The 50,022-nt window shown below is 40.4% G+C and carries 52 protein-coding genes, 1 rRNA gene and 1 pseudogene (1 of these 54 running past the window's edge); 26 read left to right on the top strand and 28 right to left on the bottom strand.

Annotation, left to right across the window (positions count from 1 at the left end; genetic code table 11):
• Positions 1 to 104: 104 nt before the first annotated feature.
• The 5 genes from rrf to BBP83_RS03150 all read left to right on the top strand — a co-directional run bounded on the left by rrf (position 105) and on the right by BBP83_RS03150 (position 3,203).
• Positions 105 to 219, top strand: a 5S ribosomal RNA gene (rrf, locus tag BBP83_RS03170).
• 489 nt (positions 220 to 708) lie between these two features.
• Positions 709 to 2,058: an MFS transporter gene (locus BBP83_RS03165; RefSeq protein WP_068885935.1), complete on the top strand. Its 1,350-nt coding sequence runs from the start codon at positions 709 to 711 to the stop codon at positions 2,056 to 2,058.
• Positions 2,059 to 2,154: 96 nt separating this feature from the next.
• Positions 2,155 to 2,397 (top strand): hypothetical protein, encoded by a 243-nt coding sequence (locus BBP83_RS03160; RefSeq protein WP_068885934.1) that lies wholly within the window; start codon positions 2,155 to 2,157, stop codon positions 2,395 to 2,397.
• Positions 2,398 to 2,409: 12 nt separating this feature from the next.
• Positions 2,410 to 2,880: a hypothetical protein gene (locus BBP83_RS15415; protein WP_245669700.1), complete on the top strand. Its 471-nt coding sequence runs from the start codon at positions 2,410 to 2,412 to the stop codon at positions 2,878 to 2,880.
• A gap of 11 nt (positions 2,881 to 2,891) precedes the next feature.
• Positions 2,892 to 3,203, top strand: coding sequence for an ankyrin repeat domain-containing protein (locus tag BBP83_RS03150; protein ID WP_068885933.1), 312 nt, complete (start codon positions 2,892 to 2,894; stop codon positions 3,201 to 3,203).
• Between the two features lie 60 nt (positions 3,204 to 3,263).
• Here BBP83_RS03150 and BBP83_RS03145 read toward each other — a convergent pair whose 3' ends face one another.
• Positions 3,264 to 3,812, bottom strand: a complete 549-nt coding sequence (locus BBP83_RS03145) for a type 1 glutamine amidotransferase domain-containing protein (protein WP_068885932.1) — start codon at positions 3,810 to 3,812, stop codon at positions 3,264 to 3,266.
• A 597-nt stretch (positions 3,813 to 4,409) separates the two neighbouring features.
• Between BBP83_RS03145 and BBP83_RS03140 the strand changes: the two genes are divergently transcribed.
• Entirely contained in the window at positions 4,410 to 5,699 is a 1,290-nt protein-coding gene (locus tag BBP83_RS03140; protein ID WP_068885931.1) for a M20/M25/M40 family metallo-hydrolase, read from the top strand.
• Between the two features lie 191 nt (positions 5,700 to 5,890).
• Entirely contained in the window at positions 5,891 to 6,196 is a 306-nt protein-coding gene (locus BBP83_RS03135; RefSeq protein WP_245669699.1) for a tautomerase family protein, read from the top strand.
• Between the two features lie 216 nt (positions 6,197 to 6,412).
• Here the strand turns inward: BBP83_RS03135 and BBP83_RS03130 are convergent, their stop codons facing one another.
• The 5 genes from BBP83_RS03130 to ribF all read right to left on the bottom strand — a co-directional run bounded on the left by BBP83_RS03130 (position 6,413) and on the right by ribF (position 12,012).
• Entirely contained in the window at positions 6,413 to 6,952 is a 540-nt protein-coding gene (locus BBP83_RS03130) for an NADPH-dependent FMN reductase (RefSeq protein ID WP_068885930.1), read from the bottom strand.
• Positions 6,953 to 7,088: 136 nt separating this feature from the next.
• Entirely contained in the window at positions 7,089 to 7,571 is a 483-nt protein-coding gene (locus tag BBP83_RS03125; protein ID WP_068885929.1) for an FKBP-type peptidyl-prolyl cis-trans isomerase, read from the bottom strand.
• Positions 7,564 to 8,106, bottom strand: a complete 543-nt coding sequence (gene lspA, locus BBP83_RS03120) for a signal peptidase II (RefSeq protein WP_068885928.1) — start codon at positions 8,104 to 8,106, stop codon at positions 7,564 to 7,566. The genes BBP83_RS03125 and lspA overlap by 8 nt, the downstream gene beginning before the upstream one ends.
• Positions 8,099 to 10,945 (bottom strand): isoleucine--tRNA ligase, encoded by a 2,847-nt coding sequence (gene ileS, locus BBP83_RS03115; RefSeq protein WP_068885927.1) that lies wholly within the window; start codon positions 10,943 to 10,945, stop codon positions 8,099 to 8,101. The genes lspA and ileS overlap by 8 nt, the downstream gene beginning before the upstream one ends.
• 65 nt (positions 10,946 to 11,010) lie before the next feature.
• Positions 11,011 to 12,012: a riboflavin biosynthesis protein RibF gene (ribF, locus tag BBP83_RS03110; RefSeq protein ID WP_068885926.1), complete on the bottom strand. Its 1,002-nt coding sequence runs from the start codon at positions 12,010 to 12,012 to the stop codon at positions 11,011 to 11,013.
• Between the two features lie 208 nt (positions 12,013 to 12,220).
• Between ribF and BBP83_RS03105 the strand changes: the two genes are divergently transcribed.
• The gene (locus BBP83_RS03105; protein WP_068885925.1) at positions 12,221 to 13,351 is read left to right on the top strand and encodes a TDT family transporter; all 1,131 of its coding nucleotides are present in this window, start codon (positions 12,221 to 12,223) and stop codon (positions 13,349 to 13,351) included.
• A gap of 117 nt (positions 13,352 to 13,468) precedes the next feature.
• Entirely contained in the window at positions 13,469 to 14,029 is a 561-nt protein-coding gene (locus BBP83_RS03100; RefSeq protein ID WP_068885924.1) for a 5'-methylthioadenosine/S-adenosylhomocysteine nucleosidase family protein, read from the top strand.
• A 56-nt stretch (positions 14,030 to 14,085) separates the two neighbouring features.
• On the opposite strand, the gene BBP83_RS03095 is transcribed toward BBP83_RS03100, so the two are convergent.
• The 10 genes and pseudogenes from BBP83_RS03095 to ubiG all read right to left on the bottom strand — a co-directional run bounded on the left by BBP83_RS03095 (position 14,086) and on the right by ubiG (position 21,415).
• Entirely contained in the window at positions 14,086 to 14,724 is a 639-nt protein-coding gene (locus BBP83_RS03095; RefSeq protein ID WP_068885923.1) for a TetR/AcrR family transcriptional regulator, read from the bottom strand.
• 370 nt (positions 14,725 to 15,094) lie between these two features.
• Positions 15,095 to 15,217, bottom strand: a pseudogene (ssuB, locus tag BBP83_RS15410) (aliphatic sulfonate ABC transporter ATP-binding protein); the annotation flags it as partial.
• A gap of 337 nt (positions 15,218 to 15,554) precedes the next feature.
• Positions 15,555 to 16,904 (bottom strand): amino-acid N-acetyltransferase, encoded by a 1,350-nt coding sequence (gene argA / locus BBP83_RS03090; RefSeq protein ID WP_068885972.1) that lies wholly within the window; start codon positions 16,902 to 16,904, stop codon positions 15,555 to 15,557.
• Between the two features lie 156 nt (positions 16,905 to 17,060).
• Positions 17,061 to 17,426: an RcnB family protein gene (locus BBP83_RS03085; RefSeq protein WP_068885922.1), complete on the bottom strand. Its 366-nt coding sequence runs from the start codon at positions 17,424 to 17,426 to the stop codon at positions 17,061 to 17,063.
• Positions 17,427 to 17,640: 214 nt separating this feature from the next.
• A complete protein-coding gene (locus BBP83_RS03080; protein WP_068885921.1) occupies positions 17,641 to 18,042 on the bottom strand; it encodes an RcnB family protein in 402 nt (133 codons plus the stop codon).
• A 276-nt stretch (positions 18,043 to 18,318) separates the two neighbouring features.
• Entirely contained in the window at positions 18,319 to 18,474 is a 156-nt protein-coding gene (locus BBP83_RS15225; protein ID WP_171258019.1) for a hypothetical protein, read from the bottom strand.
• Positions 18,475 to 18,655: 181 nt separating this feature from the next.
• A complete protein-coding gene (locus tag BBP83_RS03075; RefSeq protein ID WP_068885971.1) occupies positions 18,656 to 19,075 on the bottom strand; it encodes a hypothetical protein in 420 nt (139 codons plus the stop codon).
• Between the two features lie 145 nt (positions 19,076 to 19,220).
• Positions 19,221 to 19,967 carry a YciK family oxidoreductase gene (locus BBP83_RS03070; RefSeq protein WP_068885920.1) on the bottom strand — a complete coding sequence of 249 codons (747 nt, stop codon included), beginning with the start codon at positions 19,965 to 19,967 and terminating at the stop codon, positions 19,221 to 19,223.
• 36 nt (positions 19,968 to 20,003) lie between these two features.
• Positions 20,004 to 20,702: an HAD family hydrolase gene (locus BBP83_RS03065; RefSeq protein ID WP_068885919.1), complete on the bottom strand. Its 699-nt coding sequence runs from the start codon at positions 20,700 to 20,702 to the stop codon at positions 20,004 to 20,006.
• Positions 20,699 to 21,415 (bottom strand): bifunctional 2-polyprenyl-6-hydroxyphenol methylase/3-demethylubiquinol 3-O-methyltransferase UbiG, encoded by a 717-nt coding sequence (gene ubiG, locus BBP83_RS03060; RefSeq protein ID WP_068885918.1) that lies wholly within the window; start codon positions 21,413 to 21,415, stop codon positions 20,699 to 20,701. Before ubiG ends, BBP83_RS03065 begins: the two co-directional genes overlap by 4 nt.
• A gap of 182 nt (positions 21,416 to 21,597) precedes the next feature.
• Between ubiG and BBP83_RS03055 the strand changes: the two genes are divergently transcribed.
• On the top strand, positions 21,598 to 22,215 hold the full coding sequence (locus BBP83_RS03055) for a thiol:disulfide interchange protein DsbA/DsbL (RefSeq protein ID WP_068885917.1): 618 nt from the start codon (positions 21,598 to 21,600) through the stop codon (positions 22,213 to 22,215).
• A 58-nt stretch (positions 22,216 to 22,273) separates the two neighbouring features.
• Here the strand turns inward: BBP83_RS03055 and BBP83_RS03050 are convergent, their stop codons facing one another.
• Entirely contained in the window at positions 22,274 to 22,957 is a 684-nt protein-coding gene (locus tag BBP83_RS03050) for a TetR family transcriptional regulator (protein ID WP_068885916.1), read from the bottom strand.
• A gap of 207 nt (positions 22,958 to 23,164) precedes the next feature.
• On the opposite strand from BBP83_RS03050, the gene rph reads away from it, so the two are divergent.
• Complete coding sequence (gene rph / locus BBP83_RS03045) at positions 23,165 to 23,881, top strand: ribonuclease PH (RefSeq protein WP_068885915.1); 717 nt, start codon at positions 23,165 to 23,167, stop codon at positions 23,879 to 23,881.
• 58 nt (positions 23,882 to 23,939) lie between these two features.
• Here rph and nadC read toward each other — a convergent pair whose 3' ends face one another.
• A complete protein-coding gene (gene nadC, locus BBP83_RS03040; RefSeq protein WP_068885970.1) occupies positions 23,940 to 24,788 on the bottom strand; it encodes a carboxylating nicotinate-nucleotide diphosphorylase in 849 nt (282 codons plus the stop codon).
• Between the two features lie 182 nt (positions 24,789 to 24,970).
• Here nadC and ampD point away from each other — a divergent pair, with 182 nt between their 5' ends.
• Complete coding sequence (gene ampD / locus BBP83_RS03035; RefSeq protein ID WP_068885914.1) at positions 24,971 to 25,543, top strand: 1,6-anhydro-N-acetylmuramyl-L-alanine amidase AmpD; 573 nt, start codon at positions 24,971 to 24,973, stop codon at positions 25,541 to 25,543.
• Between the two features lie 77 nt (positions 25,544 to 25,620).
• A complete protein-coding gene (murJ, locus tag BBP83_RS03030) occupies positions 25,621 to 27,171 on the top strand; it encodes a murein biosynthesis integral membrane protein MurJ (protein ID WP_171258018.1) in 1,551 nt (516 codons plus the stop codon).
• 82 nt (positions 27,172 to 27,253) lie between these two features.
• Here murJ and BBP83_RS03025 read toward each other — a convergent pair whose 3' ends face one another.
• Positions 27,254 to 27,412 (bottom strand): DUF1328 domain-containing protein, encoded by a 159-nt coding sequence (locus BBP83_RS03025; RefSeq protein WP_068885912.1) that lies wholly within the window; start codon positions 27,410 to 27,412, stop codon positions 27,254 to 27,256.
• Positions 27,413 to 27,606: 194 nt separating this feature from the next.
• Between BBP83_RS03025 and BBP83_RS03020 the strand changes: the two genes are divergently transcribed.
• Positions 27,607 to 28,056, top strand: a complete 450-nt coding sequence (locus tag BBP83_RS03020; RefSeq protein WP_068885911.1) for a YcgN family cysteine cluster protein — start codon at positions 27,607 to 27,609, stop codon at positions 28,054 to 28,056.
• Here the strand turns inward: BBP83_RS03020 and BBP83_RS03015 are convergent.
• Positions 28,053 to 28,517, bottom strand: a complete 465-nt coding sequence (locus tag BBP83_RS03015) for a 2-thiouracil desulfurase family protein (RefSeq protein WP_068885969.1) — start codon at positions 28,515 to 28,517, stop codon at positions 28,053 to 28,055. The genes BBP83_RS03020 and BBP83_RS03015 overlap by 4 nt on opposite strands.
• A 313-nt stretch (positions 28,518 to 28,830) precedes the next feature.
• On the opposite strand from BBP83_RS03015, the gene BBP83_RS03010 reads away from it, so the two are divergent.
• On the top strand, positions 28,831 to 30,105 hold the full coding sequence (locus BBP83_RS03010) for a replication-associated recombination protein A (RefSeq protein WP_068885910.1): 1,275 nt from the start codon (positions 28,831 to 28,833) through the stop codon (positions 30,103 to 30,105).
• A gap of 262 nt (positions 30,106 to 30,367) precedes the next feature.
• Here BBP83_RS03010 and purC read toward each other — a convergent pair whose 3' ends face one another.
• The 3 genes from purC to dapA are packed head-to-tail and all read right to left on the bottom strand — an operon-like array spanning position 30,368 to position 32,647.
• Positions 30,368 to 31,087, bottom strand: coding sequence for a phosphoribosylaminoimidazolesuccinocarboxamide synthase (gene purC / locus BBP83_RS03005; RefSeq protein ID WP_068885909.1), 720 nt, complete (start codon positions 31,085 to 31,087; stop codon positions 30,368 to 30,370).
• A gap of 36 nt (positions 31,088 to 31,123) precedes the next feature.
• Positions 31,124 to 31,735, bottom strand: coding sequence for a lipoprotein-34 precursor (NlpB) (locus BBP83_RS03000; protein ID WP_068885908.1), 612 nt, complete (start codon positions 31,733 to 31,735; stop codon positions 31,124 to 31,126).
• Between the two features lie 15 nt (positions 31,736 to 31,750).
• Positions 31,751 to 32,647: a 4-hydroxy-tetrahydrodipicolinate synthase gene (dapA, locus tag BBP83_RS02995; RefSeq protein WP_068885907.1), complete on the bottom strand. Its 897-nt coding sequence runs from the start codon at positions 32,645 to 32,647 to the stop codon at positions 31,751 to 31,753.
• 543 nt (positions 32,648 to 33,190) lie between these two features.
• Here dapA and pncA point away from each other — a divergent pair.
• The 3 genes from pncA (at position 33,191) to ppk1 (ending at position 37,102) form a co-directional block, all read left to right on the top strand.
• Positions 33,191 to 33,829, top strand: coding sequence for a bifunctional nicotinamidase/pyrazinamidase (pncA, locus tag BBP83_RS02990; RefSeq protein WP_068885906.1), 639 nt, complete (start codon positions 33,191 to 33,193; stop codon positions 33,827 to 33,829).
• Between the two features lie 78 nt (positions 33,830 to 33,907).
• On the top strand, positions 33,908 to 34,870 hold the full coding sequence (locus tag BBP83_RS02985; RefSeq protein ID WP_068885905.1) for a bile acid:sodium symporter family protein: 963 nt from the start codon (positions 33,908 to 33,910) through the stop codon (positions 34,868 to 34,870).
• A 168-nt stretch (positions 34,871 to 35,038) separates the two neighbouring features.
• Positions 35,039 to 37,102: a polyphosphate kinase 1 gene (gene ppk1, locus BBP83_RS02980; protein WP_068885904.1), complete on the top strand. Its 2,064-nt coding sequence runs from the start codon at positions 35,039 to 35,041 to the stop codon at positions 37,100 to 37,102.
• A gap of 71 nt (positions 37,103 to 37,173) precedes the next feature.
• On the opposite strand, the gene BBP83_RS02975 is transcribed toward ppk1, so the two are convergent.
• Positions 37,174 to 38,427 carry a hypothetical protein gene (locus BBP83_RS02975; protein WP_068885903.1) on the bottom strand — a complete coding sequence of 418 codons (1,254 nt, stop codon included), beginning with the start codon at positions 38,425 to 38,427 and terminating at the stop codon, positions 37,174 to 37,176.
• A gap of 78 nt (positions 38,428 to 38,505) precedes the next feature.
• Between BBP83_RS02975 and serB the strand changes: the two genes are divergently transcribed.
• The 3 genes from serB (at position 38,506) to BBP83_RS02960 (ending at position 41,108) form a co-directional block, all read left to right on the top strand.
• Positions 38,506 to 39,726: a phosphoserine phosphatase SerB gene (gene serB, locus BBP83_RS02970; protein WP_068885968.1), complete on the top strand. Its 1,221-nt coding sequence runs from the start codon at positions 38,506 to 38,508 to the stop codon at positions 39,724 to 39,726.
• A gap of 412 nt (positions 39,727 to 40,138) precedes the next feature.
• A complete protein-coding gene (gene aciT / locus BBP83_RS02965) occupies positions 40,139 to 40,471 on the top strand; it encodes a ciprofloxacin tolerance protein AciT (protein ID WP_068885967.1) in 333 nt (110 codons plus the stop codon).
• A 157-nt stretch (positions 40,472 to 40,628) separates the two neighbouring features.
• On the top strand, positions 40,629 to 41,108 hold the full coding sequence (locus tag BBP83_RS02960) for an SCP2 sterol-binding domain-containing protein (RefSeq protein WP_068885902.1): 480 nt from the start codon (positions 40,629 to 40,631) through the stop codon (positions 41,106 to 41,108).
• A gap of 50 nt (positions 41,109 to 41,158) precedes the next feature.
• Here the strand turns inward: BBP83_RS02960 and dtd are convergent, their stop codons facing one another.
• Positions 41,159 to 41,599 (bottom strand): D-aminoacyl-tRNA deacylase, encoded by a 441-nt coding sequence (dtd, locus tag BBP83_RS02955; RefSeq protein ID WP_068885901.1) that lies wholly within the window; start codon positions 41,597 to 41,599, stop codon positions 41,159 to 41,161.
• Between the two features lie 364 nt (positions 41,600 to 41,963).
• Here dtd and pncB point away from each other — a divergent pair, with 364 nt between their 5' ends.
• The 4 genes from pncB to BBP83_RS02935 all read left to right on the top strand — a co-directional run bounded on the left by pncB (position 41,964) and on the right by BBP83_RS02935 (position 46,045).
• A complete protein-coding gene (pncB, locus tag BBP83_RS02950; RefSeq protein ID WP_068885900.1) occupies positions 41,964 to 43,166 on the top strand; it encodes a nicotinate phosphoribosyltransferase in 1,203 nt (400 codons plus the stop codon).
• A gap of 164 nt (positions 43,167 to 43,330) precedes the next feature.
• Positions 43,331 to 44,179, top strand: a complete 849-nt coding sequence (locus BBP83_RS02945) for a sulfurtransferase (protein ID WP_068885966.1) — start codon at positions 43,331 to 43,333, stop codon at positions 44,177 to 44,179.
• A complete protein-coding gene (gene asd / locus BBP83_RS02940; RefSeq protein WP_068885899.1) occupies positions 44,176 to 45,027 on the top strand; it encodes an archaetidylserine decarboxylase in 852 nt (283 codons plus the stop codon). The genes BBP83_RS02945 and asd overlap by 4 nt, the downstream gene beginning before the upstream one ends.
• A gap of 91 nt (positions 45,028 to 45,118) precedes the next feature.
• Positions 45,119 to 46,045, top strand: coding sequence for a LemA family protein (locus tag BBP83_RS02935; protein WP_068885898.1), 927 nt, complete (start codon positions 45,119 to 45,121; stop codon positions 46,043 to 46,045).
• 51 nt (positions 46,046 to 46,096) lie between these two features.
• Here BBP83_RS02935 and BBP83_RS02930 read toward each other — a convergent pair whose 3' ends face one another.
• Both BBP83_RS02930 and argS read right to left on the bottom strand, forming a co-directional pair.
• Positions 46,097 to 46,696, bottom strand: a complete 600-nt coding sequence (locus tag BBP83_RS02930; RefSeq protein WP_068885897.1) for an SPOR domain-containing protein — start codon at positions 46,694 to 46,696, stop codon at positions 46,097 to 46,099.
• A 139-nt stretch (positions 46,697 to 46,835) separates the two neighbouring features.
• Positions 46,836 to 48,641, bottom strand: a complete 1,806-nt coding sequence (argS, locus tag BBP83_RS02925) for an arginine--tRNA ligase (RefSeq protein ID WP_068885896.1) — start codon at positions 48,639 to 48,641, stop codon at positions 46,836 to 46,838.
• A 180-nt stretch (positions 48,642 to 48,821) separates the two neighbouring features.
• On the opposite strand from argS, the gene BBP83_RS02920 reads away from it, so the two are divergent.
• On the top strand, positions 48,822 to 49,097 hold the full coding sequence (locus tag BBP83_RS02920; protein WP_068885895.1) for a DUF2798 domain-containing protein: 276 nt from the start codon (positions 48,822 to 48,824) through the stop codon (positions 49,095 to 49,097).
• Positions 49,098 to 49,119: 22 nt separating this feature from the next.
• On the opposite strand, the gene BBP83_RS02915 is transcribed toward BBP83_RS02920, so the two are convergent.
• On the bottom strand, positions 49,120 to 50,022 hold the 3' portion of the coding sequence (locus BBP83_RS02915) for a DUF445 domain-containing protein (RefSeq protein ID WP_068885965.1). The gene runs 417 nt beyond the window's last position; the window shows 903 of its 1,320 coding nt (coding positions 418-1,320); the start codon falls outside the window, past its right edge — the gene reads right to left on this strand; its stop codon occupies positions 49,120 to 49,122.

Below are 50,022 nucleotides of genomic sequence, written 5' to 3'. Positions count from 1 at the left end.
TCAACTCAAATAACATTCTGTTAATAACTCTTTTGACCAAAGCTAGGCACAACGAAGCGTAAGCAACGTAATTAAGACCATAGCGAGTAGTCATAAACAGTTGTGCTGGCGACAATAGCAAGAGTGAACCACCTGATCCCTTCCCGAACTCAGAAGTGAAACCTCTTTGCGCTGATGGTAGTGTGGGGTTACCCATGTGAGAGTAAGTCATCGCCAGCTCATTAATTCTAAAAACCCCCTCAGTCACAAGACTGAGGGGGTTTTTTTATGCAGGAAATAAATAAAAATAAGAAAACAAATGGATGAAGGGATAAAAATATACAAAGACCTATTCCGTACCAAACGGAAATGTTAAGACATGATTGAAGTTCAACGATCCACACCCAGGATTCAAACCACCCAATTTAAACCTGAGATTAAAATAACCTTTTTTATTGTTTAGAAAAAGTGGATAAATATAGAAAGATTATTGGCTCAAAATACGCATAAAAAAATATGAATTAAAAGATAAAAACTGATATTTAGATAAAATAAAACAAATATAAAGCTTTGAAAATTATAAGTTATAAAATATTCTTAAGCGCTGTAAATGGGCTATACGTAGGTCTAATTGCTCATGGAATTTGACTTGTGTATATTGCGCCAAAATTGAGTTTTACTTAAAAATTTACAACAAATTTGGGCAAGTACTCATGGGAGATGAGAACGATGACAGCGGAAAATTTAGATATTAGTTCTGTAGTCGATAAAGCGAAATTTACCCCGTTCCACTTCAATGTTGTGGCTTGGTGCTTATTGATTATTTTATTTGATGGCTATGATTTAGCCATCAATGGTGTAGTGTTGCCACTTTTAATGCAAGAGTGGGGCTTAAGTGCAGTACAAGCTGGAATGCTTGCCAGTACAGCGCTGGCTGGGATGATGTTTGGTGCGATGTTTTTTGGCTCTTTAGCTGACAAAATTGGCCGTAAAAAAGTCATCATGATTTGTATTGTACTGTTTAGTGGATTAACTTTTGCTGGTGGTTTTGCATCAAACCCGACTGAATTTGGTATTTTGCGCTTTTTAGCCGGTTTAGGGATTGGTGGTGTTATGCCAAACCTTGTGGCACTAACTTCTGAATATGCACCGCAGAAGATGCGTAGTACTTTGGTGACAACCATGTTTAGTGGTTATGCCGTAGGTGGTGTGATGGCTGCATTATTAGGCTCATGGTTTACGCCAAATTTTGGTTGGCAGGTGATGTTCTTTATTGCAGGTATTCCTTTATTTTTATTGCCATTGATTTGGAAGTTTTTACCTGAATCTTTGGCATTTATTGTCAAAGAAAATAAACAGGACAAGGCACGTAGTATTGTTCGTCGTTTGGCGCCTAATTTAACAGTCAATGAAAACACTGCATTTACTTTGCCAAAGGTTGATGTACCTGAATCTGCAAACGTGGTGAGTTTATTCCGTCGCGGTCGTACGACAAATACGTTGTTATTTTGGTTGGCTTTTTTTACTTGTTTGCTAACTATGTATGCATTAAGCAGTTGGTTGCCGAAGTTAATGATGGCTGCTGGTTATTCAATGAATAACAGTTTGATGTTCATGCTGGTAATGAACGTGGGTGCTGTTGTTGGTATTGTCGGTGGTGGTATTTTAGCGGATCGCTTCCATTTGAAGCCTGTGTTGATGTGCCTTGGCATGATGGGTGCAGTTGTGATGAGCTTAATGGGCTTCCAATCGAATCAGTTCCTGTTATACATTTTGGTGTTCTTGGCGGGTGCAGCTTCAATTGGTTCGCAAATGCTACTGTATAGCTATGTCGCACAGTTTTATCCATTGGCGATACGTTCAACAGGGATTGGTTGGTCGTCTGCTATTGGCCGTATGGGTGCGATTGTAGGGCCAATTTTAATTGGTGGTTTGTTAGGAATGAACTTACCTGCACATTTCAACTTTATAGCTGTGGGTTTACCTGTACTTATTACTGCAATTGCAGTTGCTTTAATTATGCATGATGATGAACCTGAAAAAATTGGTTCAAGTAAAGCGGTAGTAGCGAAAGCTTAAAAATTTTAGTTTAAAAGAAGCCTCCGTAAGGGGGCTTTTTTATGCAGATATTCTCTGTGTTAACATCAATAACAATAATTTTTTATTAGCATAATTATGATAGAAGAATATTTTAAGCCTTTAACATTGCAAATTGATTCAGGATTAGGCTCTACAGCTGATTCTTTTTATTATGCAGCTCAGACATTAGAAAATAATCAAGAGAGTAAATATGGATTCGGTATTGGAGGAGGGAAACTACCTCTTTTATACCTCTATCGTCATAGTATAGAGTTATATTTAAAATCAGTAATCACCTTAATCTATAGGGTATGTCCTTCTCAGAATAATAGATTGTAATCTGATGATAATTTGCCGTTATTAATAGAGAACAATAAAGAAAAGAAAATTTTCAATGTACATTCAATCAATACTCTATTTATAAATTTTTTAAATTTTCTTGAAGATAATAAGAAATATATCCTTGCAACGTGCGAAACGAATTGGTTTGATATTCCTGATGAAATCCCACAATTAATTGAAATTATTGAGGAGTTTGATAAAAATTCTACTATGTTTCGATATCCAATAACTATGAATAAAGACTTCGATTACAGAAAAACACCTTTAAAAAAATTTACTTTTACTCAGGATTCAGGAGAAAAAATAGATAAATCAAAAGGATCTAAAATTATTCTACTTGTAGAAAATCAAGACAATGAGATAGTGGAGTCTTATGTAAGTGATGATAATATTTTAACTGGAATTCATGAAGCATTAAAAGAGCTGGCAACTCAAGTTTCAGGACTTCATTTTGGTCTTAAATTTGAGTTAACAAAATAAAGGTAATAATTATGAAACTCAACTCATTCTCCCCAATCCCTGAAGATGATAACGAACTCCATCTTCCTGAACTTGTGTACTGGGCATCGCTGGGCGAAGTCGTTGAAGTTGAAAAAGCATTAGCCAATGGCGTAGATGTCAACCAAACTGACGATGAAGGCTATAGCGCTCTTCAAGCAGCAGCAGAAAATGGCTATTTAGAGGTTGTTCAACTTCTTGTGAGCAAAGGTGCAGATGTACAACACAAAGCGCCACATACGGCTTTAGAACTGGCAGAAATGGCAGAACAACACCAGATAGCAACTTTTCTAAAAAGCCTTTAATAGGCAATCAAAAAATGACTTTTCTAAATGATTAAAGTGCTGAAAATGAGCTTTAATCATTTAATTGTGGGTTTCTAATTCTTGTAAAATTGCGTTATTAAATACTGGAATATCTTCAGGACTACGCGATGTAATGAGCATCCATCCGTCTGTATTACAATGATGTACATCTGCATTGACCCATTTCCCACCTGCATTTTCTAAATCTAATTGAATACTTGGATAAGAGGTCAGATGTTTATTTTGAATCCGATTGGCATTAATCAGTAACCACGGCCCATGACAAATGGCCGCAATGGGCTTTTTAGCATCTGAAAACTGTTGTACCAATTTCTGTGCGTCTTTATTCATTCGTAACGTACCAGCATTAACCGTACCCCCAGGAATGATCAAAATATCATAATCATTCACATCTACTTTGCCCAGTAGTGCATCTGGATCATAACTTTGAGCAGGGTCTTTATCATGTCTCACGGTTTGCACGGGCTTTTGTTCAAGTGCAGCATGAATACATTCAATGCCTTTCGAGCGTAAAAATGCTAAAGGTTTGAGTAACTCATCCTGCTCTACACCCACATTTGAAGTAATGACTAAGGCTTTCGGAGTCATGTGTTGATCCTTTTTGTCTAAGCATTGATTTACCTTATCAAGCCGCTTTTTACTTGTATGTCGTGATTTGGCATAAAACTGTAAGAAAATTTGTCGATATTGAAAGTTTTAAATCATTTATTTTAAGGATGAACAGGATTTACTCATTTACAAATCAACAGCATGAGATAGTTTTTAGCTCACTTTTAGAATAAGGCGGAAAAAAGCACTGAATAAAGTGCCAGATACGAAAAAGCCCCATCATCCTGATAGGGCTTCTCGATATTTCGTATTTAGGTATAACTCCTGTCGTACCTGTCAGCATCCTACTGCAATTTATTTATTGTTATTCTCTTAAGACATCCTGTCTTGTATAACTGAACTATAAAAGGAAATGAAAAGATTGAATAGAGTGCTATTTCTACATCTGATGTAAGCCAAAACGGACAAAATACTATTTGAGGGTTTGGGTGCGAGAGTAGAGCATCATTTTGTATTGCTTTAGTTAGTCAAAAATGAAAGTGTTGAATACATATTTTTGCCATACATTAGTTGAATAGTATATTAATTTATCAGGCATTAAAATTTCATTATAAAAAATGATAGGAACAGAAACTCATGTCAAAAACGGTTAATAGTAATCAGCACTTTCGTCCATTCAGCCTCACTTTAGGGGTGGCTCTGGCTTTGAGTACGATGACAAGCTGGGCAAGTTCGCCACAGGAGATTAAAAAAACTGTCGAAACTCAGAAGCAAAGTTATTTAGAGACATTAGAAACACTGGTCAATATTGAGTCTGGAAGTAAAGATATTGAAGGGGTAAATCAAATTGCCAAAGCAGTTGCAGAGCGTTTAAAAAGCACTGGTGCAGAGGTTTTAATCATTCAGCCGAACAATCGCTTTAAATTAGATGATACACCTGAGCACACTGGCCCGATGGTTAAAGGAGTGTTGAAGGGCAAAGGAAAAAGCAAAATCATGTTGATTGCGCATTTGGATACTGTCTATCCAAAGGGCATGTTAAAAGATCAGCCGTTTCGTATTGATGGAAACAAAGTTTATGGTTTAGGAATCTTGGATGACAAGCAAGGCGTTGCGGCCATCATTCATATATTAGAGGCTTTGAAAAAATTAAATTATCAAGATTACGGTACTATTACTGTATTAGTGAATTCAGATGAAGAAATTAGTTCACCGGGTTCACGTCAGCTGATTACCGAAACTGCTCAAGACCAAGATATTGTTTTATCTTTTGAAGGCGGTGGTAAGGATGGCAGTTTACGTTTAGCGACCAGTGGGATTGGAGCTGCGTATCTGGAGATAAAAGGGAAATCCTCTCATGCAGGGGTGAAGCCTGAAGAAGGAGTCAATGCACTGACTGAGCTATCTCATCAAATTGCTCAGATGCAAAATTTATCTAATGCTAAAACAGGGTTAAAGTTAAATTGGACTGTGGCGACTGCGGGTAAAACCCGTAATGTGATTCCAGATGTCGCTTCAGCCCAAGCGGATGTACGTGCTTTACGCGTTGAAGATTTTGATAAAATTGAGAAAACCTTACAAGAGAAAGTCAAAAATAAAAAATTGGCAGACAGTCAGGTTGATGTGAAGTTTGAAGTTCGCAGACCGCCTTTAGCCGCCAATGAAAAAGCCAAGAAGCTGGCTGAAAAAGCACAGTCCATTTATAAAAATGAGTTAGATTTACCAATGAATATTCTAACGACGGCTACTGGTGGAGGCACAGATGCTGCATTTGCTGGAGCGAAATCGAAAGCGGCTGTCCTTGAAGGAATGGGCTTGTCAGGTGATGGAGCACATTCAAACAATGCAGAATATATTTTAATGGAGAGCATTGTGCCACGTTTATATTTGGCAACACGTCTGATTATGGATGCATCTAGTCAGTAATAGGTAGATAATTTACAGAGGCTTATATCTGATGAGATAGAGATAAGCCTCTGTTTATCTTTAAAATAATAATCCAATCAGGTCACTCTAAAATGCCCAATGTATAAATTGATATACGACGACAGTATCCAGAGGCCATTGAAATAGGGATGATCAATGCTGTGCATAATTAATGCCTTAAATAAAAAGAAGTGTTTCAACTCTCTGAAACAGACCGTGATGTTTGTTTAGTGGTTCATGAACCACATCGGTTTTTTGTGCCCCCTAATTTATTAAAACCTGAACTCTTTACGGTCATCCGTATTGATTGTTTTACTGGACGGTCATTAGATACCAAACGTTATTTATATCGACTGATTATTGAAAAATTACATCATTTTTCAATTCCTTCAGATCATATCAAAATTATTTTAAGAGAAAGCTCTTTGAATAATTGGGGCATACGTGGAGGGCAAGCTGCGTGTGATATTAATTTGGCTTTTAAGGTCAATTTTTAGGATAAGAAAAAGGCCCTGACGTCCTGTCAGGGCCTTTTCATATTCATTCTAGCAGTACAACTCCTGTCATACCGTACGCATCCAGCGTCTGTTGCTCTTATGATTATTGTTTTAGGCTTTTGAGACTTCCTGTCTCTATAGGTCTAATAGTAAGGTCAATTACATCAAGTGAAAAGAGGAAATTTCCTCCATTGCTTGTAAGCCATGGATTACATTTTATGGTGTGTACTGAATGAGTTTATCAACAATCGCCTTTAAACCCTTTTCATCAAAAGGATTGGCTTCAAATTGCGTGCCTGAATTTCGTGAAAAAATATCCCGAATCTCAAGGACTGCATTGCTATCTATAAGGCCAAGTTGCGTGGCCACTTGACGAATTTGGTCAATAGAGCGTGAACCATTGGTTGAACCATAACTGACATAGGCTGCGGGTTTACCTCGCCACTCTTGGCCAATATAGTCCAGTGCATTTTTTAGTGCAGGACTATAACCATGATTGTATTCAGGACTAATAAAAATAATCGCATCGGCTTGTACAATTTGATCAGCCCATAGCTGTTGTTTCGGCTGATCATAAATACCTGTTGCTGGTGGATGGGCACCTGCAAAAAAAGGTAAATCCCATGTTTTTAGATCTACAATTTCAGTTTCAATAGTCGAATAGCCATAATTTTGAATGGCTTGATGAATCCAATTTGCTACTTTGATGGCGATACGACCTTCACGGACACTACCGACAATAATTTGAATTTTCATGAATTGACCTGATTTTTATTAAAGTTCATGACTACGTTAATCTGAAATTAAATAGCTGAATATAATCAATTTGTATCTATTATTTTGACTGACTCAATAAAAAAGCTCCCGTAGGAGCTTTTTATATATCATGCAGTTATATGATTTTAATGCCTTGTTGACCGGCAGGAGTGACTTTAAAGATTTCCACTTCAAAGGTAATGTTCTTACCTGCAAGCGGATGATTAAAATCGACTTCGGTAATGTCTTCACCGATCGTTTTAATCACACCAAATAAGCTTTGTTTGGCTTTATCTTCAAATTCAATCATATGACCCACAACAGGTGCAGGATCAAATTTGATCGTATCAAATTTTTGTACATTTTCGATATTCCACGGGCCAAAAGCATCTTCTGGCGGTAGGCTAACAGTACGACGGTCGCCAGCGCGTAGGCCAAATAAGGCTTTTTCAAAACCAGGCAACAAACTACCATCACCCATTACCAAACTGACAGGTTGCTCACGGCTACGGGTGTTGTCAATTTCGACACCATTTTCAATGGCAACAGAAAAGTGTAAGTCTACTTTTGCGCCATCTTCAATACGGGTTTCTTCATTTGGATTAATAAAATCAGTCATTTTTTTGCGCTTCCGCACGCTGGATACGCTGCTTTTCTAAAAAGAAGGTATCAATTAACAATAAGATTGTGCCTAGGGTAATGGCACTGTCTGCAATATTAAATGCAGGAAAGTGGCTGTTGTTGTAATACAGGTGAATAAAATCGACCACATAACCTAAAGAGACACGGTCGATTAAATTGCCAATCGCACCGCCTAAAATCAGGGCAATTGCGATAGGTAAAATTTTCACAGTTTTTGGCATACGCATCAGCCAAAATACAAAAATAACAGACACTAAACCTGCCAATGAGGTAAAGAAATAACGTTGCCATCCACCGGCATCGGACAAAAAGCTGAAGGCTGCGCCATAGTTATGCAACAGTGTCCAATTTAAAAAGGGCAGTACCGGCACTGGATCTGCATAATTCAGATGAGTGCTGGCAATAGATTTGGTCCATTGATCCAAAATAATCGCAACAATGGATAACCCCACCCACACTAAATTGTGTGGGTAGAATTGGAATAAGCCCTTTTTATTTTGCGGATTAGGCATATTTTCTCTCTTCGCCTTGACCTGTAGGAAGGTTAATTATACAACGAGAACAAAGACCTGGATGTTCATGATGTGTATTTACGTCAGGCAAGACATGCCAGCAACGTGCACATTTTTCACCATCTGCAGCTGAAACTTTAACATTTAAGCCTTCAAGATCAGATGCTTCACCTTGAGTTGCATCAAATGCATTCACAATCACTTGCGATGTAATGAGAACAAAACGCAGTTCATCCCCTAAGTTGTCTAATACGGCTTTGAGTTCTGCATTGGCCCAAAGCTCAACCTTGGCTGACAAGTTTGAACCAACGGTTTTTGCGGTACGGGCTGCTTCGATGAATTTATTCACCGCAGATTTCACCAAAATGAGGGTTTGCCATTCCGCTTCAGATACCACATTGGCCGTTGAAGCAACAGGAATGTCGTACCATTCAGTGGTGAACACGTACTTCTCAGATTGCTCCGGAATCAGTGGCCAAGCTTCTTGCGCGGTAAAGGTCAAGATCGGTGCCATCCAGCGAACAAACGCTTGCACCAAGTGGTATAACGCTGTTTGCGCAGAGTGACGAGCTGCTGAATCCGCTTTGGTGGTGTACTGACGGTCTTTGATGATGTCTAAATAGAAACCACCTAAGTCATTAATACAGAAATTGGTCAAAGCATTGGTGACGATATGGAAGTTCATATCTTCATAGGCTTGTTGGATGGTTTTCTGAACGTCGCTTGCACGTTGTAAAATGTATTGATCCAGTGCGATCAATTGATCGACAGGCAATGCATCTGTTGATGGTTTGAACCCATTTAAATTGGCAAGCAAGAAGCGAAGCGTGTTACGAATACGACGGTAACCATCTGATGCACGGCTAAAGATTTCTTTACCTGCGGTCATTTCATAACGGTAGTCGGCAGAGGCGATCCAGAAACGTAAACCATCTGCGCCCATATCTTTAATGATGTCTTGCGGTGCAATGATATTACCCAGCGATTTAGACATCTTACGGCCTTTTTCATCGACCACGAAACCATGCGTCAATAAGCCTTTGTATGGTGCACGCTTATTGATGGCAATAGACGTTAACAATGAAGATTGGAACCAACCACGATGTTGGTCTGAACCTTCAAGGTACAAATCAGCAGGATCAGTGAGTTCTTCACGTTCACGCAGTACAGCAAAATGCGTTGTACCTGAATCGAACCAAACGTCTAAGGTGTCACGAACGGCGTTGTATTGCTCTGCATCTGCACCAATGAATTCAGACGCATCACGGTTATACCACCCATCAATACCTTCTTGCTCAATCAGTTTTGCAACCATTTCGATCAGTTCAGGCGTGCGTGGATGTAATTCGTTGGTGTCTTTATGCACGAAGAACGGAATTGGCACACCCCACGTCCGTTGACGTGAAATACACCAATCTGGACGGCCTTCAATCATCGATTGAATACGGTTTTTACCCCAATCAGGGACAAAATTAATATCATTTTCAATCGCGTTGAGTGCGTTTTGACGCAAGCCTTTTGCATCCATGCTAATAAACCACTGTGGGGTCGCACGGAAAATAATTGGCGTTTTATGACGCCAGCAATGTGGGTAGCTATGTTTAATCACCACATGTGCCCAAAGTTTATTGCAATCGGTCAGTGTCGCAATAATTTTTGGGTTGGCTTTATAGATGTGTTCGCCTGCAAAAATAGGAGAAGTTGGTAAATACACACCGTTTCCGCCAACCGGGTTTTCTACTTTTAAGTTGTACAATAAGCCAACTTTATAATCGTCTACACCATGGCCCGGTGCGGTATGGACTGCACCTGTACCACTGGTTGCAATCACGTGCTCGCCTAAAATAACAGGCACTTGACGGTCGCCAATTAAAGGGTGTTGTAATTGTAGATTTTCAAGTTTTGTACCAGTGAAATCGGCCAGGACTTCAAAAGATTCGAAGCCATAGCGTTCAGTTGCAGACTGAACTAAATCTTTGGCAAGAATAAGATTTTGCGCCACTTTATTTTCAGCAATGGCTTTCACCAATTGGTAGTCAATATCAGCGTGTAGGGCAACGGCTTGGTTGGCTGGTAGCGTCCAAGGTGTGGTTGTCCAAATCACGATATCTGTTGAATCGATAACCGTGATACCAAGGCGAGCAGATAAATCAGCAAGGTCTACGACGCTGAAACCAACATCGATGGCATCTGATTTTTTATCTTCATATTCAACTTCAGCTTCAGCCAAAGATGAACCACAATCTAAACACCAGTTCACTGGTTTAAGACCCGGCTCAATATGACCCGCTTTGGCAATTTCACCCAGTGAACGCACAATGTTGGCTTCTTGTTGGAAGTTCATGGTCAGGTAAGGATTGTCCCAATCGCCAAACACGCCCATGCGTACAAAGTCTTTTTTCTGTAGTTCAACTTGGGTATACGCATACTCACGGCAGGCTTTACGGAAGGTAGATGCATCTACTTTAACGCCCACTTTACCGATTTTTTCTTCGACTTTGAGTTCAATCGGCAAGCCGTGACAGTCCCAACCCGGCACGTATGGGGCATCAAAACCATCCATAATACGGCTTTTAATAATGATATCTTTTAAGACTTTATTGACCGCATGACCCAAATGGATTTGACCATTGGCATACGGAGGGCCGTCATGCAGTACATATTTTTTCTTGCCAATACGCGACGCACGAATCTGCTGATAAATATTGTCGGCATACCACTCTTCTAACCATTTAGCTTCACGTACTGCAAGATTTGCTTTCATGGCAAATTCAGTACCTGGGAGGTTTAGCGTGGCTTTATAATCCACAGCATTTTCAGTAGTTTGCTTATCGCTCATGCAAGTTGTCTTCCAATTTAATCGGCTCTTATACCGACGCGTTTTACATTAAAATAAGGGGGATGTTAAAAGGGGAAATTGGCTGTATTGCGACGAAACTCAAGGAGTTTCTCAACATCATCATCAATTCCCGCTTTTAGCGCTTCAAGCGAAGGGTAGTTCTTTTCGCCATGTAAATAGTTTAAGAATGTGACCCGCATTAATAAGCCATACAGATTAGCAGAAACATTTGGGAAATGTACTTCTAATCGCCATTCTGGCTGGTCTTGTTTGATTGCTGGACGCGTGCCCACATGGCCTGCGCCAAACAGTGCGGTGGGTGCATAGCCCGCAATGCCATTTTGATTCGGATTGTCTGTTTGAACTTTATCTTTTAACGATGTCGTTTCACAAATAACCTCGACCCCATAAATACCCTGTAAGCAGGGTTTGTGGCGGTTTAAACGGACATTAATGGTGGGGAAATTGAGGGTACGACCAATTTGATCGCCATACTGTACACGACCCGTGATGCTATAGGGACGACCAAGTAGTTTGGCGACCAGTGCTAAATCGCCTGTTGCTAAGGTTTGACGAATACGGGTGGAACTGACGCGTTCATCATCTAGTGCAATAGTTTTTAAATTAGTGACGTCAAAACCGTACTGGCGTAAAAATTCACTGTTACCTTGACGATTTTTGCCAAAATGAAAGTCATCACCCAATACCAAAGCAGAGGCATTCAGTTTATGTTTTAGAATTTCAGCAAATTCTTCGGCGCTTAAGCTACGGAAATAATTATCAAATTTAGCAACGACAATATAGTCGACACCCAGTTCAGTTAAATATTCGACTTTTTCACGTAATGAACTGATACGGGGCGGGGCTTCATAACCTTTGAAAAACTCTAAAGGTTGAGGCTCAAAAATTATGACCAAACTTGTGGCGTTTTGTTGTTGTGCAAGCTCTTTAAGTTGAGCAATCATGGCCTGATGGCCCAAATGCACACCGTCAAAATTGCCAATAGTTACCACTGTTTTGGGTAACTGAAAATTAGGCGCTAAAGCATTCAGACGGAGCAGCTTCATGGACGATCAATACATTGAAAATTTGTAAGGGCTATATATTGCCATAATCTCACAGTTTCGTCTTGCTGTTGTGTTTTTACTCAAAATTTTTAATGAATAAAAGAAGTTTTATATCAATAAAATTGATTATAACAATAAATATAAATCAATTTTACTTATTAATAATCGCGATTAGAATCAATTTTAATGATTTTCAGAGCATAAGATGATGCAAAAACCCTTTGAACAGCTTGGACAGATGCGAAATATTGTTCGACAGTTTACCCCCAACTGGTTCGCGGTGACTATGGGCACAGGTGTGGTTGCATTAATTGTCTCCGAATTTCCAATAATGAAATCATTGACATGGCAATTAGGCACTGGGCTTTGGTATCTGAATATCATCTTATTTGTGCTGTTTGGTGTGCTGTATGCACTTCGATGGATTTACTTTCCAACTGAAGCCAAACAAATTTTTCGTCATCCAATTATGAGCTTATTTCTGGGTGCGATTCCAATGGCACTTGCCACGATTGTGAATGGCTTTTTAAAATATGGAACAGTCCTATATGGTGATGTGGCAATTCATATTGCAGAAACTCTATGGTATGTCGATGTTATTTTGGCGTTATTGGTGGCGTGGGTAGTACCTTTTGCGATGTTTCAACATCAAGAGCATGCACTACAGAATATGACGGCAATGTGGTTATTACCCATTGTAGCTTGTGAGGTCGCTGCGGGGAGTGGTGGTTTATTGGTGGGGCATTTGCTAGCGAATACGCATGCAGTTACCATTTTACTCGGAAGTTATGTGCTGTGGGGAATATCTGTTTTGCCCGCTTTTGCGATTCTTAGCTTGTTGATGTTACGTTTGGTTTTACATCGAGTTCCTGAAAAAGAACAGGCGCTCAGTAGCTGGTTGGCTTTAGGGCCAATTGGGACAGGGGCGTTCGCATTGTTGGTTTTAGGTCAGCAAGCACCTACTGTTTTGGCCAGTGTCGGTTTTGCTGAGTTGGGTCAGTTCTTTCAACATGCCGGTATTTTTGCCAGTTTGATTCTATTGGGTTTTGGCTTGTGGTGGTTTGGGGTCGCTGTGATAAGTACGGTGTACCATGCCCTGCAAGATTTACCTTTTAATTTGGGATGGTGGGGGCTTACATTCCCTTTGGGGGTGTTTACTTTGGCAATTTTAAATTTGGCCCAACAGCTTCAGCTCGGATTTATTTATACCCTTGGCTATGCCTTTGCTATGTTGCTGATGATGCTTTGGCTTTTGGTTGCGACTCAAACTGCACGCGGTTTTTATCAAGGACACTTATTCTTTTCGCCTTGTTTAAAAAACTATTTAGAGAAGGGCTAATGCTTAAACCGCTATCGTGCCGATTTGCTACCTGAGCAATTTTAGGATGCAAACATTGCAGGCAATTCGAATTTCATTTTTAATATCTGACATTGTTATGTTGAATTGAGTACCCCGATGTCAGATTTGGCTTTAATTATGGCTTTGCCAAACGAATCTAAAGGATTATTTGAACAGGCTGGTGTCCATGTTCATTATAGTGGCATAGGCAAAGTGAATGCGGCGTTTAAAGCTTTTGAGGTCATTCAGAATACGGGATGTCATACGGTATTAAATTTGGGGACTGCTGGCAGTTCTTATTTTGATGCACATAGCTTGGTTGAAGTAACTCAGTTTGTACAGCGCGATATGGACGTGTCCCCACTTGGTTTTGCGGTTGGGCAGACACCCATGGACACAGATCATCCTGCAGAAATTTTACTTGAGCCTTATTTTCAGCATTTGCCTGTAGGAATTTGTGGTACAGGCGATAGTTTTGAAACAGGCGTGCCCAAAGTACCGTGTAATTTAGTCGATATGGAAGGCTATGCGATGGCCAAGGTCTGTAAAAAATTGGGTGTAAGGTTTGTGTCAGTAAAATATATTACAGATGGTGCGAATGAAACTGCACATTTAGATTGGGAAGAAAACTTACTTTTAGGTGCTCAGAAACTACTTTCACTTTATAAAACGGTTTAATTCAGGTCAAAAAAGGTTTGGCGACCATAGGTAAGCTATGGTCGTATGCCGAATGACTACTTTTGTGTGGTCGCTTCTTTTTCAGGACGTGGAATTGCGCCGTATAACATCATATGTACCGTGTGCTGAATAACACGCTGTACCATGCTACGGTTGCGCAGGGATTTACCCGTAACCATTTCCATTTGTATTGAAAAATCTGCATAGTTTTGTGTAATGGCCCAAATATTCAAAATGAACAATTCAGGATCAATTTCTTTTGAAATTTTACCTTGCTCTTGCCACATCAGAATAACTTTGGCTTTACGCTTCACTAGTTTTTTCAGTGGCCCTTTCAAAATTTCCAAAATATGTGGCGCACCTTGAATCAATTCAAGCGCAAAAAGACGCGACGCTTTCGGTTGGGTACGAGATACTTCAATTTTTTGAATCAGGTAATTGCTAATCGCTTCTTCAGGTTCGAGTTCAGATTCAAGCGTTTGCAATGGAGCCAGCCATTTTTGTAAAACAGTCGTCAAAACTTCGACATACAGTGCTTCTTTATTTTCATAATAATAGAAAATATTCGATTTATGCATTTCTGCAATTTGGGCAATTTCATCGAGACTTGCCCCACTAAACCCATAAAGGGAAAAAACGTCTAAGGCTGCATTGAGCAACTGCTGGCGTTTTTGGGTACTCTTTTTTTGTTCCATTGGCACTCTAAAACATTAAAAAAGGGGAATCTACAATTGTACGGCAAATCATCAGATTTGTGCACAGTCAAAACTTGTAATTTTTTGAAAAATGGTCATTTATGTTCTAGATTGCCATTTAAAATTATGATGGTTTTGGGAATCAAATCAAATTAAAAAATGTATGCTGAGAATTGAGAAAATTTCTATTCATTCAAAAATAATAAGATCGAGAAACTTAATTTTTAAAGCGTATTAAAAACATGAATAAAGTGCATTTTTATGATCATTCTGCTTAAACGTCATTTATCGGAATAATGGGTTTAGATATATTGAGATGAGAAAAGTATGAATAAGTACTCATATATTTTCTCAGTTTTAAGCTGTTTTAGGTGACTAAAATGGCGGTAAAGCTTTGCTCAGTCCAAAGCCTCTCAATGAGATTTTGTATGTCTAAACAGGTGAGGGCGTCTAGCGCACCTAAGGGTTCATTAAGTAGCAAAATGTGTGGTCTATACGACATACACGTACTAAAGTCGTTTGTTGGTGTTGCCCGATTTGTGTTCCACGTGAAACCTTATTTTCAATAAAGCTTTTAGTCAAAACTATTTTTTGATGTCTAAATTGGCATATTTTTGAATGCGTTCGCAACAGTTTGTGGGTCACCAACAGGTGTATCTGCATTAGAGGTGAAAAAATAGAGAAGATATAAGTTGAGTATTTTAATGACTTGAATTTATTTTTTCTACAACAGACAATAATCTTATCTATCATTATACAAAAACTGGGCATACACGCCCAGTTTTTGTAGATAAACTTATTCAAAAAATGCGATGTCTACGACCTAAAACTTATGACAAGATTTTTTTACAGACCAAAGAATTACGCTGATAGTTGTAGAGCGCTTGGCGTGCATTGGGTAAATCATCCACACTGGCTTTTTCAAAGCCATGTTCTAAAAACCAATGCGCCGTGCGGGTAGTCAAAATAAATAGTTGTTGGATACCCATGCCTTTGGCTTTTTCTTCTAAGTAATGCAAAATTTGACTGCCTCGGTTAGATTTCCGATAGCTCGGATGTACCGCTACACAGGCAATTTCTGCCGATTTGAGTTCCCCTGCTTTGGCAGGCACAGGGTAAAGTGCGGCACAGGCTAAAATTGTGCCATCACGTTCAATCACGGCAAACTGGTGAATTTCATTTTCTAAACGTTCGCGTGAGCGGTAAACCAAAATGCCTTCATCTTCTAATGGACGAAGCAAGCTAATCAGACCACCGACATCTTGAATATTGGCGGTGCGGACTTCTTCATAGTGGGCATCGGTAATCATGGTGCCTGAACCATCACGGGTAAAAAGTTCTTCTACCAACGCACCATCATAGGCATAGGAAATGAGATGAACACGATGCACACCTTGTAATGAGGCATCTTTAGCACCACGCAAATGCAATGCAATATCTGGATTAGAATCTTGATATTGGAAAATGTGTTGATCTAACTGATGTGGGGCGACTTCACGTTGTAACTGTGCATGTTCGTTCAGCAAGCCATGCTGTTTACCTAGAAAAATTAGTTTGTCGGCTTTAAGGCTAATCGCAGTTTTTGTCGCAACTTCTTCAGCCAAGAGGTTAAAGACTTCGCCTGTGGTCGAAAACCCCGTCGGGCCAAGTACGACAATATTTTGACTGTCTAAATGGCGTTGAATCGCTGCTGTATCCACTGAACGCACTTCGCCTGACAGTTGAAAATCGACCCCGTCACGTATGCCATACGGTTTTGCAGTGACTAAATTACCCGAGACCACATCAATGCGTGCGCCATACATGGGCGAATTGGCAAGGCCCATCGATAGCTGTGCCTCAATTTGTAATCGGATAGAGCCGACAGCATTCATTACAGCACTGAGCGACTCGCGTGTGGTAATACGTCGATGATTGTGAAAAGGAGTGACCAACTGACTGCTTTTTAAATTTTGATTAATTTGTGGACGTGCGCCATGCACTAAAATTAATCGAATCCCCAAAGAATGGAGGAGGGCAATATCGTGAATAATATGTTGAAAATTTTCATGTTGTACGGCTTCACCGTCAAACATAATGACAAAGGTTTTATTGCGGTGTGCATTAATATAGGGTGCAGAATGCCGAAACCAATGCACATATTGCAAAGTTGTGCTGTCTGATGGTTCTAGTGAATTCATTTGCATGCCTATCTCAAATTTAAAAACTGAAATGTCCTGTCTCAGATTCTAATCAAAAAAAAGCAAGGGGGAAGCGAAAATACGGCCTATATATAAAAAAACCTCTAAACCTTGTCCAAATTTAGAGGTTTGAATGGAATTTGTCTTTTAATGAGCTTAGCCAACGATACGAAGAATACGGTCGGTACGCTCATTCACTAGCACGTAATCTCCATTGATTTTATACCATTGCTGATTGCGTCCAACGTTTGGTAGACGGCGCGCATCGCGATCACTGACTTTATAACGCGGTGAATGAAATGTTTGTGGCAAGAATTGACCTACACGCCACTGGCGACTTGGGTTAACCTTTTGGTTGTTATAGCGATTGTTGTGCTTATGGTCCCAACGATTATCGGCGTGGTTTGGTGTAGAAGCATAGCTATGGCTAGGTTCATTGTAACGATGCTCTGGTGCTGCCATTGCCGATGTTGTAATGAAGCCTGTTAATGCAATTGCGCTAGCGATTAAAAGTTTATTCATGGCGTTGATCTCAAGTTTTTAGAATCTGATTTCGATAGTTCAAAATTAGTCGAAAAGATGAGAGAAAGCATGAGGCTACTTTATGTGAATTGTGAACTTTATGAAGATAAAGAGTAGAACATTCAAATCTGCGAAAAGCACCAGCTGTTAGGGGTTGAAAAGAATCGAACAATAAAAAGCCCAAACAATGTTGGGCTAGATGAACTGGCGTTTATTACATGCCACGAATACGAATAATGTTGTTATTTTCAGAATTGACTAAAATATAGTCATTGTTAATTTTGTACCACTGTTGCTTACGATCTGGGCGCGGTAAATCATGATCTTGATATTCGACTTTATAGCCATTGCCACGGTAGTGCTGAGGCATGACATAACCCGTTTGCCATTTATGCTGTTGTAAGCGTTGCACACCACGTTCTTCACGCATACGGCGTTTTTCTTGCATGCGCTCATCGTTATCATCACCATCTCTAAAATTTTGTTTTTTATCTGAATTAAAATTTCGAGGATGGTCATAGCCACGGTCTTGATCATGATGAGGCCCAGCAGTCGTTAAGCTACTTGTCATCAAAGCACTGAAAGAAATGGCTAATACAGTCAAAATCTTTTTCATGTTCAACCCTCATCAAAACATTTCATTTTCAATACAGCTACTGTACGCAAAAAATGCAGAGAAACTGTGAAGAATAATTGTTTATTTTTTAAATAAAGTGTAGATATTGCGGATATTATGCAATATTTTCAGTGCTTCGAAAAATATTACTTGCTCTTTTTTATTCTGAACAAGAAGAGTCCGCGCTAAAAGCATAGCAAATTTGTGCACATGCTGAAAACAAAATAAGCCCAATCGTTAGGCTTATTTTAGGAAAAATAACATGATCATTGGGTATTAATTCCAGTGTTGTGTAAGTTTTTGTAGTGAATGAATCGCTACTACAATAGATTCGGCTTCTTCTACATTTTCTAGGGCATGAATTAAATTTTCAGTGAGTTGTAATGATTGAATGGAGTGAATCGTTTCAATTTTACGTTTTTGATCTGCCATTTTGAGCCTCTTTCAACGAGAGATTGGGTTATGTGACAAAGCATAAACCTAAAACATTAATCTCAAAAACCGAATATATTTATTATTATGATTTAAAAATACGATCATATGGTTTGAGCATTTTTTATTTGTACGAAAAAAAGGCCTATTAATATAAGCCTTTTCACACAACAGATAAGAATTAATAGGCGTAATTTAAATCGGTATAGTCGGTTAATGCTTTACTAAGATGTGCCTGAATAAATTCATGGACATCGGTTGCCGACATTGCTACACCTTGTTTGGTAATGACGTGCTCAATAGCTGGTTGGCCCGATGCAGTAATTTTATATACAAAATTTTTGCCGGCTTTGTAGCGGTCATTTTCTTTGATAATAACCAAGGTATAGCTATAGGCATGCTCAAAGTTCAAATCACTATGTGAAAACACAAATTGTTCAAATAACTTCACATTTTGTCCGACTTGCAATGCTTTTAAATCATCGGCAATGCTAGGGTCAAACTTCATACCATATTTTTCTGACAATGGCTGACCATCAATCAGCAAGGTAATCATGCCGTCTTCAGTAGGGGTAACGGTAATATTATTTAAGTCCGACATCAATTTTTCAACACTCAAAAAGATTGCCGCTTAAGTATCCGTATATTGGGCAGAAAAACAAGCAGACTTTGATGGGCGTGGTCATACGGTTAAGGGCGAAATAAAAAAAGGAAGCATAATGCTTCCTCTTCTATTTTATTGAGCATTAGTCTTGTGCATCAATGCTTTGGCCATTCATCTGTAGACTGTCATCACCCATTAAATATAAATAGGCAGGCATAATCTGTTCAGGTGTCGCTAAAATTTTCGGATCTTCATCTGGATAGGCTTTCGCACGCATAGCCGTACGAGTTGCACCAGGGTTAATGCAGTTGAAACGAATATTTGGATGCGTATTTTCTTTGGCAAATAAAGTGCTGACGGCTTCAATGGCTATTTTAGAAACTGAATATGCGCCCCAACGTTCACGGGCCTCACGCCCTACACCAGAGCTGGCAAAAACCACAGAAGCATTTTCTGACTTTTGCAACAGTGGGAGCAGTTCCTGTGTCAAGATAAATGGGGCGCGTAGGTTCACGGCCATCACATCGTCCCAAACATCGACAGGATAGTGTGCCAATTCTGTCCGTTCACCCAAAATACCCGCATTATGTAAAATACCATCTAAACGGCCAAACTGGCGTTCTAGCGTATCGACTAATAATTCGTAGTCTCGAGGAGAAGCACTGGACAATTGCAACGGTAAAATAGCCGGTTGTGGTGCGCCCAAACTTTCAATTTCATCATAAATGACTTCCAGTTTGTTCAGGGCGCGCCCATGCAGAACCACGGTTGCACCATGAAGTGCATAACTGAGTGCTGCCGCACGACCAATACCATCGCCCGCACCTGTAATCAGGATAATACGATCTTTTAACAGATCGGGGCGAGGTTGATATTCTGAATATTTCATAGCAGACCTCCTCGTTTTATTGTGTTTTTAATTTTGTTATGAAGATAGTATATCGATTGTTTTCGGTACGATAACCAATTGTCGAAGCACTTGATGTAATTCGGACACAGTGTTCACTATACAATCTGCGTGCCATGCTGTTAAGTCATCTTTGTACTGGAGCGGTAAATAACCATAAGCGGCCAATATGGTGTACATCTGTGCATCACGACCCGCATCAATATCACGTGGATGGTCGCCGACATAAATGCAGTCTTGCACATCAATACTGATATTTTTGGCAGCCAAATACATAGGTTCTGGGTCTGGCTTAGTTTTGCTGACATCTTCTGGACAGACTAATACCGCACAGCGTTCAGTTAAATTTAAAGCATTGAGTAATGATTCACTTAACCAACGCGGTTTATTGGTCACAATGCCCCAAGGAATCTGTTGGCTTTCGAGTTCTTCTAATAGGGGATACATGCCATCAAATAGGTCTGTATCGACAGCAATATTCGCCCCATATACGTCTAAAAAACGTTGGCGATGGGCAAGAAATATTGGGTCTTCAACATCCAGTTCTGGATAAACCAATTTGACCATAGCACGCGCACCCTCAGACACTTGGGTACGAATTAGGTCGGCATCGACAATCGCACAGCCTTTTTCACGACACATGTCTTGTAGAATACGAATAAAATCTGCAGCAGTGTCAATTAAAGTACCATCTAAATCAAAGAGAATGGCTTTCATTTGGTACCTTCATTCACCGTATGGACCATGTAATTGACATCAACATTTGGGGCCAACCAATAGCGTTTGGTTAATGGATTGTAGTGTAGGCCGGTCATGTCTTTTAGGCTTAAATTCGCTGAGCGAATGTCTTGTGCCAATTCAGAGGGTTTAATGAATTTTTGATAATCGTGGGTGCCTTTGGCTAACATGCGTAGCACGTATTCAGCCCCAATAATGGCAAATAAATAGGCTTTAGGATTGCGGTTGATGGTCGAGAAAAATACATGACCCCCCGGTTTAACCAGTTTTTGGCAAGCTTGAACAATAGAGGCAGGATCTGGTACGTGTTCAAGCATTTCCATGCAAGTGACCACATCATATTGTCCTGCTTGCTCTTCGGCCAATTGTTCGACTGGAATTTGACGGTATTCAATATTGTGTACATTTTCTTGTTCAGCATGCAGACGAGCAACATTTAATGGCGCTAGGCCCATGTCAATCCCCAGTACGTCTGCGCCACGGCGTGCCATACTTTCTGCCAAAATACCGCCACCACAACCGACATCTAGCACTTTTTTACCACTGATTCCCCCTGCATGTTCATCAATCCAGTTTAAGCGTAGTGGATTAATCATATGCAATGGGCGGAACTCAGAATGCTGGTCCCACCAGATCGCTGCAAATGCTTCAAATTTGGCAATTTCTTGCGGGTCAACATTCAATTGAGACATCAGAGTCACCTCAAGTTAAGTCATTATATTTAAGAAGGTCTATCGGGGCTTAGTGTAGCGGTTATTCTAGAAAAAGCGATAAAAGCTGTAAAAAAGTTCACAGAATGAAAACGAAATTTTGTAGATTTGATTTATAGTGTTGTCATAAGCTCATCATAATGATTTATAGGACTATAAGCTTCATGAAAAAATTCCTTTTCAGCAGTGCTGTTGCTGCTCTTTTCGCTTTTTCAGGTAGTGCAATGGCTGCACAATTTGTTGCAGGCAAAGACTATACCGTTATTCCGAATCCTGTTGCTGTTGAAAAGCCTGGTAAAATTGAAGTGCGTGAGTTCTTTTGGTACGGCTGCCCACATTGCTTTACTTTAGAACCGCATATGCAGGCTTGGTTAAAGCAAATGCCAAAAGATGTCCGTTTTGTCCGTACACCAGCGGCCATGAATCCATTATGGGAACAGGGTGCACGTGCCTATTATGTGTCTGAAGCTTTAGGTGTACGTCAAAAAACACATATGACTTTGTTCCATGACATTCACGCCAATGGTAAAAATATTTTAGATCAGGCGGCTTTTGCTAAATTCTTTACGCAATTTGGTATTCCAGAAGCAAAATTCAACAGTACTTATAAGTCTTTCCCAATCACGTCTAAAATTGCGCAAGCGCAAGATTTAGCAAAGCGTTACCAATTGACAGGCGTGCCAGCGGTAACCGTGAATGGTAAATATATTATTCAAGGTGAAGATGCCAAAGTGACGGCAGTATTAAATTATTTGGTAGAACAAGAACGCAACGCCAAATAAGTTAAGCTCAAATGCATTATTGATCATTTTTAAAAACCTACATTGAATGTGGGTTTTTTTAGGCTTGTCCCATATCGGGTGCAAGCAATACCGCGTGATGATCTGCTGGATTCCAATGGAAAATACCATGAAACAGCAACTGTACTTGCGTTAGGCTTTGAGCCTTAAATCGTGCTTGCTGTTCTGCTTGCAAATGAGGTTCAAAACGACGACGAATTTCAATCCAGCCCATGGCCCAATCCAGCGCTAAATGAATTAGCATTTGCGATAAAACCAAAAGGTCTTGTGGCCTGTGTAGGTGTTGCATGGTTTCGATCTGATGTAGCTCGTTGGCGAGGTCATGAATTAAAAAACTTATTTCACGGTCAATGGCTTGGCGAAGTAGAGGTGAACCGCCCCAACGTTCTGAAATCAAAAAAATCCAAGGTTCAGGATAATGTTCGACCGCTTGAAAGAATAAATCTAAACTGATTTTTATTTTGGTATTGGGCAGATATAGGTAAGCATGGCCCAATTGATGCAATACACCTTTTAAATGTAAGGCAGTTTGATCGACCAGTTCTAGGCCAAGTTGATGCATGTCAGAAAAATGACGATAAAACGCAGCGGGTACCAGTCCAACATGGCGGGCTATTTCCCGCAAACTCATACTACTGAACGCCCGCCCAGACATACTAAGCGTGAGCGTCGCATCTAATAAAGCTTGTCTACTTTGTTGCTTGCGTTCATCGCGTATGGACATGCTTTTTCCCTAAAAGCCAATTCAAATGAGTCTAGCAAAAAAACAACCTTGAAACGATGCTCCGTCAGTGAGATTCGACCAGAGCGCAGATTTTTTACGTCATGATTGGGCAGGATGATGTTGAAATGCGTAAATGCTTGAGCACGCTTAGAGGTGTCATCTGTTATACTTGTGCGCAATAAATTTCTGTCAGAATAAGGACTCGCTATGCGTATCGACCAACGAACTTTAGATCAATTACGTGACGTTAAAATCACCCGCAATTACACGCGTTATGCGGAAGGTTCAGTATTGGTTGAATTTGGTCATACAAAAGTTCTTTGCACCGCCAGTATTGATAACTCAGTTCCACGCTTTTTGAAAGGAAAGGGCCAAGGCTGGGTAACAGCAGAATACGGTATGTTGCCACGTTCAACCCATACCCGCAGTGACCGTGAAGCGGCACGTGGTAAACAAAGTGGTCGTACACAAGAAATTCAACGTTTGATTGGTCGTAGCTTACGTGCCATGGTTGATTTAAAAAAATTAGGTGAAAACACCATTACCATTGACTGTGATGTGATTCAGGCCGATGGCGGGACACGTACAGCAGCCATTACTGGCGCTGCGGTGGCACTGATTGATGCAATGAATGTGTTGCTTGAAAAGAAGAAAATTAAGCAGGATCCATTAAAAGGTTTAGTAGCGGCTATTTCTGTGGGTATGTACCAAGATGAAGCATTACTAGATCTTTGCTATGAAGAAGATTCAAGCTGCCAAACAGATTTGAACGTGGTGATGACCCAAGCAGGCGAATTCATTGAAATTCAAGGCACAGCTGAAGAGAAACCTTTTACCCGCACACAATGCAATGAAATGCTTGAGTTGGCAGAAAAAGGCATTCAAGAGCTCATTAAAAAGCAACAAGAAGCGTTAGGTTGGTAAAACTACGGCTTGCATAAAAAAACGCACCTATGGGTGCGTTTTTTTATGTGGTCTAATATTATTCAGCATTAAATCGCATGGATAAATCCACGGCTTTCACATCTTTGGTGAGGACACCCATTGAGATGTAATCGACCCCTGTGGTTGCCACTTCACGTAAGTTTTCAATAGTAATGTTGCCAGAGGCTTCAAGTTTACAACGGCCTGCAACATGCTTGACGGCATCAATCATGTCTTGTTGGCTAAAATTATCTAACATGACAATATCTGCTTTAGCCTCGAGCGCCTGATTCAGTTCATCCCAAGTTTCAACTTCAACTTCAACCAATTTACCCGGTGCAATATGGCGGGCTTGGGTAATAGCCTGAGGAATGCCACCTGCCGCCATAATGTGATTTTCTTTAATTAAAAAGGCATCAAATAGGCCCAAACGGTGATTTTGACCGCCACCGATGGCTACGGCATATTTTTGTGCAATACGCAGACCGGGTAAGGTTTTACGCGTGTCTAATAATTGGGTGTGTAAACCATCTAGTTGTTTAACGTATTCAGCGGTTTTGGTGGCAACAGCAGACAAGGTTTGTACAAAATTAAGGGCAGGGCGTTCTACCGTCAGCAAGCTACGTGCAGAACCAGATAATTTTAAAAATACTTCATTGGGTGCAACACGGTCGCCATCACTTTTTAACCAAGTGACTTGCACAGACGCATCATACGATTGAATCAGGGCATTCACCCAAGGCTGACCGGCCAACACCATATCATCGCGGCTAATAATGCTGGCCGTGGCTTGTTCATGTTCAGGTGTAAGTAGCGCGGTGATATCACCTTCGCCTATATCTTCTTGTAAGGCTTGTTGAATGTTGATTTGGATGGATTGTTCAAGCAAAGATTGCGGTATGCTCATAAAAATTCCGTCTTTTTTAACCCAAAGAAATTTGCGCATTATATTAACATTGTTCCTGAAAAATGAGCCATTTTTCATACAGCAACATAAGGCGAATTGAGATTTATCAGGGAAAGTTTTAGCATGGCAAGCAATATTGGGTTGCCTATTGGCAAAATGACATAAAAAATTAGGATTTAAGCATGCCACACACTGTGAAATTTCAGGTTCATGACGGAACGTTGATCGGCGCACGCCAAATGTCATCGCCCAATTATAATCAGCGTCCTGAACACACTGAAATTCAGTTAATTGTGGTTCACAATATTAGTTTGCCACCCTCACAATTTGGTGGAGGTTATATTGAGCAATTTTTTCAAAATCAGTTAGATTGGTCGGTACATCCTTATTTTCAAACCATTGAAGGCATGCAAGTCTCTACTCATTTGCTCATTTTAAGGACAGGCGAAGTATTACAGTTCGTCAACTTCAAAAATCGTGCATGGCATGCAGGTCGCTCAACGTATCTTGGACAAAAAGAATGTAATGATTATTCCATTGGAATTGAACTTGAAGGCAGTGATGATTTGCCCTTTGAAGAGGTTCAGTATATGGCGCTGAGCGAAGTCACGGCTTGTCTACAGCAGACTTATCCTCAAATTCAGCAGCATCTTGCAGGACATTCAGACATTGCACCAGGGCGTAAGACCGACCCCGGCCCATACTTTGATTGGGTGAAGTTTAGGCAACAATTACATCATTTTAAAAACAAATAAATAAACTCAATAGCACTCAATTAACCAATGAAAATTCAGATCGAGTTTCATTACAATAGCCACAATTTAAACATTAGGTGAATACGATGGCGCTTTGGCGATCGACAGTCATTGTCAGTGCAATGACCATGCTGTCACGGGTCTTGGGTTTAGTCCGAGATATTGTGCTACTAAATGTATTTGGTGCAGGGAAAGACTTCGATACCTTCGTGGTGGCTTTTCGTATTCCTAACTTTTTCAGGCGACTGTTTGCAGAAGGTGCATTCTCTCAGGCCTTTATTCCGGTTTTAACGGAATATAAAACGACGCGTACCCATGCAGAAGTGCAAATTCTGATTAGTCGGGTATTTGGCTGTTTAGCAACGTTCATGAGTGGCTTAACTTTTATTGCGATGGTGGCTGCTCCCGCCATTATTTATATCTATGCGCCGGGTTTCCATGAAGACCCAGAAAAATTTACATTGGCCGCAGACATGTTCCGTCTGACCATTCCTTATTTATTATTTATGTCACTGACGGCCTTTGCCAGTAGTGTATTAAACAGTTATGGCTCATTTACCACACCCGCATTTTCACCTGTGTTACTTAATTTGGCCATGATTGCAGGCGCGATATGGCTCACGCCGTATATGGCCGAGCCTATTATGGCATTGGGTTGGGCTGTACTGATTGCCGGTGCATTACAGTTGGCCATTCAGATTCCTGAACTGTGGCATAAAAAACTGCTGATTCCACCCAAAGTCGACTTTAAGCACGAAGGCGTCGACCGCATTTTAAAATTGATGTTGCCTGCTTTATTTGGTGTCTCAGTCACGCAAATTAACTTATTGCTGAATACCATTTGGGCATCCTTCATGCAAGATGGTTCGGTTTCTTGGTTGTACAGTGCAGAACGTATGACCGAATTACCTTTGGGATTGATTGGTGTCGCGATTGGTACGGTGATTTTACCGTCTTTGTCTGCCCGTCATGCCGAACAAGATCAAGCCAAATTCCGTGGCATGATTGATTGGGCCGCCAAAGTGATTCTTTTGGTGGGCGTTCCTGCCAGTATTGCGTTATTTATGTTATCAACCCCAATTATTCAAGCCTTATTTCAGCGTGGTCAATTCACCTTACAAGATACACAAATGACAGCGCTGGCTTTGCAATGTATGAGTGCAGGGGTGATTTCATTTATGCTCATTAAAGTTTTTGCCCCAGGTTTTTATGCACAGCAAGACACCAGAACCCCTGTACGCGTGGGTTTAATGGCTGTTGCGGCCAATGCCATTTTAAACGTGGTGTTTATTGGTTTCTTTAAGCTGATTGATTGGCAAGCAGAACATATGGCATTGGCGCTGGCCTCTTCTGGTTCGGCTTTAGTCAACGCAGGAATGCTGTACTTTTATTTGCACAAACGTAATATTTTCCGTTTTGGCGCACATTGGAAAAGACTGGGTCTGCAATATGCAGTCGCTAATATCGTGATGATTGCCACTCTTTGGTATGCACTGACTTGGTATAATGGCGATGTTTCACAGTGGATTCGTGTGATCGAAGTGATTGGGTTTTGTGTTGTTGGCGTTGTTGCTTATAGTATGACTTTGCTGGCGGTCGGTTTTAGACCTCGTCATTTAAAGCCATAATATAGACCGAATCGCCATAAAATAAGCGCCATCAAGGCGCTTATTTTTATACATAGTGCTTTTAATAATATTTTAGGCAGAGCTATACTTTCCCTCGCGATAGAAAACCAACAAGCGCAAGAATCGCGGCAATGACCAGCAAAATAATCGCAAAATCTTTCGATAATCCTGCAACACCACCAAAACCAAATAAGCTCGCAATGAGTGCGATGACTGCAAATATAATGGCCCAACGGAACATCATCATTCTCCACGTATTTTTATTCTGATTTTTAGTATAGGAGTATGGGTTTCAATGCACTGTTATTCCTTTGTAGGGAACATTTGATTGAATTGTGATCTTTTATATCAGAAAGATGGAATATGCTTACATGCCTATAATCGTGTCAAGGCTGTTATAATCGGGCAAAGACCTAGACAGAATCTCAGATTACGATGGACGCTCTTCGCCCGCAATTTTGGAAAAAATATTCCTTAGCAGAAATGACCCATAGCGAATGGGAAGCGCTGTGTGATGGTTGTGGTCTGTGCTGTTTAATTAAATTAGAAGATGACGAAACACAAGAAATTGCCTATACCAAAGTGGCTTGCAAGTTATTAGATTGCAGTACTGGGCATTGCTCAGATTATCAAAATAGAATGCTTTCGGTTCCAGATTGCATTCAACTCAGCTTGGAAAAACTCCAACACATTCGTTGGTTACCTCCAAGTTGCGCCTATCGTCGCTTAAACGAAGGCCAAAAACTGCCTGCATGGCATTATTTAAATACAGGTAGCCGTGACAATGTCATTAAAGCCAGAAAGTCAGTGGCAGGACGCTGTGTAAGTGAAACAGATATCAATGAGGATGATATTGAGGACTATATTGTACGTTGGGTGCGCTAAAGATCAGTCAAACGTGCTAAAAATTCCTCTTCAGAGCAGACTTCAAAGCCATGTTGCAGTAAAAGTGTCGCGGTAACACCTGTACCTGCAAGCTTTGTAGCACTGAAACGACCATCATAAATAAAGTTGCGTCCACAAGATGGGCTATTTTCTTTTAATACAGCGGTTTTAATTTGATGTTGTTGCGCCAATTCTAAAGTTTTATAGGCGCCGATGATAAAGGCTTGAGTAACATCCTCACCTTGTTGGGTCATCACTTTGGCATGACCTGTTAAGACATCCTGCGCCGTACCACCAATAATTTCTGCGGGCTGACGCGGACAAGCCAGTCCTCCTAGCATTTCAGGGCAGGCCAGAATCACCTGTTGATGGCGCATAAGCTTTTGAATAGCCTCATAGTGATAGGCTTTAGCATCGTAACGGACGGGTTTTCCGGCTAAGCAGGCGCTGATTAAATACATCATATAGGTCGCAAATAAAAATAAGGGATATCGGTTCAGTGAAAGGCTCATCGGGTAAGAGGAGTGCCTTGGAATCTACACCTGTTCATAATCTTGTAGCGTTAAATATAAACCTAAATATTGACCATCGCACGGTTTAAATAGCGGATTGTCTGTTGTATTTCAAACCAGATGAGAAGATGCAAATGCTTTGTTATTCAGATTTAAGTAGAAAAAGTAGCCGAAAATACCTGCATGAATAATAGGTATCGATTTAAAATCCTAGTGTTAGAATGTAGCCAGACCTATTGTTAGCCTTTAATGAAATTATAAGATGCCAGATAGCCATATTCCGCTTCCAGAACGCCTCAGACCTCGAGATTTGTCAAAAATTATTGGGCAAGATCATCTGTTAGGCCCACAAGCACCTTTGCGCCAAATGATTGATCAAGGACATTTACCTTCGATTATTTTTTGGGGGCCTCCAGGGGTGGGTAAAACCACCATTGCCTTGTTGTTGGCACAAGCTGTAGATCGGCCATTTGTGAGCTTATCTGCGCTGAATACTGGGGTGAAGGAATTACGCGAAGTCATTGCCGATGGTGGAGATTTACTGACGCCTGTGGTTTTTATTGATGAAATACATCGCTTTAATAAAACACAACAAGATGCTTTGCTGAATGCTGTCGAAAAAGGAAAAATCACCTTAATTGGCGCGACCACTGAAAATCCATCATTTGAAGTGAATAGTGCATTATTATCGCGTTGCCAAGTCTATACCTTAAATGCTTTAGATGCAGATGCCATTCAAATTTTGCTTCTACAGGCTTTAGAGCAGGATGATTTTCTTAAAGAACGTAATATACACATTGAAGAATTTGAGGCACTGATACAATTCGCTGCTGGAGATGCACGTAAAGCGCTGAACTTATTAGATTTAATTTCCAGTACTTTTGAATCTGATGTGGAAAATATTGTAACCAATGCTGTTGTGGTGAAAGTTGCACAACAAAATATTGCTCGTTATGACAAGTCAGGTGAACAGCACTATGATTTGGTGTCAGCATTTATAAAATCCATTCGAGGCAGTGATCCTGATGCGACTTTATATTGGATGGCACGTATGCTTAAAGGCGGGGAAGACCCAACCTTTATTGCACGACGTATGCTGATTGCCGCTTCAGAGGATATTGGGAATTCAAACCCCAATGCATTGCTTTTGGCGGGAGAATGTTTCCGTTCGGTACAAGTGATTGGAATGCCTGAAGCCAGAATTATTTTGGGACAGTGCGCGGTTTATTTAGCAACCAGTGCCAAAAGTAATAGTACTTATTTGGCGATTAATCAAGCCATGAGCTTAGCTGAAAAAACGGCAAATTTGCCTGTGCCTTTACACTTAAGAAATGCACCGACCAAGTTGATGAAAGAGCAAGGTTACGGAGTCGATTATTTGTACCCACATAATTACCCAGAGCATTTTGTATTACAAGACTATTTACCACCCGAGTTAAAAGGCACAAAATTGTATGAATCTGCCCGTAATAAGCGTGAAGTAGAAGGGGAGCGTCTGCAACAACGCCGTTGGGTGAAAGAGCAACAGCAACAATAAAAAAGCCCAGCACGAAGGCTGGGAAAGTAGGATGTCCTTGGGGAGATACATCCTAGAGGGTCGTTGGTTGGCAAAGCTTTAATGCTTAAGCTACTGATGTCGCGAGATATGAAACTTATTTTATGTGATCAATAGTGTTTTGTAAAAACGATACTATTTATGGCTACAATTGATTTTTTGAATTGAAAATACGTTCATGGTTATTTTTATTCTGTATAAAAAAACCGAGCTTAAAAGCTCGGTTTTTTGCAGCAAATACGGATTAAATATCAGAAAGATCTATACCTAAACGTGTTGCAACTTCTTCATAAGCTTCAACCACACCGCCTAAACCTTGACGGAAACGATCTTTATCCAGTTTTTTCTTAGTTTCTTTGTCCCATAGACGGCAACCATCTGGAGAGAACTCATCACCTAATACAATACGGTCATGGAACACGCCAAACTCAAGTTTGAAGTCTACCAATAGCATGCCACCCTTATCGAATAAATCTTTAAGAACTTCATTTACTTGGTAAGTAAGAACTTTCATTTGTTCAAGCTGTTCAGCATTCGCCCAACCTAAAGCAATGGCTTGAGATTCGTTTACCATTGGGTCGCCAAGCGCATCATCTTTAAAGAATAATTCGAATGTTGGTGGAACAAGCTCTTTGCCTTCTTCAACACCTAAACGACGGCACAATGAACCTGCTGCATAATTACGAATGACGCATTCAACAGGAATCATCGCTAACTTTTTCACAAGAACTTCAGTCGGAGAAAGAAGTTTTTCAAAGTGAGTTTCAATACCAGCGGCTGCCAATTTTTCCATGATAAAGGCGTTAAAACGGTTGTTCACCTTACCTTTACGATCCAGCTGTTCAATTTTTTCGCCATTAAATGCAGAAGCATCATCGCGGAAAACGAGGATAAGGTGGTCAGCATTATCTGTTTCATAAACAGATTTCGCTTTACCAGTATAGAGCAAGGTTTGTTTTAACATGGGGGAACCTTTTGCAAAAAAAAATGCCTAGTACGACTAGGCTGGCCAATTTTGGTAAATTTGAGCTAACAGGTCTGCAGCTTTTTCTTTGTCTGCAAAACTGTTATCGGCATTGAATACAGCGAGATTATTGCTAGATCCAGCAGATGAAAGTCTTAAAACATAGATTTTTTGGTCGATTTTAATCGTCACTTCGTGGCGATTTTTGCTTTGACTAATAACGGTATGGTTAAGACTGCTGAGTGTAGCAAGGGTATATTGCCAAATTGTAGCAGAATTTCCATTGATTTTGAGCAATGGATTTTGATTTCCATCCGTTACAAGTTCAGGACGGCCAATGCTTTGATCTTCAGTTTGGCTGTTTTCTGCAGGATTCGCTGTATTTTGAACGGCATCTGGTCGAGGCAAAGAAAAACGGTTGCCTTTTGGGTTTTCCAACTTAGGTGCATGTTCAATTGCAAGCTGGTCAACCGCTGGAGCAGGATACAGTGGCGTTGCAGGACGCATCACCGCACCTTCAGGATATTGCAGTGGATTTAAGTCGGTTGTATTTTTATAGTCTAAAGTGCCGTTATTAACAGCCAGTGAACTGCAACCGGCGAAACTGAATACTGAAAGCGCAAGGGTGAGCCCTAAACGTAATTGCATAATATTTGCTCTTTATTAAATGACGCCCGCATCAGCAAGTGCTTCATGAAGCGGTGCGCGATATTGTTCTGCTAGCGGTGTTAATGGTAAGCGGATGCCTGTACCAATTAAGCCCATGTCATGAAGTGCCCATTTCACAGGAATTGGGTTCGATTCGCAAAATAGAATATTGTGTAAATTTGCAATTTTAGTATTAAGTTGTTCAGCAAGTTGAGCATCACCTGCCACGGCAGCGGCACATACTTCACTCATTTCTTTAGGTGCAACATTTGCTGTTACTGAAATATTGCCTTTCGCACCGAGTGTAATTAGTTGATAAGCTGTCGCGTCATCGCCTGAATAAACAATCATTTCTTTGCCTTTTAGGCCTTCAAGGAGTGCTTGACCGCGAGGCACGTCACCCGTGGCATCTTTAATACCAATAATTTGTGGAATATCGGCAAGACGGATCACAGTTTCGTTTTCCATATCTACGCCTGTACGACCAGGTACATTATAAAGAATCATTGGCATATCAGCAGCTTCGGCAATAGCTTTGTAGTGCTGAAATAGACCTTCTTGTGTAGGTTTATTATAATAAGGTGTAACTAAAAGCGCCGCATCTGCGCCTAATTCTTTGGCTTCTTTGGTCAGTTCAATGGCTTCGTGTGTCGAGTTCGCCCCAGTACCCGCAATAATAGGAATACGTTTGTTGGCGACACGAATAATTTCTTTAATGACTTGAGTGTGTTCAGCCATACTTAAAGTTGATGCTTCACCAGTTGTGCCAACCGCAACAATGCTGTTTGTGCCTTGTTGGATATGCCACTCAACGAGCTTCTCTAGACCCTTCCAATCTACGCTTCCATCTTCAAACATGGGGGTGACGATTGCGACAATTGAGCCTTGAATGGTCTGTGCTTGCTGAGTCATTTTAAAAAAAATCCTATTTGTCCATCCGAAAGGAGTTGGGAAAACGTAAATTTGGATGGGTTCGTATTTTGATTTATAGCGAATTCAATGCGCTTATGCTGTATTGAGTAATGCTTACGCAAATTATGACTGATCGTAAGCATAAGAACAATATGCTTTAGTCAAAGCCATAAAAAACTTTATACAAAGCATATTTAAAATAATCAAGTAGATGTGCTGAGAAAAGCTATGTAGTTTGTGTTTTATTCAGTTTCAAGAGAAAAAAAGGATCAGGATTGTTCTAAAACTCATTTTTTTGAATCTACCTTTTAATAAAATAACCCATAAAGATGCTATGAAAAAGTCTAACAGTCAGGCTTTTTTTATTGAGATAAATGATATGTTTTATGATTGCTGGCGCTTAATAGTAGCCACAGACTCAACTTAAACAAAGAAAAAGACCCGGTTATTTTACCTTGAAACCTAAATAATCATGTGTTCATTGTCATTTGAGATGTTGATTGGTTTTAATAAAAATTTAGATAAGAAGATGGATAGATATTTATGCTGAAAAATAGCGCGCTTATTATTGTCGATGTGCAAAATGGGTTTACCCCAGGGGGAAACTTGGCGGTTGCTCATGCGGATCAAATTATTCCTCAAATTAACCAATTGGCAGAAGTTTTTGAAAATATTGTGCTGACTCAAGATTGGCACCCCGAAAATCATGTGTCTTTTGTCGAGAATCATGTTGGATATCGCCCTTTTGAGACGATTCAGTTGGCCTATGGCCCGCAAGTATTATGGCCCGCACATTGTATTCAGGGGACGCAAGATGCCGAATTTCATCCAAATTTGAAGGCATCAAAAGCACAACTGATTATTCGTAAAGGTTTCCATACCAATATCGACAGTTATTCGGCTTTTATCGAAGCAGATCATCAAACTTCAACAGGTTTGGCGGGCTATTTAAAAGAACGAGGAATTAATCGGGTCTTTATTGTGGGGATTGCGACAGATTTTTGTGTGGCTTGGACGGCAATGGATGCCTGTAAACTTGGCTTTGAGACCTATGTCGTTGCAGATGCAAGTCAAGGCATTGATTTACAAGGGTCATTACAACAGGCGTGGCAAGAAATACAGGCGCACGGGGTCAAGCGAATTTATGTAAAAGACATTGTTAAAGTGTCAGAAACGGTATAATTTCAGAAAAAATATTGGCAGATAGACAACAGGCATCTTTGATGGCTTTTTATTTGCCTTCACACTAGGTTAAATGGCATGGCAACATTTTTTAAATTTAATCAATGGATTCAAAAAACTTTTGCGTTATGGGTAGTGCTGTTTTCAGGTATTGCACTCTGGATGCCTGAAATTTTTGTCTGGTTAAAAGCGTATATCCCGTGGATGTTGGGCATTATTATGTTTGGCATGGGTATGACCATGACCGTGTCTGACTTTAAGGGGGTCATGCAAAGCCCAAAAGCGGTATTTATTGGTGTGGCTGCCCAGTTTATTGTGATGCCTAGTTTGGCCTATGTGCTCTGTAAAGTTTTTGCGTTAGCACCAGAAATTGCGATTGGGGTAATTTTGGTGGGATGTTGCCCTGGGGGCACGGCCTCGAATGTCATTACTTATATGGCAAAGGGCAATACTGCGCTGTCGGTGGCGTGTACATCAGTATCGACCTTACTGGCACCAATTTTAACCCCTGCAGTGTTTTATCTTTTGGCCAGTCAGTGGATTGATATTAATGCGCTATCGATGTTGGTGTCTATTTTGCAAGTGGTGCTGTTTCCTATACTTTTAGGGCTAATTGCACGAAGCTTATTTAAAGCCCAAGTTGAAGCTTATATTCAGGTAATGCCTCTTATTTCTGTCATTGCGATTGTCGCGATTGTGGCTGCCATTATTGCTGGAAGCAAAACACAAATTTTTGAATCGGGCTTGCTCATTTTAGGGGTAGTCATGTTGCATAACGGTTTGGGTTATTTATTGGGTTTTGGTGCTAGTCGACTGTTTAAATTACCGTATGCAGACTGCAAAGCTGTCGCCATTGAAGTAGGCATGCAAAATTCAGGTTTGGGCGTAGCACTGGCAGCCACACATTTTGCTGCATCGCCTATGACTGCTTTACCTAGTGCAATTTTTAGTTTATGGCATAATATTTCTGGCCCAGCTTTAGCCAGTTATTGGGCCAGTAGAACGCAAGCACCGACAGATTCAATCGTGAATAAAAAATAAAGATCATCAAAGAGCACTGAAATGCTCTTTTTTTGCAATAGAGATACTTGAAAAACGTACTTCCATTTAGCACCGATGATTGCGATGTAACATGACTGTCATAATGTCTGCCTAACATGCCCTATCGAAAGCTTTATAACCGACTGTTGCAAACATCATTGAGAGCACATGCAAAATTTTCAACATTCATCGGAAACCTATTTTAATCGTGAATTGTCACTTTTTGAGTTTAACCGTCGAGTGCTGGCTCAAGCACAAGATATTCAGTTGCCCTTACTTGAACGTCTTAACTTTTTAATTATTTTTGCTCGAAATTTAGATGAGTTTTTTGAAATTCGCATTGCGGGGTTAATGAAGCAACGCGATTTAAATGCCATTGCTCGTACTCCAGATGCCATACCCACTGAAGTGGTATTACAGGCGCTCTCCCAGGCAATTCATACTGCGGTTAAACAGCAGTATGAAATTTTAAATCATAGTGTTTTATCGGCTTTGCAAAGTCAGGGCATTCAATTTATTCAATATCAAGACATATTAGAAAAACATAAAGCCTGGATTGCCAAATATTTTGCCAAAGAAGTCCAACCTGTACTGACACCCATTAGCCTAGATCCATCGCATCCTTTTCCGCGTTTAGTTAATAAAAGTCTGAATTTTATTGTCAGTTTAGAAGGTAAAGATGCGTTTGGTCGTGAAATTACCATGGCGATTGTGCCTGCACCACGTTCTTTGCCACGCTTAATTCATTTACCGGCAGAGGTTGCAGGGTGTGCAGATGCACAAATTTTTCTCACTGCCATTATTCAACAGCATATTAATGATTTGTTCCCGGGCATGCATGCGACTGGTTGTTATGCTTTTCGTGTGACCCGCAATGCGGATTTAATTTTATCTGAAGATGTTGATGATTTGGCGGTGGCGCTCAAAGATGAGCTGTCATCGCGACGTTTTGGCCGTGCAGTGCGTTTAGAAATTGAAGATGATTGTCCAGCACCGATTATGCAGTATTTGCTAGATGAGTTTGATTTAACTGAGCAGGAGTTGTATCGAACCAATGGCCCGATTAATTTATCACGCTTAAGCAGCAGTTTTGACCGTCCTGAGTTGAAATACCTGCTGTTTACACCGGTTATTCCGAAAATTTTCCGTCAGTCACAGAGCATCTTTGACATCTTAAAAGCACAAGATGTATTGCTACATCATCCGTTTGATTCATTTCAACCCGTCATTAGTTTACTCAAAGAAGCAGCCAAAGACCCGAAAGTTTTAGCAATTAAACAGACGTTATACCGCAGTGGCCCAGACTCTGAAATTGTACAGGTGCTAGCTGAAGCCGCCAGAAATGGTAAGGAAGTGACCGCAGTCATTGAGCTACGTGCCCGCTTTGATGAAGAGTCCAACATTATGGTCGCCAATATTTTGCAAGAGGCGGGCGCAGTGGTGGTGTATGGCATTGTGGGCTATAAAACCCATGCCAAAATGATTTTGATTGTCCGCCGTGAAAATAACCAGCTCTTACGTTATGTACATTTAGGTACAGGAAATTATCATGCGGGCAATGCGCGTATGTATACCGACTATGGCCTGATGACCACGCAGCCTGCAATTTGTGAAGATGTACATCGCATGTTTCAAGAACTGACGGGGATGGGGAAAATGGCCAAATTAAAAGCCCTATTACATGCCCCTTTTACCTTGCACAGTGAACTGCTTAAATTGATTGATCAGGAAATTGCATACGCCCAAGCAGGCAAAAATGCACGGATTATCATTAAAGTTAATGCGCTGAGTGAACCACAATTGATTGCTGCTTTGTATCGTGCTTCTGAAGCGGGAGTAAAAGTGGATTTAATTATTCGCTCTATTTGTTGTTTAATTCCGAAAGTGCAGGGCATGTCGGAAAATATTCGCGTACGTTCTATTGTGGGACGCTTTTTGGAACATACCCGCGTATATTATTTTGAACATGCAGGGGAAAAACAGCTCTACTGTGCCAGTGCCGATTGGATGGGCCGTAACTTATTTTCTCGGGTTGAAACTTGTTTCCCTATTTTAGATATCCGTTTGAAAAAACGTATTATTAAAGATGGTCTTTTGAATTATTTACAAGACAATCAAAATGCATGGGATTTACAAGCCGATGGTCATTGGGAAAAAATGACCTGTCAAACCTTGGAACAGCAACATAATGCACAGCGCTTGTTGGTTGAGCAAAAAATGCTGAAGGTTTAACCCTCTGCATCATATAAAATAAAAAAGCCTGATGATGATCAGGCTTTTTTATTTTAGAAACAATACGTTGTTTAAGAGGCTTTAGATTGCTTCGATTTTAAAATTTCTGTACGGAAATTCTGTGCCATTTCGGCAATTTCACTGTCCATACCGTTAATCATAAAGGCATGACGGGTCAATACATTGGTTGGGTTTGGTAGGCTCACCAATTGGAAATGATCCGAAATTTCTTTCAGTAAAGCATTTGGTACATGTACCGCAGTTTCTTTTGCTGACAGTTGTTGTACTAAACGTTCAGCGGCTTGTACGGAAGACAATTGCATCGCTTCGACTGAGCTAGAAATGGCACTACGGGTTTGTAAAACAAAACGTTTTTCTTCACGGTAGCGTTTATACAATACATCCGATAACAATTGGAATACCGCACTAATAGTGGTAAGGCATTGTAAGGCATTTGGCGTATCGGCAGAGATGCTGATGGTCGCACCTTTGTCATCAAATTTATGTACAGTACAAATGTCTGAGTGATTGAGTTTGTAGTGCTGTACGCATAATTCAGCCGTTTTATTTAAAAAGATTTGGCACAAATTAAAATAAGGCCCAGAGACGGTACTGTTGACCGAGTCTAATAACTGTTTTGGGTCGTAGAATTGAATATTCAGCGCCAATTCATTACTGTTGATCACCACAGGTTTACTTTCTTTGGCCTTGACTTTGCTTTGTGCATTTTGCTGTGCTTGAGCAATGGCAACAGCCGCATTATGCTTTTCTTGTTCTAAAGCTTGTGTCAGGGTTTGAATTTCATGTTTTAAGCGTGATTCATTATTAATACGTGCTAAATACTCAGTACGGCTTGGACGGGCAATACCACGATAAGCCAACCAGAGCAGGCTATGAATGATCAGCGATACTAAAATAGCCAACCACTGTGTACGTAAAATTTCGCCAATACTGGGCTGAATTAAAGTAATTTCGACCGTACCGACTTTCTTTTCATTTTGTAATGCATCACGAACAAAAACTTCGCCTTCACGAGTTTTAGTCTGACCACCCGTTGCCATCACTTGATTATCTGCATTTAAAATACGGATAGAGGCAACACTTGGGTTTGTGGCATAACGGTCTGCGAGCAATGCCAATGATACCGTATTGGCAGGTTCCATTTCAGTCATACTGTCCGTAACCAGTTGACTGGTCATGAGTTGACCTTGGCTGGCACGATTTTCATTCAGCTGGTGAGTGGTCGCCAATACCAATAAAAAGGTATGGAAAGCAAAACTTACAATTAGTAGGCTAGCAAATAGCCCTTGTCTAGGCGCATTCAACGTAAACTTCCAAGGCAATTCTGTTCAATTTCGATTATGATTCTCACATTAGTTGTCGCTCAGAACCCGAGTCAATTCATGCAAGAAATCCTTCTTATTTCCTTTTTAGGACCAGACCAGCCTAATCAATTCACACGATTAATGCAGGTCCTCTCCGTTCATTCCTTACAAATTCTAGATGTTGGACAAGCCGTCATCCATAACCAGCTGACTTTAGGTATTGTTGTGTCGTCTGATGATCAAACTGCGACAGCATTAGCCATGAAGGAAATTCTGATTCTAGCACATGATATCGGCTTAACTGTGCGCTTTAAACCAATCTCTGTAGCAGAATATGATCAATGGGTAAGTGAGGGAGGACGTACACGCTATATCGTGACAGCCTTAGCGCCCGTACTGAACGCATCTCACTTACAGGCCGTTACAAAAATTGTGTCAGATCAGGGTTTCAATATTGAAACCGTCACTCGTTTATCAGGTCGTCCTGAGCTAGATGAACAAGCCGATAGCCCTAAACGTGCCTGCGTGCAGTTTGGTTTAAAAGGGCAAATGTTAGACGCAACGGCTATGCGTGCGGCTTGTCTACGCTTATCGTCAGAGCTGAGCGTTGATGTTGCGGTACAAGAAGATAATGCCTACCGTCGTAACCGTCGTTTGGTTTGTTTTGATATGGATTCGACCCTCATTGAACAAGAAGTCATTGATGAGTTGGCGATTGAAGCAGGTGTTGGCCAGCAAGTGGCAGAAATTACTGAGCGCGCCATGCAAGGTGAGCTTGATTTTCAGCAAAGCTTCCGTGCACGTGTTGCCTTACTGAAGGGTTTAGATGCTTCAGTATTGCCTAAAATTGCAGAACGCCTCACCATCACTGAAGGTGCTGAACGCTTAATTTCAACCCTGAAAGCATTGGGCTATAAAACGGCTATTTTATCTGGTGGATTCCAATATTTTGCAGAATATTTGCAAGAAAAATTGGGCATAGATGAAGTCCATGCCAATGTGTTGGATGTGCACGACGGCAAAGTGACAGGGGACGTGAAAGGTCACATTGTGGATGGTGCACGTAAAGCATTACTACTTCGTGAACTTGCAGAAAACATGGGTATTTCACTTGAGCAAGCCATTGCGGTAGGGGATGGCGCAAACGATTTACCAATGTTGTCTATTGCAGGTTTAGGGGTCGCATTCCGTGCCAAACCATTGGTACGTCAAAATGCCAATCAAGCTATTTCTAGTGTCGGTCTAGATGGCGTGCTGTATTTGATTGGTGTGCATGATAAAGATTTAAATCGTGCCTAAGTACGACTAAGACTTTAAAAATGCGGTGTTTTCACCGCATTTTTTTTCATCAAAACAAAGCAAACCCGATAAGTGGTGGCAACAGAGTTGCTGAGAAAAACAACGATTAAACCAATTATAAAAAATATTTTTTCAGGCGATAAAAGCCACATTTTTTTTGTAATGACACGCCAAGCGTGATGGAATCATTGTTCTAGAAAAACCACAAAAAGAAAAAGTGTAATGACAAAATAATATTGCGACAAGGTGTGTCGCTTTATCAAAATACAAGACTTTTCTTATCCAAAAAACTCCGCATAATGCATCCATAGAAAGTGAGATTGACAATAATTCCATTTATTCATTTAACGGTAATCCTTGGTAGCGTGAAGCATCATTTGATGGCTTACTCTGCCAAATGACGGAGGTTTTTATGGTAACAGCGAATTTAGCGACCATCGTTGGCATGAGCTTTATCGCCATGGCTTTGATTGCTGTTTTCTTCTCGCCTTATCGTCGCTGGTTGAGTTTTATGCTGGCTGGAATGCTGGTTTGGGGGCTCATTGAAGTCATTCGTTTTGGTACGCAAACCGTGTTTGAGTTACCCATGACTTACAGCTATTTAACTGCAATCACCTCTGCGATGGTGGTATTTACCTTGATTTTATTGGGTGAGGATCGCCGAGCAGAACGTGCACTGGCCAAGCGCCGTTGTATCGAACACACGCCTGTGTATGACGATGAACAACAGTGTTCAAGTCGCTAATACCGATTAAAGTATATCGATTTAAAAACTGCGCCTGAGGGCGCATTTTTTAGGTCTGACAGGTTGATAATTGTTATACAAAGGTTTGCGTCTAAAAATAGAAGTTATGGTAGGATGATGCAGTCAATTTTCCAACAATTACAATAGGCTCAAAGTCATGAAACTATCGTCAATCCCTGTCGTAAAGTTACCTCTGGTTGATGTCAGCACGGATCCGCTGGATTTACTGGTTGCTGGTTTAGCACTCAGAATGAAACAGCTTGCGCGCACCAGTCCAAAATTCATTGAGTTAGTGCATGAACGTCAGTTCCGTATCCAAATTGGGACAGACTTGGGCGTAGCGCGTCAAATTATTGTAAATAATGGTCAGATTGATACTGTTGCTGGTGATGCAGAAAAAGCAGATTTTATTTTGCAATTTGCAGACAGCGAACAAGGTGTAAAAACCTTAATGAAAGGTGATCCGACTGCATTTATGACAGGAATGCAAAACGGTAGTATTAAAATGGAAGGCGATTTTGGTTTATTGGTGTGGTTTAACCAAGTGGCTAAATTGATTCCGCCAAAGCTTCCAAAACCTATCAAAGAAAAATTAAAAGCAGCACGCCGTTTCTTAAAAGAGAAAACAGGTAAATAAGCTTGCACTTAGATAAAAAAGCCTTCGTTTGAAGGCTTTTTTATCTTGAATTATTCAATCTCTAAGTTAAAGGTCACAGGCCCATCATTGACCAAATGAACTTTCATGTCGGCAGCAAAAATACCTGTTTGCACATGAGGGAATTGGCTTTGCGCATAAGTCACCAATTGCGTATACAATATTTTTGCTTCAGCGGGAGGCATGGCAGGGCCAAAGTCAGGACGTAAACCTTTTTGCGTGTTGGCCATCAGCGTAAATTGTGAAACCAATAATAAACTACCCTTGGCCTGTGCAATGTTCCAGCCCATTTTGCCTTGCTCATCGTCAAAAAAACGATATTTCAAAATTTTATCAATTAACTTTTGGCCTTTTTCGAAAGTATCTTCTTTAGCAAAGCCTAAAAACACCAAAATACCGTGCTGAATTTCTCCCGTGGTTTCTCCTTCAACCACCACTTTCGCTTCTAAAACCCGCTGTAATAACGCCCGCATTTCTCATCCAATAGAATATCTTTAAGGTCAGTATTGTAACAAATCCAGTAGAGATGGCTTTGAAAGATGCTAGAAACCAAGGCCATCTGATTCATGGCTCTATATAAATGTTAATCACGAACTTCAGTTGATTTTGCTACTAAAACAGAATAAAAGGCGACAAGTAAGAGAAAAATGAGGTCTAAGATGGAGCAAAGAACATTGGACAAAAGTGTAGTTTGCTTTGAATAAAGCGCAGTAGGTTTTTTCTATTTAGGCCCATTGAGCAATATTCTTTTAAAACAGCGTAGCCCAGCGCAAAACTTGCCATCTTACCTAAGAAAATATGCTTTAATGCAAGAAGCACAGCGAAATTCAAATAGATATGGCTCCAATCATTCAATCCCTGCTTGATACTGACTTGTATAAATTCACCATGCTTCAAGTGGTTCTGCATAAATTCCCACAAACGCATAGTGTTTACCATTTTCGTTGTCGTAATTTAGATGATACGGTTTATCCCTTAGCAGATATTTTGGATGAGTTGAATGAGCAGTTAGATTATCTTTGTCAGCTTAAATTTGCTGAAGATGAACTGCTGTATTTGCGTAGCTTGCGCTTTATTAAAAGCGATTTTGTCGATTATTTAGAGCTGTTTCAGCTGAAGCGCCGTTTTATTAAAGCGGGTATCGACAGCGAAGGTCGTTTAGATATTTGGGTGGAAGGCCCGATGGTTCAAGCCATGATGTTTGAAATTTTTGTCTTGGCCCTTGTGAACGAATTGTACTTTAAACGAATGCGTTCGGATGAGGTTTTGGCTGAAGGTGAGCGCCGTCTTTTGGCTAAAACTGAACTGCTAAAAAAATACCAAGCAGAACAAAACCCCAATGATCCACCTTTTTTAGTGTCCGATTTTGGCACACGTCGTCGTTATAGTTTTGCATGGCAAAAACATGTCATTGAAGAGTTTAATCACGCTGCACCGTATATTTTCCGTGGTACCAGTAACGTCCTCATTGCGAAAGAATTGAACATTACCCCAATTGGCACCATGGCACATGAGTTTTTACAAGCATTCCAAGCGCTAGATGTGCGTTTACGTAATTTTCAAAAATCGGCGTTGGAAACTTGGGTGCAAGAATATCGTGGTGATTTAGGTATTGCGCTGACCGATGTGGTCGGTATGGATGCGTTCCTGCGTGACTTTGATTTGTACTTTGCCAAGCTGTTTGATGGGTTGCGTCATGACAGTGGCGACCCGTATGAATGGGGGGATAAAGCCTATGCCCATTATAAAAAGCTAAAAGTAGACAGTAAAAGCAAAATGCTGACCTTTAGTGATGGTTTGAATTTAGAAAAAGCATGGTCATTGCATCATTATTTTAAAGATCGTTTCCAAGTGAGTTTTGGGATTGGCACAAACTTAACCAACGACATGGGGCAAACCCCCTTAAATATTGTGTTGAAATTGGTGGAATGTAATGGACAATCGGTGGCAAAAATTTCTGACAGTCCGGGAAAAACCATGACCGATAACGACACCTTCTTGGCTTATTTACGTCAGGTTTTTGATATTTCAGAAGCCTAAGCGACCATTTCGTTAACTTTGCTATTTTCTACGGTCAGACTTTGTTCTGGCCGTTTTGTTTATATCTAAAATTTTGCTAACAGAATGCAAAAAATCACCATAATCGTAAAAATGACTTGTGCTAAGATCAAGGCATACTTATTCAAATACCCTACGAAATGACCATGACTGAATCTGCCTTAAACCTCGGATTGCTGATTGATGCAGAAGACTTAGTGCCGTATTTAGGCCATGAAAAATTAAGAATTATCGATTTGAGCCGTCGTTCCGTCTATGAGCAATTGCATATACCCTATGCTATTCATGTCAAACCAAACCTATTGGTACGTCAGGATGAACAAGCAATGGGGCTTTTACCCGATCAAGCGGGTTTAGAAGCTTTAGTTCGCCATTTGAACATTTCACCTGAACATCATGTGGTGGTTTATGATGATGAAGGTGGCGCATGGGCAGGGCGTTTAATTTGGAATTTACATTGTTTGGGTTTTGAACGCACCAGTTTACTCAATGGTGGGATTCATGCATGGCTAGGTGCGGGCTTAGTAACCTCATCAAAGGTCGATCCCATCATTCCTGTAGTACCTTTGTTACCAATCCATTTGGCTAACAAAAGTCAGTATCAAATTGAATATGCTGAACTTTTAGAAAAAGTGCAACAAAATACAATTCAGGTTTGGGATTGTCGTACCGAAGATGAATATACTGGCCTACGTTTAGCGGCTAGACGAGGCGGTCATATTCCTACTGCACGACATTTTGAATGGAGTACTGCCCTTAGTAGGGAAAATCATTTAAAATTGCATCCTTTAGAACGCATACAACAACGCTTAGAACAACTGGGATTCAATCTTCATGAACCCGTGGTGGTGTACTGCCAGTCCCATCACCGCTCAGGACTTGCCTATATTTTAGGGCGCTTACTGGGTTGGAATATTCGAGCTTACGATGGTGCGTGGAGTGAATGGGGCAATCGCCTCGATAGTCCTATCATAACCGGAGAGTTGCCGTCTTGAGCATCACATCACGATTAAAAAAACAAATTTTCATTCAAACACAACGCCTTGTACCACAGCACAAGTTGTCTCGTGTGATTGGTAAAGTTGCTGCGAGTGAAAATCCATTGGTTAAAAATGTGGTGATTAGTGCCTTTAAAACCCAATATGGCATTGATATGTCCATTGCAGAACAAAGCAATGCCTTAAAATTTAAATCATTTAATGAATTTTTTACCCGCTCTTTAAAAGATGGGGTACGTGAAATTGATACAGATAGTCGCAGTATTGTTTCGCCTGCCGATGGTGCCATTTCTCAATTAGGTAAAATTGAAGCGGGTGATATTTTTCAGGCTAAAGGTCAAAGCTTTTCGGTGGAAAAACTGATTGCCGATCCGCAATTAGCTGAACCATTTAAGAATGGTGAATTTGCTACGGTGTATTTGTCGCCAAAGGACTATCATCGTGTGCATATGCCATTTGCGGGGACATTGACTGAAACCCTGTATGTACCAGGTGAATTATTTTCGGTGAATCAAACCACAGCCGAAAATATTCCAGGTCTATTTGCTCGCAATGAACGCATGGTGTGTTTATTTGATACTGAATTGGGGCGTATGGCCGTGGTATTGGTAGGCGCTATGATTGTGGCGGGTATTGAAACTGTGGCTACAGGAAAAGTGAAGCCAACAGGCCGTTTAGAGCTAAACCAGCACAATTTATTCTTAGAAAAAGGGGCGGAATTGGGCCGTTTCTATTTAGGGTCTACGGCAGTTATTTTATTTGAAGAAAATAAAATCCAGTGGGATGAAACTTTTAAAGCCAATTCTACAGTCGTGATGGGGGAGAAATTAGGTAATTTACTTTAATTTTCAATAAATAAAGTTAGAATGAACCCTCCTATAAAACTATATGCGCCCTATGTGAGGTGCATAAATTATAAATCTGGAGGGTTCACCTATGTGGATGTGGATTTTATTAGCGGTTGTTATACTGATAATTTATAAGGTTCTACAGTCTTACAATAATTTGCAACGCAATGCTCACGAAATTAAAGAAGCATTATCTAATATTTCAGTTTCTATCAGTAAGAAAGTAAATTTAATTAATCAGTTAATGGACGTGGTTAAAGGCTATCAGGCCAGTGAGCAATTGGTTCATTTAACGATTGCTAAAGAAACTGGAATGAATGCGATTTATTCTAATTACCAAGACAGTAATATGATGTTAACCAATCTGCAAGGTTTAGCAGAACGTTATCCTGACTTAAAAGCAGATCAACAATATCATCGCTTAATTTCAAATATTGAGCTATGTGAAGCAGAAATTGCACAGTGGCGTAATGAATATAATGCACGTGTGAAAGGGTACAACACTTTACGCTCTTCAATTCCAACGATCTTTATTGCTAATGGTTTGGGTTTTTCTGAAGCACCTTATTTAGATTTATCTGTCGAAAATGCTGAACAAAACATTTTGAAAGATTTTAAAACTGATGATGGCGAACGTCTTAACGCATTATTTAAATCAGCCAAAGATAATATTGTTGAAGGATCTAAATCTTTAGCATCAACTTCAAAAATTGCTTTGGATAAGGCGACCGATGCAGGTAAAAAGATTGCTACTAGTGATCAAGTACAAAATTTTGTAGAAAAAGCCAATACATATATGGGTAAACCCAATGAACCAAAATTCTTTTATATGCTAACTGAATCTGCACCAAAGGGCCCAGTAAGTTTAGATGAAATTGTGGAATTGGCCCAAGATTTGAATTGGGTTGAGCAAGTACGTTTGTCTGAAGTAGGCTCAGATCAATGGTCTAGCTTTGAAGATTGGGGTAATATTTATTTGAAAACCAGTGTTGTATCGACTCAACAGATCAGTTGAATATACATATAAAAAAAAGCGCCTACTGGCGCTTTTTTTAGTTTTAATTTTTTAGCGTTTAACCACAATGGAATCAATACCACTATGTTGTAAGGTTTGCTGTGCAATGATGGCAGCATCTTGTGAATCATAAGGGCCTGAAACAACACGATACCAAACTTTGCCATTTTCTGTACTTTGTATTACATCTGCAGATAAACCATTCAAAATAATTTCTGCACGACGGGCATCGGCTTGGTCGGGGTCGTCGTAGCTACGTACTTGTAAAATATAATTGGCAACAGGTGCGGGTTCACTTACCTTCAAGCCTGATTCAGTCGCTGTCTCAGCTTGTTCAGGTTTTGGTGCTTCCACAATTACAACTGCGTTTTGATTCTTAGCTTCAGGAATCGCCTGTTCAGGAATAGGTGTGACTTGCTGCTGTGGGAGTAGATCATAAAAGCGATAGTCTTTATTGGTTTCTTCTGTCGCATGTTCAGCAGTTATTTGATTTTTGGCTTGAACAGGTTCCCACGGTTTCCAGAGGATTAAGGCAACCAGAAAACTAAGGATGATCAAAATAATGGCCAAAGTTCCCAGCCATGCTGGAATTAAGGGTTTTTTCGGCTTATTGGGCCGTTCCGATACACCGCGTTGCGTTTTTCCAAACACAGAGGAACCTCATTATTTTAATTAATGTCAAAAATAACATTATTTTCAGTTCAATTATAAAATTATTGGGTTTTGTAAGACAGCACTAAAATGTATCTTACAAAACCCATCTTAAATGTAAACGGTAATTAGAGACTGTTTACATTGATTCTGGTGCACTAACACCCAGTAAGACTAAGCCATTACGAATCACTTGCTGTACGTTTACCGAAAGCAATAAACGTGCTTGAGATAAAGCCACATTTTGTTCATCTAAAATTTTAACATCTTCTTGAGCATACCAACCATGGAAAGAGGCTGCCAGTTCTTTCAAATAGTTACCGAGTTGGTGTGGTTCATAGTTATTGGCTGCACGTGTAATCACTTCAGGATACGCCGCCAGTTTTGACAAAATTTCAGTTTCAGTATCTAAAACCAACAGAGCAGGGTTATAACTTGTTAATTGATTGCGGTCAAAAGCAATGTTTTTTTCAGGAGCACGGATATCTACCATGCGGTTCACACGTGCATGTGCGTATTGAATGTAATACACCGCATTGTCTTTGCTTTGAGACACAGCAAGGTCTAAGTCAAAGTCAATGTGCTGTTCAGACTTACGCATTACGTAGTAGAAACGTGCTGCATCATTGCCGACTTCTTTACGCAAGTCACGTAAAGTCACAAATTGACCTGAACGAGATGACATTGGCACCATTTCGCCACTACGCCATAAGCTGACGAACTGAACCAAAAGCACGGTTAACTTTTTAGAGTCATAGCCCATCGCGTCAATAGCGGCTTTCACACGAGCAATATAGCCGTGGTGGTCAGAACCCCAAATATCAATAATATCAGTATAGCCACGTTGTAGTTTGTTCAGATGGTAAGCAATGTCTGATGCGAAATAGGTGGTTTGACCATTACGACGTTTAACAACACGGTCTTTTTCATCGCCAAATTCAGTCGATTTAAACCAGATGTTGCCGTCTTTTTCGTATAAGAAACCACGTTGATCTAGAGTTTGAAGTGCTTCATCAATTTTTTCAGTTAAGCTGGCTTCACTGAACCATTGATTGAAAGTTACTCCAAATTCGCCAAGGTCATCTTTAATATCATCTAAAATCGCTTTTAAAGCAGCTTGATGGAAAACACGGTAGCTTTCGCCTAAATATTTTTGTGAATTTTGGATGAGACCATCAATGTGTTTTTCTTTGTCGCCAGATAAAACCACTTTGTTGCCATCAGCATCCAATTCAGGAGCAAATTGCACATCTTCTGGAACATCTTGATAAATGTCTGCCACTGGACGTACATAAGCATCGCCATTTTGGTCAATAATGCTTTGCGCAATTTCTTTGACGTAGTCGCCTTGGTACGCATTTTTTGGAAAAACCAGACTTTGGCCGGTTAATTCTAAATAACGTAGGTAGGTAGATGTCGCTAAAATATCCATTTGACGGCCTGCGTCATTGACATAATATTCGCGGTCAACTTTTGCACCTGTTGCTTCCAAAATATTCGCTACAGTCATCCCGTAGGCTGCGCCACGACCATGGCCTACGTGTAGGCTTGAGGTTGGGTTTGCAGAAACAAATTCTACTTGAATGCGTTTATTGGCATTGATTGACGTGCGACCAAATTGATCTTTTTGTGATTGAATTTGTTCAAGAATTGCAAAGCGTTGGTCTGCATTTAAGAAGAAATTGATAAAACCAGGACCTGCAATTTCTGCTTTATTGATGTCTGCAACTTCTGGCAAATGTGCAAGAATTTTTTCCGCCAAATCTCGTGGCTTCATTGCTGCGACTTTAGAACCAATCATGGCAATATTGGACGCAAAGTCACCATGACTTCGGTCTTTGGTACGCGTCAAAGTGCTGGTGTTTTGCCAGTCAGATGGGAGTACACCTTCAGCTTGAAGGGATTGTACTGCATGGTCGAGCGCTGCTTGGATTGCCGTATTCATAATCAGTCGAAAAATAAATGTCGCGGAAAAACAGTAAATATAGCAAATTTCCGACTCTTTAGGTGAACCCATTTGTCGTGAATAAATAATATTCGATAGAAATTAAAGAATTGCTTGAACTGAATAAAAACAATATATATTAAGCACAGGATATTACTGCAATTTTCTGAGTTTATTGTTATGTCAAAGGAAACGCCCAAAATCATCGGAAATATTTCGAAATTGTCACCTCGTTGGGCGCTCATCGTTGTGCCTTTTATTCTATCGTTTTTAATGAGCGGGATTATTTCTTTTGTGAATATGCTACGCACATTGGGTTGGTTTGATGGATTTATGACGCTTTGGGGATATAACTGGATGATTTCTTGGGCAATAGCATTTCCTATTGTGGTCACGCTGTTGCCTTTTGTACGCAAATTTGCGGGCTTATTTGTGGACATGCGACTGCCGAAATAAACCCTGAATTGAGTGGCAATATTTAGAAGGCAAATTCCACAATTGCACGAATAATCCCTAAAACCAATCCAATAAATGCGCCGACCACTACGCCATTGACCCGAATCATATGAAGATCGCCACCGACTTCATTTTCAATTTTGTCAATCATTTCACTTGAATCCCATTCGTGAATCCGTTCACTGATAAAGCGAATCACTTTTTCACTGTATTGATCGGACAAGTTAATGGCGACATCACTGAGTTTTTCATTCAAAAGTTGGCGTACAGCAACGTTCGAGACCATATTTTCACCGACTTGTTGAATGGCTACTCGTAGGTTCTGTGCAACACCTGAGTCAGGTTTCTGTAGGTCAGATTTGATGGCATCGCACAAAATAACCACGGCACCACTAATGAAATTTAACATTTGTGGACTGTCCAACAAGGCATCTTTGGTCTGATTCAGACGCATACTGGCGGAACTATGACTGTCTGCCAGTTGTAGCATTAAATTTTGGCCCGCTTCTTCAATTTTTTTGCGCCATGGATGATCAGGGTCGGCCAGCATGGATTCAACCCGCTCAATCATTGAATCAATGGTACGTTGTTGTACGTCAATGCCAATCCAACTGGCGCCTTTGGCCAATTTCCACACCCCCAGTTCTTTAAATAACTGACGGGTAAGGTCTTGGCTTTGTTCAGGATGATGCACCATCCATTCATGGGCTAAATCTAGACCACGTTGCAACACGTCTTGATGGAAGTCATTTTCCAGTACGGCGCGGAGCAGTTCACTGGCAAGATGGTTGACCTGTGTGTTTTTAACCCATTGCACGCTATTACTTTGAATAAAGCGCCCAATTTGCTCCTGTCCGACAAAGTCAAAAATTTTCGGTACTGTTTGCTGAATGAGCTCGGTAACCTGACGGTTATTTTTTGGATT

The sequence above is a fragment of the Acinetobacter celticus genome (assembly GCF_001707755.1).
GTDB classification, from domain to species: Bacteria; Pseudomonadota; Gammaproteobacteria; order Pseudomonadales; family Moraxellaceae; genus Acinetobacter; species Acinetobacter celticus.
Note: the sequence above shows the minus strand (reverse complement) of the source record. Positions and strands in the feature narration are given on the sequence as shown.

Bases quoted from the DNA above. Each gene is read 5' to 3' on its own strand.
- ileS (WP_068885927.1), bottom strand. From the start codon at position 10,945: ATGAGCGATAAGCAAACTACTGAAAATGCTGTGGATTATAAAGCCACG.
- BBP83_RS03020 (WP_068885911.1), top strand. From the start codon at position 27,607: ATGGACGCTCTTCGCCCGCAATTTTGGAAAAAATATTCCTTAGCAGAA.
- BBP83_RS03075 (WP_068885971.1), bottom strand. From the start codon at position 19,075: ATGTCGGACTTAAATAATATTACCGTTACCCCTACTGAAGACGGCATG.
- BBP83_RS03015 (WP_068885969.1), bottom strand. From the start codon at position 28,517: ATGTATTTAATCAGCGCCTGCTTAGCCGGAAAACCCGTCCGTTACGAT.
- BBP83_RS02985 (WP_068885905.1), top strand. From the start codon at position 33,908: ATGGCAACATTTTTTAAATTTAATCAATGGATTCAAAAAACTTTTGCG.
- BBP83_RS15225 (WP_171258019.1), bottom strand. From the start codon at position 18,474: ATGGCAGATCAAAAACGTAAAATTGAAACGATTCACTCCATTCAATCA.
- BBP83_RS03160 (WP_068885934.1), top strand. From the start codon at position 2,155: ATGATAGAAGAATATTTTAAGCCTTTAACATTGCAAATTGATTCAGGA.
- BBP83_RS03025 (WP_068885912.1), bottom strand. From the start codon at position 27,412: ATGTTCCGTTGGGCCATTATATTTGCAGTCATCGCACTCATTGCGAGC.
- BBP83_RS03000 (WP_068885908.1), bottom strand. From the start codon at position 31,735: ATGCAATTACGTTTAGGGCTCACCCTTGCGCTTTCAGTATTCAGTTTC.
- BBP83_RS03140 (WP_068885931.1), top strand. From the start codon at position 4,410: ATGTCAAAAACGGTTAATAGTAATCAGCACTTTCGTCCATTCAGCCTC.
- BBP83_RS03150 (WP_068885933.1), top strand. From the start codon at position 2,892: ATGAAACTCAACTCATTCTCCCCAATCCCTGAAGATGATAACGAACTC.
- BBP83_RS03085 (WP_068885922.1), bottom strand. From the start codon at position 17,426: ATGAATAAACTTTTAATCGCTAGCGCAATTGCATTAACAGGCTTCATT.
- BBP83_RS03065 (WP_068885919.1), bottom strand. From the start codon at position 20,702: ATGAAAGCCATTCTCTTTGATTTAGATGGTACTTTAATTGACACTGCT.
- BBP83_RS03050 (WP_068885916.1), bottom strand. From the start codon at position 22,957: ATGTCCATACGCGATGAACGCAAGCAACAAAGTAGACAAGCTTTATTA.
- purC (WP_068885909.1), bottom strand. From the start codon at position 31,087: ATGTTAAAACAAACCTTGCTCTATACTGGTAAAGCGAAATCTGTTTAT.
- ppk1 (WP_068885904.1), top strand. From the start codon at position 35,039: ATGCAAAATTTTCAACATTCATCGGAAACCTATTTTAATCGTGAATTG.
- BBP83_RS03125 (WP_068885929.1), bottom strand. From the start codon at position 7,571: ATGACTGATTTTATTAATCCAAATGAAGAAACCCGTATTGAAGATGGC.
- ampD (WP_068885914.1), top strand. From the start codon at position 24,971: ATGCCACACACTGTGAAATTTCAGGTTCATGACGGAACGTTGATCGGC.
- BBP83_RS03145 (WP_068885932.1), bottom strand. From the start codon at position 3,812: ATGACTCCGAAAGCCTTAGTCATTACTTCAAATGTGGGTGTAGAGCAG.
- argS (WP_068885896.1), bottom strand. From the start codon at position 48,641: ATGAATACGGCAATCCAAGCAGCGCTCGACCATGCAGTACAATCCCTT.
- BBP83_RS03095 (WP_068885923.1), bottom strand. From the start codon at position 14,724: ATGGAACAAAAAAAGAGTACCCAAAAACGCCAGCAGTTGCTCAATGCA.
- serB (WP_068885968.1), top strand. From the start codon at position 38,506: ATGCAAGAAATCCTTCTTATTTCCTTTTTAGGACCAGACCAGCCTAAT.
- pncA (WP_068885906.1), top strand. From the start codon at position 33,191: ATGCTGAAAAATAGCGCGCTTATTATTGTCGATGTGCAAAATGGGTTT.
- BBP83_RS03055 (WP_068885917.1), top strand. From the start codon at position 21,598: ATGAAAAAATTCCTTTTCAGCAGTGCTGTTGCTGCTCTTTTCGCTTTT.
- BBP83_RS02960 (WP_068885902.1), top strand. From the start codon at position 40,629: ATGAAACTATCGTCAATCCCTGTCGTAAAGTTACCTCTGGTTGATGTC.
- dtd (WP_068885901.1), bottom strand. From the start codon at position 41,599: ATGCGGGCGTTATTACAGCGGGTTTTAGAAGCGAAAGTGGTGGTTGAA.
- BBP83_RS02945 (WP_068885966.1), top strand. From the start codon at position 43,331: ATGACTGAATCTGCCTTAAACCTCGGATTGCTGATTGATGCAGAAGAC.
- BBP83_RS02935 (WP_068885898.1), top strand. From the start codon at position 45,119: ATGTGGATGTGGATTTTATTAGCGGTTGTTATACTGATAATTTATAAG.
- ribF (WP_068885926.1), bottom strand. From the start codon at position 12,012: ATGAAGCTGCTCCGTCTGAATGCTTTAGCGCCTAATTTTCAGTTACCC.
- dapA (WP_068885907.1), bottom strand. From the start codon at position 32,647: ATGACTCAGCAAGCACAGACCATTCAAGGCTCAATTGTCGCAATCGTC.
- lspA (WP_068885928.1), bottom strand. From the start codon at position 8,106: ATGCCTAATCCGCAAAATAAAAAGGGCTTATTCCAATTCTACCCACAC.
- BBP83_RS02920 (WP_068885895.1), top strand. From the start codon at position 48,822: ATGTCAAAGGAAACGCCCAAAATCATCGGAAATATTTCGAAATTGTCA.
- nadC (WP_068885970.1), bottom strand. From the start codon at position 24,788: ATGAGCATACCGCAATCTTTGCTTGAACAATCCATCCAAATCAACATT.
- argA (WP_068885972.1), bottom strand. From the start codon at position 16,904: ATGAATTCACTAGAACCATCAGACAGCACAACTTTGCAATATGTGCAT.
- rph (WP_068885915.1), top strand. From the start codon at position 23,165: ATGCGTATCGACCAACGAACTTTAGATCAATTACGTGACGTTAAAATC.
- BBP83_RS03070 (WP_068885920.1), bottom strand. From the start codon at position 19,967: ATGAAATATTCAGAATATCAACCTCGCCCCGATCTGTTAAAAGATCGT.
- aciT (WP_068885967.1), top strand. From the start codon at position 40,139: ATGGTAACAGCGAATTTAGCGACCATCGTTGGCATGAGCTTTATCGCC.
- pncB (WP_068885900.1), top strand. From the start codon at position 41,964: ATGGCTCCAATCATTCAATCCCTGCTTGATACTGACTTGTATAAATTC.
- BBP83_RS03130 (WP_068885930.1), bottom strand. From the start codon at position 6,952: ATGAAAATTCAAATTATTGTCGGTAGTGTCCGTGAAGGTCGTATCGCC.
- BBP83_RS03010 (WP_068885910.1), top strand. From the start codon at position 28,831: ATGCCAGATAGCCATATTCCGCTTCCAGAACGCCTCAGACCTCGAGAT.
- BBP83_RS03100 (WP_068885924.1), top strand. From the start codon at position 13,469: ATGTCAGATTTGGCTTTAATTATGGCTTTGCCAAACGAATCTAAAGGA.
- ubiG (WP_068885918.1), bottom strand. From the start codon at position 21,415: ATGTCTCAATTGAATGTTGACCCGCAAGAAATTGCCAAATTTGAAGCA.
- BBP83_RS03080 (WP_068885921.1), bottom strand. From the start codon at position 18,042: ATGAAAAAGATTTTGACTGTATTAGCCATTTCTTTCAGTGCTTTGATG.
- BBP83_RS03105 (WP_068885925.1), top strand. From the start codon at position 12,221: ATGCAAAAACCCTTTGAACAGCTTGGACAGATGCGAAATATTGTTCGA.
- BBP83_RS03165 (WP_068885935.1), top strand. From the start codon at position 709: ATGACAGCGGAAAATTTAGATATTAGTTCTGTAGTCGATAAAGCGAAA.